The sequence below is a fragment of the Paenibacillus sp. AK121 genome, assembly GCF_019042715.1.
Classification (GTDB): domain Bacteria; phylum Bacillota; class Bacilli; order Paenibacillales; family Paenibacillaceae; genus Paenibacillus; species Paenibacillus polymyxa_C.
Genome location: NZ_JAHPJM010000016.1, coordinates 57,672 through 106,897, shown reverse-complemented (window position 1 = coordinate 106,897; position 49,226 = coordinate 57,672). Strand labels below are relative to the sequence as shown.

Here is a 49,226-nt window from a genome sequence, read left to right as displayed (position 1 = left end):
TGCGTTTTTCAGCAGCTATAAGATCATATCATGTTCATTTCAAAAATGCAAGGGTTATTTTTTTCTTCTTTTCGAAGATTGTTTCGCCCTAGTTATTCTTTTTCGAAACGGCTGTTTTGTTGTCAGCTCAAATAATATACCATTTAGCTTTACTGATTACAACATGTAAAAAATTCCAGTTAATAACCACCAACCGACTTTTTCAACATCAGTTCTACAACTGTATCCATTAAACCTTTGAATTTGTTTTTCTTCATTATAGACAACATGAGTATTTAACTGGATCTATTGCATGCAGGCAATTGCTTTAGAGCAAGCATCATTAGCTAAAGTCAGATAATGACCTTGTTTTTGAATTCCATAAAACTAATGCATTTAAGTGTATATTGGAGCATGAAAATCGAGATCCAACAAATGCTAAAATGGCGGAGGGTCAATTGTTAATGGTTCTTCCATTGCTGGTCTGAAAGCATTTCCGGCATACGGCGCTTACGTGGCATCAAAACATGCAATTCAAGGTCTTACCAATGAAGCGAGCTGGCGATCCAGCAGTTGCAAAAGGTATCGCTTGATTCTCTCTGACGAAGCTTCCTATATAATTGGATCAACATTAACGCTTGATGTTGGCTTGGTACTTTTTAAAATTACTTACCCAAAAAAATAGCACCCTTGTATATTTCACATATATGCTTTCCCATCACCGTCAGCATCAGGCTCTTCTTTTCTTCAGCAGAAAAGTAGCCTTCTTCCATAGGTTGTCAGCCGGTCATTCTCACTACATGCAGAACCGTGAAATACAGTCCACTTACAGAACTAATCCGCGTCAGAGAATTCTTTTATAGAATGCACGTGGTAAAAGAGGCTGTCCTTTGGACAGCCTCTTTTCTGTAATATGTCTACTTATTTAATTCGTTAGTCTGTACGTTACTGATGGATGCCTGCTTTTATTGCTGGGTCAAAATGATTGGACCGTCTGCTGTAATTGCCAGCGTATGCTCGTATTGTGCCGACAAACCGCCGTCCAACGTACGCGCGGTCCAGCCGTCCGCATCAATTTTACTACGGTATGTGCCTGTGTTGAGCATCGGCTCAATTGTAATGACCATGCCCTCTTTCAAGCGTGGTCCACGGTGCGGAGGTCCGTAATGTGGAACCTGCGGTTGCTCATGCATTTCTTCCCCGATGCCATGCCCAATAAATTCGCGTACGACCGAGAAGCCTTCCGCTTCCGCGTAAGTTTGGATCGCATGGGAAATATCCCCGATCCGATTACCAACAACAGCTTGCTCAATCCCTTTATACAGAGACTCTTTGGTAACGTCCAACAGCTTTTGTGCCTGCTCAGACACATTCCCTACCGCGTACGACCAAGCAGAATCTGCCAACCAGCCATTCAGGTTCACAACCATGTCGATCGTCACGATGTCGCCGTCCTTCAATGGTGTTTTGTTAGGAAAGCCGTGGCAAATCACATCATTAGGTGAACCACAAGTTGCAAACTGGTAGCCGTTATAACCCTTTTGCTCCGGCGTTGCGCCGTACTTCTTCATAAATGATTCTGCAAAGGCGTCGATTTCCAGTGTCGTAATACCCGGCTTAATCATTTTGGCAATTTCCCGGTGGCAGGCAGCCAAAATTTCGCCGGCTTTTTTCATATTTTCAATTTGTTCTTTGGTTTTAATGATAATCATTAAACGTTCTCCTTCTTATCCGTGTTCGTTCCACTTTTCACTGTTTCTTTTTTCTGTTTCTATTGTAACGCTAAAAGCAGTGAAATGGAACCGATGTCAATTGATACCGTTTACAGGGGCTTAAACGGGGTTTATAATACTCCATAATTTGTATACAAGTATGCAAAATTATTTGCAAGATAGGAGTATTCTATGAAATATCCAACAACCTGGTTACAGGGCGCATCGCTTGGAGAGAGGATTGCTTGTGAACTCCGACTTCAGATTATACGCGGTATGCAGACACCCGGCACTGTTCTATCTGAGAATCAGATTGCTACCGATTTTGGTACCAGTCGTTCTCCTGTGCGTGAAGCCATGAAGGCGCTCTCAGGCGAAGGACTTATCCGTTTGGAGCGCATGGGGGGCGGTTGTGATCGGTATGACACCCAGTGATATGGAGGAGCTATTCGACGTACGAATGCTGATTGAGCATTTTGTTGTTCAAAGGTATGTACATAAGGATAATAGCATATTGGTAACCACTTTAAATCAGATGATCGACAAAATGGAAGTCGCTCTCAAGCACAGGGATATCGCTGAATTTTCTCTTCAGGATTTTAATTTTCATGAAGCTCTGGTTCTGGAAGCAGGCCATACCCGTATTCTCCATACCTGGAATGGTATGAGACAGTTGATCCTGACAGTTATGCTGGCTGCGACAGAACAACGATTTGCGTCTAACATCGAAGAATCTCAAGTCACAATTCGCAAGCACCGCACCTTTGCAAATGCTTTAAAACAAGCGAATGCTCAGGAGTTTTCACGACTTATCGAGGAACATTATCGAGACACCCGCAACGCGGTTAACGATAGCGTTTTGTCCTCCTATAGAAAGACATTATCCTAGTTGCAATATGCTTGGCAAAGAGCAAATGTACCGCGTCTTTATGCGTGCTCCAGCTGACGCGGCTCTTTTTTTAGACTCAATTGTCGACAAGTATACATTTATCTATACATATTGTTGCCTTCATTCTTTTGAATGTTATGGAACCATCCTCTCCCTGGTCGCTTTCGGTTTGATTATGCTGCTGAATGTGTTAATTTAACGATAATGAGCTAATAAGGTAAGTGAAGAGGAGAATGAATATGACTGAAACCCGATATATGATCGGCGTCGATATTGGCACAACCAGTACCAAGGCAGTGCTTTTCGAAGAAAACGGCAATATTGCCGCGCAGTATCATGTGGGCTATCCACTCCATACACCTGAGCCAGATGCGGCAGAACAGGACCCTGAAGATATTTTCAAAGCTGTCGTAACGACGGTGCAAGAGGTCATGACACAAAGCGGAGTACCCGCCGAACATGTGCTGTTCGTCTCCTTTAGTTCGGCTATGCACAGCGTACTGGCGGTAGACAAGAACGGTAAACCACTGACCGCCTCCATCACTTGGGCAGATAACCGTAGTGCCAAATGGGCTGAAGCGCTCAAACACAAATACAATGGACACGATATTTACTTACGCACTGGAACGCCCATTCACCCCATGTCACCGCTGACGAAACTGATGTGGATTACACGAGATTTACCAGATGTTGCGGCCCAGACGTACAAATTCATTTCTATAAAGGAATATGTCTTTGCCCGGTTATTCCACCAATATGTCGTGGATCACTCGATCGCCTCCGCTACCGGACTCATGAATTTGAAGCAGCTGGATTGGGACGAGGAAGCGCTCACTATTGCAGGTGTGACGGAGGAGCAGCTGTCCGAACTGGTGCCGACAACTCATGTGCTAAAAGGGCTTGACGCAGCCTATGCACATGACATGGGCCTGCTGGAGACGACTCCTTTTGTGATCGGAGCCAGTGACGGTGTCTTATCCAACCTCGGTGTGAATGCAATCAAACCTGGAGTTGTCGCTGTTACCATCGGCACCAGCGGAGCCATCCGTACTGTAGTTGATAAGCCTCTCACCGATGCCAAAGGGCGCTTTTTCTGTTACGCCTTGACCGAAAAGCTGTGGGTCATCGGCGGCCCGGTGAACAACGGCGGTATCGTTTTCCGCTGGATACGGGATGAATTTGCAGCCTCTGAGGTGGAAACTGCCAAACGCTTGGGAATTGATCCGTATCATGTACTGACCCAAATCGCGGAACAGGTGCGTCCCGGCTCGGACGGTCTGCTTTTCCTTCCGTATCTATCCGGCGAACGCGCTCCTCTGTGGGACCCAAATGCGCGCGGCTCCTTCTTCGGCCTGTCCCTGCGGCACAAAAAAGAGCACATGATTCGCGCCGCACTGGAGGGCGTACTGTTCAATCTGTATACAGTCATGCTCGCTATGGAAGAAGTCATCGACAGACCGTCAGTCATTCATGCCACGGGTGGATTTGCACGCTCGGAGCTATGGAGACAGCTCATGGCGGATATTTTCGACCAGGAAGTCATTATTCCCGAAAGTCTGGAAAGCTCATGTCTAGGTGCAGCTATTCTAGGCTTGTACGCGTTAGGGCGAATTGACTCGCTAGATGCAGTATCCGGTATGATCGGCACCACTCATCAGCATAAACCTGCGGCAGAGCATGTAGATATCTATCGCGATTTACTGCCGATCTATATTCGCATTTCCCGTAAATTTGAAGAAGAGTTCAAGGATATTGCAGAATTTCAGGCCAAGTCCCTACAGTCTTGAGTTACAAGAATAAACATCGTCATTACACCAATTCCTATCCACACCACAGAAAACAGTGACGAAATATAATGTAAACCAAACAGCGAAGCCACAGGCTCCTTAAACTTATAAAGCGAAGACCCTTCTCATCAAGGGTCTTCGCTTTATTGTTGTGCGCCCTTCGTCATGTAGAGCAACATCAGTGTATTTTACAGGAAATCGGCTATAACCGAAATTACATAAATTACAGAAACAGGGTTTTAGAGATGATCACCAGCAAAATAAACAGTACCAGAATCGCCCCTACAGAGGTCCAGGCACCTACACCGCAACCCATACCGCCTACTCCGCACATATGACTCATTTACAACACTCCCTTCGCTCATTTACAGGATCATTGTATGTAGACCTGACCTAATGCGTAAGGGGGCATTCCCCCATTTTTGCGGCGAATGCCTGTTTATTTTGGGGACTAGCATTATGTATTAACCTCTCCACTGTTGCTTTCTTCATCATCAATACTGCACAATTCCCAAGGAATCCACTCGGCAAGCCACACCTCATGCCCTGCATAATAAAACGCGATCCCCTCTTCTCTTGCTTTAATCGTGTTTACCTTGAGCATGACCAATTCACCTCTTCGGCTCCCTGCCAATGCTGCAAAGTTAGTGCTTTCGGATAAATGTACATACTGTCTGCCAACAGGATCTAAACCATCTGCCATAATAAATGGCAATGCCTGCTTATTCGTACCATGGTATAGCACATCTGGTGGATTCCCGGGAGTATACTCTATCTTTTGATAGCTATGTCCATATCTAGCTCTGATTCTACCGTTATGGATTTCAAAACGCTGCTTATCTGAATTGCGTACGATCCGCTCAATATCAGTCTGCTTTATACCTGACCAGCCTGGCAAGCTTTGAATGATTTGAAGTAAGTGTTCTACAGTACAGGAGCCATCTGTAATGTCTAACTTAAGCCCGGATTCCTCAGGCTTGTGTCGCAGCATTTTGCTCATTATTTTACTTAGCTTCATATCTTCCGTTTGTTTCTTCATCGAATTTCTCCTGCCTTTAACAAAAGAGTTTCATCTTTTTATTTGAATGTATTCTTCTAAATGATGTTAAATACATTCTCGTCATGATCTTGATAATTCTGAACGACCGCTTCTGATTGTTTTTTACTGTGATTTCAAAGAATAAGCCATTGAACTTTGTAGATTAAAAGATATTTCTACATAAAATTAAGGATTCCTCTTATCCCTTCTTTATACTTTTCAATATTAAATCGGGAATTAGTAATCTTCAACGTAGGTCAGGCCCCAACGCCTCGTACCTCAAAGCGAACAAACACAATACGCCAAAAGACCATCAGAACCGATTAGGTCTGATGGTCTTATTAGACAAGATAATGTTAGTTAAGCCTCTCTACGGCTACGCGGTGTCAGACCGAGCCAGGACAACAGCGAACTGCGCGTTTTGCGTTGCCGGCCCTGGTAGGTACGTAAATTAGTGATTAACTGCCGATCCCGTTCTTCCTCGACCCTTTCTTTCATCCAACGTTTATGATCCTCCAGTTGGTTAGATAAGCTAACATTCTTCTCCACCAAACGGCTATGCTCTGCTTCCAGTTCCTCCAAACGGCTCCGCATTTCCGACAAAGCGGTTTGCACCATATCCTGCATCTGCGCCAGCTCTTGCGGCTCTACAGACTCCTGTGTTTGTACGGATACAGGTGCTTGCTCCAATCTATATTCAATGGCTGATGTCAAAGTCTGAAGCTGCTCCTGCGGTTGCATGGGTTCCTCCGACAATTCCTGAACGCTCATTTCATCCTCTAACTCTGTCAGCTCAACCGTAGCAGCAGCTTGCTCCTGCACGACTGTCTCTTCTCTGTTCTCAGCCGCCGCCATTATTTCTTGCCAGGTTGCGGTCAGTGACTCAGCATCCGAGATAGGTGGCAAGCGGAATTCTTCATCCTCCAGTTGGAAGGGAGCGGTTATTCGCTCAAGTACCACCTGAACGGATTGCTCCATCGTCATATGCTGCTCACGCAACGCCCTCCGCATCACCTTCAAACAATCAACATCCTCAGCACTGAACATTCTCGACTGATTAGCGGAACGCTGAAACACGTATCCCTGTTCCTCCAGCGCCGCTGCATATTTACGAAGGGTACTCGCCCCAATTCCCAGTTGCTTTGCTGCTTCCGTCGTCGACTTGCTTTCTTCCATTTAATCATTACCTCCCCGGATGGTATGGAAAGAAATAAGCTTGTATATGTAGAATTCGCGGAAACCATTGGAAATCCTTTGGCAAAAATGTTCTAATAATGCAGACTACTAAGAACCTTTGTCATAAACGAATACATTATAAAAATACAAGAAGCGACATCGCTGAGAACGCCCCTACACTGTATACTCTTGAGGCTCTTTAAGAGGCGTCACCTAAAATGCCATACTTTCAATATTTTTATGGCAACATTTCTTCCATGAGTATGGTCCATGTTATGGTTTATACGAAAACCATTTATAAATAAATGGATATATTCTAGCCTGCTCTCCCCTAAAAGAATATTGATAATCCTCGCTTATTCTTTAATTATTCCTAAATAGCTCTCCCTACTCACCTTTCGTTTTTAATTTATCGGAATGAGGGCAAAAAAATGGATATTTTCAAAAGATCAGCAATATGTTATGTTATGTAACGTAAAATGGATTTCAGGCATAATTTGTAGCATATTAACGTTCGCTGGAACGAGGAGGAAACATAAATGAAGGGGAAGGCAAGGAAAGTAGCGATTGTCGGCGCGGGAATGGTCGGTTCGAGCTGTGCCTACTCAATGGTCAATCAGTCCATTTGTGATGAAATCATGATGATTGACCGCACGTATGACCGAGCTTTAGCCCATGCACTGGATCTGTCCCATTGTATGGATTTTACGTCTACACGCACCAAGGTCCGTGCAGGCACATATGCAGACTGCACGGATATGGATGTTGTGATTATAACAGCTGGATCTAACCCTAAGCCCGGCCAAGACCGCTTGTCTGTATTGGACGATGCCGTGCATATCACCAGAGAGATTGTGACAGCTATTATGGAGGGCGGTTTCGACGGTATTTTCGTTATTGCCGCTAATCCTGTCGACATTGTTACTTATCTGGTGCAGAGTATATCCGGTCTGCCGCGTAATAAGGTGATCGGCACAGGCACCTCTATTGACTCATCCCGACTCAAGACGTTGCTTTCTGAGGTATTTTCTATAGATCCACGCAGTGTGCAGGGGTATGCCTTGGGCGAGCATGGCGAATCCCAATTCGTGGCCTGGTCACACGTCACGATTGGCGGCAAGCCGCTCTTGCACATTTTGCGTCAGCATAAGGAACGATTCAGACACGTTGATCTGGATGACATCGCCCGTAAAACAAGGGATGCCGGTTGGGAGATTTTCACCCGCAAAGGTGCCACTTATTTTGGTATTGCCAATGCGCTGGCTTACATTACCCGTTCCATCTTAAATGACGACGGTAAAATTATAGCGATCTCTGCCGTATTGGACGGCGAGTATGGACACACTGATGTCTGCACGGGCGTTCCGGCAATCATTGGCAGTAAAGGAATTCAGGAGATCATCGAACTTGAGCTGAGCCCAGAAGAACAAGCCAAGTTCGACGCCTCTTGCCACCTGATCAGCGAAAATATTCGCGCCATTTCAGACTTAGTGTAAGCCCATAGAGCTAGTACCTTATTCAGAACACGAACCTGGGTACAGTAAAAAAGCTCCTTGCCTTCATTTAGGGCAAGGAGCTTTTACAGTTCCTATATTTCGTCTTATATCTCTTTATAACGAAATATCGTCAGGCCAGCCAACGCAAACAGGACAAAGCTACCCAGTACCACCATCAAGAGTGTATCCGTTGGCACCATGAACGCCCCGAAGTCGTCTCCCCCACTCGGCATCATCGCCAATAAAGGTTGTACCCACGGATAATACGGAGCATAGGTCTGAGAGTTGGCGATCAGCATATTGGGCACGGTGAAGACGAAATTCAAAGCAAGCGGTGCAGCAAAGCTAGACCACAAAAAGGACACCAGCAATTGCAGGGCGGCCAGCGGCAGACAAGCAACCCAGCCTGCAAGCAGGCTTTGGGCGATCACGGTCCAAGGAATCGGCCCGTTCATCCCCTGCACAGCTCCAACACCCAGCAGCGCTCCTCCGAACAGCAGCTGAGTCAGTCCGACCATAGCCATAATGATGGTCAGCTTGGCTGCGTACAGACCCGTGCGGGACAACGGCAATGACATCAGCTGCTTCCAGCCGCCGCCCCCATGCTCGAAACGGCAGACTAGAGACCCAAACACGGCGGTCAGCATCGGCAGGAACAGCATTGCATGTATTGTAAGCATGGCAGCCAACAGCAACAGCCAGTTTCCTCCCGGATTCGCCAGTAAACCAACTAGGACGGCAATCGCCGGGCTGACGAGCGCAAGCAGCCAGACGGGCGATTTCGCCATTTTCAGGCGTTCGACAGAAAGTAACCGTACGTATCCTCCGAACATTACGCCACATCCTTTCGGCTAAAATGAGCTGCGGTCAGCAGGCTGAGAATTATACCTGTTGCGCATCCGATAAACGCGAATATCCACGCTTGTGGCGCAACCCATGCGAATTGCGGCCAAGCCAGCGGAAACCATTCGGACAGTTGGGAAGCGAATAAGCTGCCAATGCCTAACGTAATGCCCAGTGTTACAGGCAGAGCTTGATTATGGAACGTGACCGTTAGCCACAACAACAATACGAGTATAGGCAGCGTGCCGCCTAAGGGCCAAAACCCGAGCCGTAGTAGCTCCCCTATCGGTGCTGGCTCTCCCCCAAAGCCAAGAAGCATCCCCAAGGTCCAAGTCCCTACCGTCAAGAGTAGGCAGGACACGCACAGCATTCCAATGGCCAGTGTTAGCTTTGCCATATAAACACTAAATTTGGAAATAGGCAAAGCCAACAGCTGCTTCCAGGAGTTAGAGGTATGCTCCACATTCGCCAACATGGAAGCGACCATCGTGGCTCCTAACACAAGTGCAAGGGGAACAAACAGTGCGATGTTATCCATCAAACTTTCCCATAAGCGGCCCTTGTATCGCGGAATCAGATAGTCATAGCGGAGCCCAAAGTTCAGTCCCTGCATCGCCACCAGCCCAAGAGGACCGAGGAAGACCAGGAACCAGATTCCCTTTCTGCGTGCTTTGAGCAGATCCGCTGTCAACGCTCGCAGCATCATAGGGAGCCCCCTCCTTTGCCCACCACCTGCATGAACATATCCTCCAACGATTTGCGGCGTTCCTCCACACGATATACGGCATGTGTGTTTTCAACTAATCTTCTAACTAGCAGCGCAACAGCTGCATCATTCATGTTGTCAAAATCCAGCGCTGACCCGTCCTTCACTGAATGGTAGCCCTGTTCACGTGCAATCAATTGGGCTGCTTCCGGCTCCGATACTACGATCCGAATCCCCCCTGCGGACTCCTGACGGAGATTGTGAATTGTATTTTGGAAAACCAGTTGTCCTTCACGAATAATGCCGACGGTATTAGCCATATGCTCTACCTCACTCAGCAAATGGCTGGATACCAGTACAGTGATCCCCCGCTGCTTGGGCATCGCCTGGATCAATTCGCGCATTTCCTGAATGCCCTCGGGGTCCAAGCCATTCGTTGGCTCGTCCAGAATAAGCACTTCGGGATTGCCGAGCAGGGCTGCTGCGATACCAAGTCTCTGCTTCATGCCCAGCGAGTAACCTTTAACCGGGCGTTTAGCGTGCTTGGTCAGCCGAACGACCTCCAATACTTCCGCAATGTTCTCTTTCGGCACATTCAAAATACGACGAATAGCCTCCAGATTTTCGACGGCATTCAAATGACCATAATACGAAGGATACTCTACCAACGAACCGACTTTACGCAAAATATCCAGTCTATGTCTGCGGATATCTTTGCCGAATATACGGATCGTTCCTCGAGTTGGGCGAATAAGCCCAAGTAGCATGCGGATCGTTGTCGTTTTCCCTGCTCCATTGGGTCCGAGAAATCCGTAAATATCTCCCCGTGCTATTTTCAGGTCCAGCTGATTAACCGCGGCGCGGCCTTTGTAAATTTTGCTGAGACTGTTCGTTTCAATGATTGATTCGTTCAAGTTCCTCACCTCGACACCTATCGTAACGCGCCAAGTTTAAAGCCAAGGGAACACTGAGTTTAAGTTTTGTTTAAAAAACAGATTCGTGTCCCGGCCGATGAACTGCAAATCTCCCTCTCCAAATTCATTTCGCGAGCCAATAGTTCTGTGATCGCCAGGCCAATTCCAGCTCCTTTTTCACTGGATTGCCGTTCCATTCCCGGGCCTTTATCTGCAATGACCAATGCCTCTCTCCCGTTATCCTTCTGAACTTGAATACCAATATACCGGCCTGAGGCAGCATGACGAACTACATTTTGAAAAAGATTATCCAGCAGACGGCGGAAGCCCTGCTCGTCGACATTCCACACCATACTATGCTCGGGCAGATCGATATCCACTTCAAAGCCTTCCTTTTCCCACACCGGATACCAGCTGGCCGCACACTCGCGCACCAGCCGCAAAATATCACGCGGTTCGTTATTCATGGTGTATTTGCCACTAGATAGGAGATTATAGGTCAGCAAGTTGTCGATCAGACTTCCAAGGTCTTTTAACTTATTTTCCATTAGTGTAATCGACTGCTTCCCTCTGCTGCTCAGGTTTTCTGCATCCAGTGTATACAGATGACTGCGCACAACCGTAAGCGGTGTTCGAATATCGTGTGACAGATCAGCGACCAGCCTCTTCCGCAGTTCCTCCTCCTGACGCTCACGTCCTCGGCTCTCTGCCAACTGTTCGACCATCCGATTAAAAGCTTCCTCCAGTTTGCCGATTTCATCCGGGCGACCGGTGGCAACGAGGATGGGTAACCCATCCTCTCCTCGCTGCGACATGGCGGCCTGAAGCTGCAACAACCTCCGCCGAATGCCTCCAAAAAACAGAAGAGATACGAATATAAAGGCTCCCAGAACCAATAGAATAAAAAGGAGATAGTACATCAACATGCCATTATCAGTAGACGACTGTTCAAAAAACGAACGGGGCACCTTTAATACCATATAGCCCTGATTCACATCATCCTTGCCCCCGCCGATAAAGGCCACGACTGTAAACGGCCCATCATAGCTGGCTTGCTTCATAAAAGCTATAGCCTGCGCTGCGCTCCATTGTTTTGGAATGTTAGGTTGTGTCGGCAGCTCCAGCCTGGTTAACCCTGCGGTATCGACCCAAAATATTTGTGAATCCGGGAACATATTTTGCTGTATTTTACGCAGATGGGCTGAGATTTGCTCTGGATTAGCCCCCTTCAAAGCTATAGCTTCTCGGTGCCAGCTATTTTCAGTATGGGTCGTAGAGGGATAGTAAGGATTCGTAGGCTTGATATCCGTCTGCAAATTCAACAGAATGCTATATATTAAGGTTGTAACAGGCAATACAATGGGCAACAGCACCATAGCAAACACAATAATGACCAGATAGCGGAACAACAATGAATTACGAAACCGCCCTCCCTGACCTGGACGGGAGTTGAGATGTAATCCTGTCCACCTTTTACGCATACCGTTCATTATGCCTTCACCCGATAACCTACACCACGGATCGTCTCAATGATACGGGGTGTGGCAGGATCAATCTCCAGCTTTTCCCGCAAGTGCCGGATGTGGACCATCAAGGTTTTGTCTCCGTCGATATACGGATCTCCCCACACCGCCTCATACATTTGTTCCTTCGTCATAATCTGGCCCAAATGCCGCAGCAAATAAGCAAAAATATGATATTGCTTGCCTGTCAGCGTAATTTCCTCCCCGGTATCACGATTTACAATACGATTATCTGGAGGAAACACAGACAGATGCCCCAGTTGTAGAGATTCTTCGGATACGCTTCCTGATCGCCGCAGCAAAATTTCCATACGTGCTATGAGTTCATCGGGGTGAAAGGGCTTTGTCACATAATCATCAGCAAAATCCAATCCTTGCAGCTTATCGTCAATGGATGTACGGGCAGACAACATGAGAATGGGAAGCTCCGGGTACTCTTTCTTGAGCCGCTTCCCAATGGTGAACCCATCCAGACCGGGTAACATCACATCCAGAATCACGAGCTGGCACGTACGAGCTGCCTCCACAGCCCCATCCCCGCTGCGAAGCCAGGTTACAGCGTAATTTCGCTCTTCTAAATACTGATGCGTCCAAGCACCAATATCTTGGTCATCTTCGATGTATAGCACATTTGTTTTCATAATAGACACCTACTTATCGTTTTTCTTTTATGTAATGGGCATTATAGCATTTATGGTACATAACCCACTTAAAAAGGTTAATAACTACCTTATACGACATACGCTTCACAATTTCAAATTTGAATGCAGGTGAACAAGGAGGCCTATCAGATGCTGCTGGAAGCGATATACCACCACCCGAAACATAATTGGGCTTTTGGTTATGATGATGAAACGATAATTTTACGGCTTCGTGCAAAGAAAAATGACCTGACTTCTGTTCATGTTCTTACCGTAGATAAGTACGACTGGGATCGTACTCGGCAGCTTATTCCGATGTCCAAATTTGCCACCGATGGCAGGTTCGATTACTACGAATGTACTGTAAAGCCTACTCACCGTCGGCTGAAATATGGATTTTTGCTGGAAGATGGCGAGGAACGAATTTGGATGGACGAGGACGATTTCACGACCGAGGAACCTCAAAATGCAGACAGTCTGTTCCAATATCCGTTTTTAAATCCGATTGATATTTTGAAGCCACCCGCATGGGTGAAGGATGCTGTATTTTATCAGATTTTCCCGGAACGCTTTGCCAATGGTGACCCCTCCATTAGCCCGGAAGATGCTGAGGACTGGGGTGGCACACCGCAAAGAGACAATTTTTTCGGTGGCGATTTACAAGGGATTCTCGATCATCTGGATCATCTGAGCGAGTTGGGGATCAACGCCATATATATGACTCCTGTCTTCAAGGCGACGACCAATCATAAATATGATACTGAGGATTATATGGAGGTAGACCCGCACTTCGGGGACAAAAAGATATTAAAAAGGCTGGTGGAGGCCTGCCACGATCGGGGAATCCGGGTACTACTCGATGCGGTGTTCAACCATTCAGGACGTACCTTTAAACCGTTCGTGGATGTACTGGAAAAAGGCGAAGCCTCACCTTACAAGGACTGGTTCCATGTTCATAGCTTTCCGCTGGAAGTGGTCGATGGCACCCCGACCTACGATACATTCGGGCTTGAACCGATGATGCCCAAGCTGAACACGGAACATCCTGAGGTGAAAAGGTACCTGCTGAATGTGGCAAAGCATTGGATTGAAGAGGTCGGTATCGACGGCTGGCGACTGGATGTGGCAGATGAGGTAGACCACGCCTTTTGGCGTGAATTCCGTACGACGGTCAAGCAGGCTAATCCGGAGGCGTACATTTTGGGTGAAATGTGGAACGAATCATCAGAATGGCTTCAGGGCGATCAATTCGATGCGACGATGAATTATCCGTTCACCTATGCGGTGAATGATTTTTTCGTCAAAAAAGTGACCGATGCCCAGAGCTTCGCCTTCGCCATTGGACGCCAGCTTGCCCGCTATCCGCAGCAGGCATCCGAGGTTGCCTTTAATCTGCTGGATAGCCATGATACACCGCGCCTACTGACGCTGTGCGGGGGCGACAAGCAACTGATGCGGCTGGCTGCTTTGTTCCAGTTCACGTATATGGGCGCACCCTGCATTTTTTACGGCGATGAAATCGGCCTGGATGGAGATGCCGATCCAGGCTGCCGCCAGTGCATGGAGTGGGATACCGACAAGCAGGACCACGAGCTGTTCAACTTTTATCGTGAGATGATCGCTCTTCGCAAGGCGCACCCTGTCCTTCGTGATCAAGGAAGCATCACTTTCCTGGAGGCACAACCGGAGGGCGCTTCACTCGCCTACGAGCGGCGCAGCGACGAAGAAGTGTTGCTTGTGCTGCTCAACCGTTCCGATGAGGATCACACTTTTGAATTGTCCATTCCAGAGCAGGAATGGCAATTAGCCTTTGGCGAAGGCCAGTGGTCCGTAGGAGCGAAGGGGCTGCATGCCGAGCTTCCACCTTACGGATATACTGTGCTGAAGGCAGCGCCTGCACGGTCAGTCAACTCTGCAAAAGAAGTTGACGACAAGACGCAAAGCAAGGCATAGGCTATGTAGACGCGGATGCTGATGAAGATACCTGCGAACTATGGGGAAAATTGAGATCGCCGGGAACAAGTTATCTAACTTATTCCCGGCGATCTTTTTACGTTGAGGACATAGCTCTTTGTACAAGCTGATTATTTATTTTGGACATCTGTTCTTACTACCCCAACATCCGACGCATTGATAGAAATGGGGTTACCGCCTTGTCCTGTTTGAGCTGAAGAAGATTGTCTAACGTCCACCCTAATTCTTTTGCCCTTAAAGCCAGTTCGTCTCCTTTTTCCCAATGCCATGGCCTCCTTAAGTCTTCGTGGCTTCATAAACCTCTCAATATGACCTAACTGTGAAGAGATATGCTATATGCATATGCCACTGAAGAAAACAGGTCTCGGCGAATATCAGATCATAGAGAAAAGAGGCGATTAGCACCCGATCTTGCAAGATCATCCAAAAAATTACAACGAACATACTAACAGCAAAAGAGCGGAACCTGCTTTTACAGGCTCAATGTGGCTTTAAAACCATCATTGAGCCTGTAATGATTAATGATAGAGAATCATTGCTTATGTCAGTTTTCAACAAGCCAGTAGCCTTTCATGACTATCGTTGAGCGCTTGCAGATTCGCTTGTAGATGATTGAATATTTTAATCAGTAAAATTTAAAGCGTTTACAAGTTAAGCGGCAGGTTGCCGGTCAGCGACGATTGCTTGACCGGATCACTTTACAAATTGGCTTAAGCCAATACACCAAGAGCGTATCCAATAATTCCTATTGCGAATAAAGCAAAAATCAGAGCTATAGCATTCACTTTCTTTTTGAGCAGTCTCATGCATAAAAAAGTCAGCAAAAGAGGTAACAGTCCAGGTATCAATTGATCCAGAATCATCTGTATCGTCGTAACAACCTCTACTCCATCCGAACGGGTATATCGGGATACTTCGAGTGGTATATTCAGAGTAGTCCATTTAGATACGAGTGCGCCCATAACAAATAGTCCCAGGATGGAGGCCGATTCCGTAAGCTTTTGCAGTCGGTTTCCGGACATGTCGGACACAATCTCCGTCCCTTTTTGGTAGCCGTATTTCAGTCCGTACCACTTGGTAGCCAGGCGAATAACATTAAAGAGCAAGAAAAATAGGACAGGCCCGATAACGCTTCCGGACAACGCAATGGAAGCTCCTAATGCAGCCAGAACGGGGCGTAATGTTCCCCAGAAGATAGGATCCCCTACTCCAGCCAAAGGTCCCATTAAGCCAACTTTCACGCCACTTATGGTAGCATTATCAATCGGCTGTCCATTGGCTTTCTGCTCCTCCATAGCGGCCGTTACCCCCATAATCGGTGCAGAGATAAACGGTTGAGTATTAAAAAACTCCAAATGCCGCTTTAGTGCTTCTTTTTGGTCTTCCTTCTTGCTGTATAGCCGCTTGATTGCCGGAATCAAGGTGACACAAAAACCAATCGACTGCATACGCTCAAAATTAAACGAGCCCAGCAGGAACCATGAACGGAAAAACATTTTGTTTAAATCGCTTTTGGTCAACTTTTTTTCTTCCATAGTACCCCACTCTTTCATTAAGAATTTCTTTAGAGCTCTTCAATTTCACCCACTTGATCTTTGCGCTGGCTATATTTGGGATTGAGCTGGATATACAGCAGAGCCAGAACCGCTCCCATGATTCCAAAGCCAACCAGATTGATGCTTGTAAATGCCGCGATGACAAAGCCCAAGAAAAAGAAAGGCATCAGATATTTGGCTGCCATCATGTTAATAACCATGGCATATCCTACAACGACGATGAATCCCCCTGCAATTTGCAGCCCTTTTGTAATGACCTCCGGGATGGCATCCAGCAAAGTCGTAACTAGACCGGTTTCTGCTGCAATAGCCACCAATACGGCAGGCAAAGCGACACGTAATCCCTGAAGAAGGAGGGCTATGAAGTGACATAATTCAATTCCTTTGAAATTTGAAGATTCGGCATATTTATCTGCCAGATGCTGAAAGAACACGGTAATCGTTCTAACAAAGATAGTTAACACTTGTCCGCCAGCCGCAATCGGAATCGCAACGGCAATTCCCGCACCGATCGATTGGTGCCCGACAATAACCAATATGGTTGAGACTACACTGGCCAAAGCCGCATCCGGAGCCATGGACGCTCCGACATTCATCCAGCCCAAAGCCAATAATTCCAGCGTACCGCCTAGAATAATACCGGTTTTGAGATCTCCCAGGACCAGACCGATCAGTGTACACGCAACTATAGGACGATGAGTCTGTCCTTCATCCAAAACACTGCCCATTCCGCAAATGGCTGCAACCAGCGTGACCATTACGATTTCAAAAACACTCATGTTTGACCCCCTCTCTTATGCGTACGTGTTGTTAAAACTGGACATTTTGGAGCTTGTTAATCAAATTAATTTTAGGATCACTGGCCACTTTTCTAATCTCCAGTTCTATCCCCTTTTCGTGCAATTTATAAAATGCCTCTACATCCTGCTTGTCTACGGACACTGCTCCGGTAATTTGTGTTTTGCCTTCTTTGAAGCACATTCCACCTACATTTACCGATGTAAACGGTACCCCACCTTCTACAACCCGCAGTACATCCGTGGGATTGGTAAACAGGAACAAGGTCTTGAAATCGTTATATTTAGGATTGTTATAAGCTTCAATCGCTTTCGCAATCGTGACAACATAAGCTTTAATCCCTGGCGGCGCCACTTGTAACAATAAGGTTTTGCGCAGCGTATCCGCAGCGACCTCATTGCTGACGGCGATAATTTTGTTACACTTCGTTTCCTTCACCCACACAGTAGCCACCTGACCATGAATCAGACGGTCATCAATACGAACAAATGATATTTCCATACCTATAATTCCTCCTCTGTTTGTATGTCCCGGATGACACGAAAAGACTTCATTGAATCCTGACCCGCACGGATGGCCAGATCACTCAGATTCTCCACGTTCTCCAGCCCTCTATTGGTCAGCAGGTCTACGATCATTGGCAGGTTTACCCCTGTTACAATGCCCATTTTTTCATACCTGGCCACAATCCTACTGGCCGCATTATAGGGACTGCCACCAAACAAATCGACGAGAAAAATCAATCCGTCCGTCCAATCAATTGTTTCCAAGGCCGCTTTGTACTTCTCAACAAGTCCGTTAACACTTTCACCTGGTTCAAACGTTACACCCACCACATTTTCCAGATGGCCGAAAATCATTTCCGTGGATCTTAGGATCTCTTCGGAAAATTTTCCATGAGTGCCAACAATAACACCTATCATTTGTTTCACCCCCTCCTTGCATCCTTCGCCTATACTTATATGCAAGTCTCATGCCAAGATTCTGTATGATGCGATTAACTATCAAAAAAAAGACCAAACCCTCGGCTGCTCCGGGAATTTGGTCTTTTCTCATCAACTACTTATTATCCTTATCCGCATGATTAATACACATCCAGCATCGTTTTATACACTTGCGCCACTACTTGGGGATACAGTTATATACTTCGCTTAGGATTTCGCAAATATAATATTTTTCATCATTAGTCAGCTTAATGTTAATACTGGAGGCAAATATATTGCAGGAACGGTTCACCACATCGATTAATCGTTGGTCAAGCAAGGATACATCCTCCTGATACACTAGCCCTTCTCCAATGACCATTCGTTCCAGCGCATGAGCCGTATGAACAGCAAGCTGAACCTTCTTTGCATAATGGAAATCAGCCTCCAGTTCCTGTTCCAGCTGCTCGATAAATTTCATCAAAATCCCCAAAATTTTGTGAGGATTCAAATAAGTCATAAACTCCTTTAGCGTATCCTCACATAGATCTCTTACGACCACGCTTCCGTGTTCATGCATAACAGGCAACTGATTGTTGAGCAACAATTCTCTTAATGCCTGTTCACCGCTTGCCTCGATCAGTTTTTCCAAAGGGATAAACGGTACATTGAGCTCGCTTGGCCGCTTAACCCCAATCACCGCAAGAAGCGTATGCTTGGCCCGTAAATCCTTCACCACTTTATCCAATTCCCTGACCTTTGCCGGTACAACAACTATTTTCTCTTCGGTTAAGTCATAAACAACCTTCTCTACAAACTCCTTTAGCTTGGCGGCGGCACCTTTGCCGGAGGAACAGACCGTCACGATTACCTTATTACTGGTCTTTTCCGCTTTCACTCCAGCATTTCCAGTGTTATATCCACGAAAATCCTTCAAAGATTGATAAATTTCCTCTATATTCATATCAAAAATACTGGCCTTTCGCACAGCCTCCAACACAAGCGGGGTTGAAACCATATCGATAGTCTTCACCTTAATCCCGACACGTTCCATAATGGTTGCTTCAAGATTGAGCAAGGAGCCCATATCAACCAGCAGCAATACGCCTCTGCCATTGTCAATGTCCTTCACTTTATCCACAATAACTTCCAGGATTTCTCTAGGACTAACATCCAAAGGCATGTCTACTGCGCAAATATTTGAGCTTCCCAGCAGGCTGTCGACAACGCTAACGACACTGCTTGCCGTACTGTTGCCATGTGCAGCTACAATGATTCCCACATTTCCCTGGTGCTCCTCTTCTACCGATTTCAGAAGAATCGCCACATAGGTAGTCTCGGCATCGGGTACGTTGACTTCAAACTTGGACTCGATCAAATCCTTGATAATAAGTGCCAGTCTGTATTCTTCATCCTGATCATTCATCGGATCATAGATTTGTTTACTGACATATTTTTTCTCCCGGATTCGCTTTAAGAAGGCACTCAAATGAAGACTGAAGGCATAAACAAACCTGTCACTGTAATTTCTATTCAATTCTTTTTGAGCCATCTCTTGCACCTGTTCAGCGAACTCCAGAATATTTCTGCCTACGATCTTAAGAATCCGTTCCCGTCCCCCTTTAATGTTATAAAATCGGTTATAGAAACTTTTGATGTGAATATTGACATCTGTAGTTATAAACTTATTGATAAAACTGTCATCGAGTCCTTCTTCTTTGAGCATCCCTATCTTGTCTTCAATCAATTTGTACAGGTTGAACGGCAGTTCAGAAGCGTCTGCTTCATCCATTCCTTTGCTGCCTTCAGGAGTAATATACAGCGAGGAGTTGACCATCTCCATTTCGGCAATCTCCTTGCGGTTCTTCCCCATATTAAATAGACCTTCCTTGATATTTCCGGGCAAAATTTTAAAATCAAGTTCAATCTCTTCCTTATTTTCATGTATGCTGTTCAAAAATCCTTTGGCACACACAAGCTGAATGTTCGATTTCAACTGACCGATATTGCCATAGGTTACGCTGCCAATCAGTGCTTTTACAGTTTCCAATTCAACCCTAATGGGCTTGTTCACACGATGGGCTTCGTTTGCAAAGAGATGCTTCAGGATCAAAAACCGCTCCTCAACGGTCCGCTCTTGCAAGGAAGGAATGTTGATCGTAATCGGTATCCGTCTGATAAAGGTTTTCAACATAGAAGAACCGGGATCTTCGGTCGTAGCGCCGATGAGCAGCACATTCGCTTCCCGCTTGCGCTCCGACTCGCCCAATTTGTTGTAACTGTTCGTGTCCATGAAATAAAATATCATTTCTTGGCCTTCTGGGGGCAGCCGATGAATCTCATCCAAAAACAGGATGCCCCCATCCGCTTTCTCAACCAGCCCCTCTTTCTCCCGATCAGCCCCGGTAAATGCTCCTTTTACATGACCAAAAATGTGGGAGAGTAGCAGTTGAGGGTTATTGTAATAATCAGCGCAGTTAAATACGATAAACGGTGCTTGCTCTGAAAAACGCTTCATATATTTACCATAATTATACATCAACCTAGCGAACATTGTTTTCCCAACGCCAGTCTGCCCCACAATCAGCGTATGTAAGCCCTTCGGCGGGTATAATATTGCCGCTTTTCCCTGCTCAACCTGGTTTCTCATACTCCCCATGAAACCGATTAAGGCGTGAAACGGATCCACTTGCTCTCCAGGCAGCAATATTTCATGAATGCTGTTGACTTGGATTTGTTTCTCTTTAAGCTGAACCCGAAAGGTCTCCTCGATCACCTGCTTGTGCAAAAACTTGACGGGTCTCCCCTTGATTTTAATAATCAAGTCGGCGCGAAGTAGACTATTAAGCTCCTTGCTTACATTATTTCTTAACATATTCTGTTGATCGGCTATTTCCGCAGCCGTAATTCCACCGCCGTCCTGCAAGGCCTCTACCGACAGTTTCTTTGTACCATTGGCAATATACTTTAAGATCTCATCAATTCGTTTCACGGTATTCCCCCATGCTGACTAGTTCTTATTTAATTAGTATATAAAAAAAGAAATAATCCTCTACAAGAAAATAAACTGACAAGTTAATCATTAATCTGATACCCTTTTTATTGAATCTATCCAAAACTCAAATTCAGCCCATTCCATTCACTTCTTTTCCAAGATCAAAGGTTGGCAGTATAATTGCATAAGCTTCACGAATAAGCTGCATAAAAAGTTATTTTTGTTTCCCAGTAAGGAGCTGAGATAAAATAATGCGCTACGGATTACAGCAAGAGCAAACATTCAGGCTGGCTATGACTCCAGAATTACGACAAGCCATCACGATTCTTCAATATTCTTCGGTCGATCTGATGTCATATCTTCATGAGCAAGCAAATGAAAATCCGATCATTGATTTGACAGAGATCGACATGTCCATCGAAAGAATCAATACAGAAGAAGAATATTCGCCACGAAAAAATGATAATCCGGTAGACCTTCTGGATTTTGTCTCTAATCCCGCAGATAATTTATATAGACATCTTAAAGCGCAGCTTGGGATGGTCAGCGGGCTATCCAGGCTACAACAGATGATTGGCATGTTTCTGATTGGGAATTTAAATGAAAAAGGCTACCTTGAGCTGGATGTAAATACAGTTGCCGGAATACTTGACGTCCCCACCGATGAGGTTGAAAATATACTTGCCCTGATTCAAGGCTTTGAACCGGCAGGAATCGCTGCCCGCAGTCTGGAGGAATGCCTTCTTTTGCAGCTGCGATATGCCGGGAATGATGATGTTTATCTGGAAGAAATCGTGCGACATCACATGGTCAATCTTTCATGTAACCGCATACAAAAAATCGCAGATGCTCTGGGGATCGACATTCACATGGTACAACAAATTACCGATCAGATACGCAAGCTGAATCCTTGTCCGGGAGCGGCATTTGCTCCATATGAACGCCAGCATCATATAGCAGATATCTCAGTGGAGAAATTTAAAAACGACTACATTGTGACAGTTAATGATATCACAGTCCCACGCGTCGGGATTAATCCTTTTTACCAAAGTATGCTTCGAAAGCCGGCTATGGAGGAAGAGAAACGATTTCTTCGTGAGAAGATGAATACGGCATTATGGCTTATTCATAGCCTTGAGCAGCGCCGCCTGACCCTGATGCGTGTGGCCCAGGCTATTGTTGATAGGCAGCGGGAATTTTTTGAGCATGGCGTTTATCATCTGAAATCGATGACCCAAAAGGAGATTGCTGAAATAACCGGCCTGCATGAATCCACGATCAGCCGGGCGGTCAGTAATAAATACATGCAGACGCCCCGTGGATTGTTTGAACTCAAATATTTCTTCACCTCCGCCCTAGGATCGAAAGACGGAGATGCTACTTCATCAGAGAGCGCAAAAATGCGGATAAAGCAGATCATCGACGGTGAAGAGAAGCAAAAACCATTTTCAGATCAGGCAATCACAGAACTGATGGCAAAGGAAGGACTAGAGCTGTCACGCAGAACGGTAGCCAAATACCGAGAAGAATTGGGGTATTTATCCTCCGCCAGGAGAAAAGTGTATTAAAACTTCAGCAAGCGATTGTGAAAACCAAGAAGCAGCGCTATCACATTCTACCGGCTGCCTCCCTCGTAGAATCTCCAATAGAGAATAGGCCAACCAGTAACCTCTGGTTGGCCTATTCATATGACCTGAGCGAGTACAGCAGTCTACGCAGGTAGCGTCTGTGTTTTCAATTGCACGTACAACTGGTGTGTAACCTGATGTGGCTCAATACCCAACTCATCTTCCAGTAAGCTGACGAAGCTTTCATAATGCTTTTGAGCAGCTGTATACTCGCCCAACTGGGCATAGGCTGTCAGCAGCAGACCACAGATATCATCTGAGTAAGGCTCCCTCTGTTGTAGGCTGAGCAAGCGCTGGATAGACTGCCGGGCACGACCTGAACGAAGCTCTTCCTTAGCCAGTTCTGAAGCACATGCCAGATACATATTGCGTAGTTTTTCTCTTTTTGCATACGCCCATGGGTAATCGTGCTCCTCCAGATAATTGCCACGGTACAGAGCCAACAGGCTCTCGATACGCGGTGTACCGCCGCTACCAGACGCCGCCCACTCGGAAATGCCCCGCTCGAATAGCTCCACATCTGTAACCCAGCCATTACGATTCAAACGATAGCGATCCAAGTTGTATTCCAGCTTCGTATCTTGCATCCGTTCTTTCAACGCCTTGCGGATTTGGTAAATGGACGTGTGTAGATGAACAACAGCCTTGTCCAAATGATATTCGGGCCACAGCGCATCCAGCAATTGCTCCTTGCTAACCCATTCTCCTTCATGATGTAGTAAAAAGGAGAATAGCTCCTGCGACTTTAGTGTACGCCATTTGAATGGCTTTGCTCCCGCGGCTCCTTGTCCATCCTCCGAAATTTCAAGCTTTTGAAAACAACGCACTTTGGGTAATTGCTCTGCTACGACGACCGAGCTGGAAGGACGGGAATCTGCCAGCGTGGCTACAATCCGATCTAACGTTTTATTAAGCCGCCGGGCATGAACAGGTTTCAACAAGTAATCCAGTGCTTGCAGTTCGAATGCTTCAATAGCATATTCCGAGTACGCAGTCACAAAGACGATATGAATATGCGAGTCCAGCTGTTGAATCCACTCGGCAGCCTCCAGTCCGTTCATCTCCGGCATTCCGATATCTATAAAAACAATATCCACACGTTCTGCCGCCAGATGATCCAACCCGGCTTGTGCAGACGTATATTTGCCCATAACCGTTAATCGTCCGTCCGCCTCCAGCAACCGTTCCAGGTAGGTTAATGCCGACCTCTCATCATCAATCAATATCGCCTTCATCTGTGTCCGCGCCCCCTTCTTGCTGCAACCATCCATCACAATGCTCTATGACCAGGCTATCTGCTTTATCATCCGATTTTTAATTTCTAATATTTTATATATCGTATAAACTCGGGCGCGACATTAGCTTTTCTGGCCGATGTACTGTATTTTTTTATTCATTCAGTAGGGTGAGATAAGGTCGTTTCCGGCACACGGAAGCTTACCGTCGTCCCTTGCATAGGATTGCTTTCAATCCGCAATCCTTCTCCATACATATGGATCAGACGGCGATGGATATTACGCAGTCCCACACTGGAGGATACATGCTCCTCCGACAGTAGCTGTTGCAGTCGCTCTGGTGGAATCCCTACGCCGTCATCGGTCACGCTGACCACAAAATCGGCTCCATCTTCTTGTACAATCACCCGCACTGTTCCACCTGTGGCCCGTTGCATCACACCGTGTCGTATCGCATTTTCCACGATGGGCTGAATGCTTAATGGCGGGATCAGCGACCGAATGTTCCTCCCTACCTCTATAGTCACCTGCAAACGTTCTTCAAAACGGGCTTTTTCCAATGCCACATACGATTCTACCAATTCCAGCTCCTTGCATAGCGGAACTGTATTCTCCCTATTCTGAAAATCAAAGCTTCCGCGCAAATACTGGCTCAGCTCCATAAGCAGCTCTGCTGCTTTATCCGGGTCTACTGCTACGGTCGAAACAATAACATTTAATGCATTGTACAGAAAGTGCGGCTTGATTTGCGCCTGTAAAAAGGCCATTTCCGAACGCACCGCTTCCTCTGCCGAATGACGCATGTTCAACAGGGTGCGTACACGCGCCTTTAATTCCTCCGCATCAACAGGCTTACGCAGAAAGTCATTTGCTCCGGCCATAAAGCCTGCATGGATATCGCCGGGCAGGTCGCGTGCCGTCAGCAGCAGTACGGGTAGCTCGGAGAGAGAATACCCTTCGCGAATTCGTCGGCACAACTCAATACCGGACATTTCTGGCATCATCCAGTCCGTGATAACTAGATCAAATCGGGCACGACCATTCAGCAGTTGAAGCGCCTCCTCGGCTCGATCCACAGCCACCACGCTACAGCCTGTGGTGTATAACAGCTCCTGCAATACCCGAAGGTTCACCTCATCATCATCTACAGCCAGCACTCTGTAGGGAACATTCCTCACTTGCTCTAATCCATCCTCTTCAAGCGGATTCACACCCTGATTCGAGGTCACACCAGGCTTCAATATAACCTCAGACAAGACATCTTTTTGAACTTCATGTGCCGACGTACCAGTCTCCGCTAAGGGCAGTGTAAAATAAAAGGTCGAACCCTTACCCAATCTGGATTCTACTCGGATATAACCTCCATGCAGCTCCACCAGACGACGGGTTATGCCTAACCCAAGCCCAGTTCCACTATATCCTTTGTCCTCAGCATTCGCTCCTCGATTAAAAGGTTCAAATATGTGTGAAAGATGGTCTGGGGCAATACCTGGTCCGGTATCCTTCACACTGATTTCCATTTCACGGTTCCTCACCTTGGCAGAGATTACGATTTCGCCTTCCTCCGTAAATTTCATCGCATTACCCAATAAATTGTATAAGATCTGATTCAACCGGTCCTCATCTGCATCCACCTTGGGCAACGAATTAGGCCATTCTTTGACGAATTGGAGCTTTTTCTTACCTACGTTATGACCCAATACCTCCAGCACAGAATTCACGGCAGTCTGTACATTTACAGGCCGACGGTTTAAGGCTAATCTTCCATTTTTCAAATTAGAAAAATCCAAAATATCGTTAATCAAATAGGAGAGTCTACGCCCTACCTTCGCAATCAAGACCAAGTTATGCTTTTGCGGCTCATTGAATTGCGTCCCGTAGCGGTCTAGCATGGACTGAGCGATATTAATAATGCCATGTAGAGGAGTACGCAGCTCATGTGACGTGTTTGCCAGAAATTCGTCCTTTAACCCATCCAGTGTCAGCAACCGTCGTGATAGGTTCTCAACCTCCATGAACGAATATACAAAACGTTTGGCCAGCAGTAGTGTTTGGGCCAATACGAATATGAGCATTTCATAGGCTGTCACCCCACGTACATCTCCCCAGCCCAGAACATACACAAAACTAGTTACCACAATCATAAGAATGCTCATAATACTAATGACTAGCAGCGCAGCATCATCCGTCCGTTGAAGAAGTCCACGAATCAGAATCAGTAATACATACCCCACACTGACTACACCAAAAAGAAGAATAAAAGTCTCAAAGGATGAAAGGACCAGTGTAGGCAACAATAGCCCCATACCCAGCATCAGTGCGGTTACAATATTATATAGAAGCAGCACGATTCGATTCATAACAATCTGTGTCGTCAGATGAACATACCGAATCAGAAAATAGTAGAACAGCGTCGAAGAGAACGATTGAATTTTCAATATCCATTCATAAGGCAAATCCGGCATCCCCCAGACTAGCAGCTTCTCTCCATGTGTCAGAATGTAAAATAGTGCCGCGATGCAAAAGCATGCTAAGTAAAGCAGGGCCTTCTCTTTTCTACGTAAAAAGTACAGCATGATAAAAAATACGGTAGGGATAAAAAATCCTGCAACCAGTACGGTGTCCTCTGCCATCGCTACTTCACGGCTATGCGTAATACTGGCATAATCCCCAAATAGCAGCGGATAAATGATCCCCCCAGAGGAATAGCTATAATTAGCCACATGCACGGTAATATCAGCCGAATGTCCATCTACTGCAGCAAATCCAACAAAGGGGGCGTTGCCCTGCTTGCCCTTGTCGGCTGAAACAGAGGGAATACCACTTGCCCCCACCTCTGCTCCGTTAATCCATACTCGGCTGGAGTTGCGAATATTTTGCATATGGATGCCGTACAGATTTTCCACTTTTTCAGGCAATAGTACACGAACATGATAGGTTCCATATCCAGTCGCCTGTCCCCCAGGCATCCACTGATTCCATTTACCAGGCACATCCACAATTTTGGCAGAAGATCCGGTGCCTAATCCCAATTTGGAGGAGTTTTGACGATTTCCCCAATCCTGATATCGCGTTTCCTGAAAAGATGAAGGCTGCAAAAGCTGATTAGGATAAAACTCCCACTCTCCCCCCAACTGTACAGCACCTTCCTTGTCGGGGTCCCAATTACGCAAATCAATAACACCGTTGTGAGCTTTCCAATGATTGTTTCCGGATAATACCCCTGACACTAACGGATACACCGGCAACGCAACCGCAAGCAGAAGTATAATAAAAAATAAAACACCCTGTTTTTTCATAAATCCTCCGCTCTTTTCAATAACGTCTATCTTTTGTATCGGTTATTCTATTCAGCTACATTAGAAGCGTTGTCCATACAAAAAAGGACGTCCGCCGCAGATAAAATCTGTGCGGAATCGTCCCCTTCTATACATCCTTGCACTTCCTATATTCCCCTTATTAAGGAATTATAACGTCATCAATACTACCGCCAGGAATCGAGCCTGAATCATCTCCGCTGCTATCGCTCGGTGGCGTTGCTTCACCACTGCTGTCGCTGCTTCCTGTTCCACTGTTATCGCTCGGCGGTGTTGCTCCACCGCTAATGTCGCCGCTTCCTGTTCCGCTATTATCGCTTGGCGATGTTGCTCCACCACTGCTGTCGCCGCTGCCTGTTCCGTTGCTATCGCTTGGCGGTGTTGTTCCACCACTGCTGTCGCCGCTTCCCGTTCCGTCGCTATCGCTTGGCGGTGTTGCTCCACCACTGCTGTCGTCGCTGCCTGTTCCGCTGCTATCGCTTGGCGGTGTTGCTCCACCACTGCTGTCGCCGCTGCCTGTTCCGCTGCTTTGTTGCTGGCTGGCTATAAAATCTTTATACTCCTGAATCGCATCTTCCAGATTCATGTAATTTCTCTTAACTTCCGGCATAGGCAAATACGGGTCCAGACGATTGAATGCATCCACTACTCTGTGAAAGTAGACCGTCGTAGGATCTGTACCATTTACTGTAAGCAGATTGTTCGCAATGTTCTTAAGCTCATTGATATCAAGATCAGTTACGATCCATTTGGATTGATAGTTCGAAAGCGCTGTAATCAAATCTGTGTTAGCCTGGTCTACCTGAAGCTGTGTAATATCCGGATTATTAAGCACAAGGTTTGCCTGATTAATTTGCCCTTGAAGCTCTTCGTTATCTTGTTCGGTATAATGACGGCCGAACGTCTGAACTTCATTATTAGCTATACTTATGTTGAAATTTAACAACATGGTATCCACTGCTATTGGTGCAGCATACTGGCTCTGTACCTGTTGCAACTCCTCGTATACAGGAACAACGTCTTGTAATTGAAAGCTGGACAATCCTAAGAAGATAGAGGCATGCTCTGAAGCAGAAGATAAAGCTTGCTGGGCTTCAGCACTTAATGCGCCTGAATTTTGCACCAATACTTCATTAATCGATGTCTGCATTTCAATGATTTCGTGTCTCAACTGTAGCCTTTTCTCATTATATTTTTCAATATAGGTCCCTTTAGCCTGACTTAATTGATTATAAGAGATCACCAATTGCTCCTCAGGAGTAAACGGCATAATAAGTGCAAAGTGGGCTTGTACTGTTTGTTGATCTAAAAGCTGCATTTCCGTATTCAAGTAATTACGAGCCACTGGGTCAGACAGCAGTTTGAGTTGAATATCTTGAACCAGCTGCTGCAGTTTTTCCCGAGTTGTAGCAGGCACTGGCGCAGTAAATTCCGTAAGCCTTTGACTCAGCTCCATGTTCAAGTTCAATACGTCCTGCTGGGTCATAGCAGTGTGCATCTTCTCTGTATATTCCTGAATCAGGTTGTCTAGTTCAGCATTTTGAGAACCACTCTGATCGTAGATAACCTGCGCTTCTTGTAAAGTATTTTTAAGCACTGAGAAGTCCGCTGCTTGCAGTGCCAAGAATGATTCTGTGGCACCTTCTATTTTTTGTTTCCATTCGTCCAACTGCTCAGTTGTAGATAATGGATTCAGATATACTTTTGATCCTTCCCTCACAATGGACTTGTAACGCGCTTTGTCAGTTTTCAAATTCTCCACACGATCCGTTACATCGAGAAAATGCAGATAGACATCTCTGAGTTTTACTGATGCTTTGTATACCTTTATTACTCGACCCAAGCTTTCTACTTCCCGATCCACAATATTCTGAGGCGCATTCCCTTCCAACACATTGTTGCCAAATCGAATAGCTTGACTTAGTGAGTCATCCCAAAGAGGCGGAAATTCGTCACCAACCATCCGGTTTTGTTCAAGGATAGTCGAAGCTAACTGAATCAGTCTAGTTAATTCCTGTGTTCCAATCACCGGTTCTGTGACTGAGGCCGTGTATACAGAAACATCCTGTTTCAATGTGCTGAGCGCTTGATCTACTTCTGCCTGCGTGGCTGCCGTATTGTTCAGTACCAGCATAGCTTGATTGATTGCTATAGACAGGCTTTCCTTCGCTGCGGCTGGGTAAAGCGCCTGATCTGTTCCACCCTCATCTGCACGCTCCAGCAGTTCTTTGGCTGCATTGATTTCTGTCTCCAACTGACTGCGGTCTACGCTGATAATGTCACTGTCGTGTTTTTTCTTATCTTTGCTGTCTGTATCCGTGATAACCGATCCAGCAGAGGATGAGTTCTTTGTACCATTCACGAGACCAATAGCTTCTTTCACCGCATCATAGTTAATGATAACATCCCGCGGCTGTTTTTGTTCCGGCAGGTTAAGCTGGCTGATTGCTGCTCCCTTAGCCAACGTAATTAAGGGAACGCCCACATATTGAGATGCATCCAGCAAACCAATACTACCGTTAACCAACAGCTTGCCGAGTCCCTGTTGTAATGAAACACGGCTAATCGCAGCATTTCCTTCGGTCATGATCGATGCATCATTTTTCAGCGTCAAGTTGTCAATCTTTGTCGTTCCGGTTGCTGTCAGCTTGGCATCCTTAGAGCCCAACTCCACACCAGACCATGTCGTATTTTCCAAAATGGCCGATACAGACTGATTTCCTGAACCTTTGATTTCCAATACGCCTGTGGAGGACATGTTTTTCAAGGTTACCGAACCATTGACGATTAGGCGTCCATCAAAAGACATACCCTTACCGTCAAATACGCCACCGTCTGCGTTAATTTCCAGCTGTTTTACACCTGTGAGTGTACGCAAATTACGGTTAAGATCGATTTTTGCCCCTTTTAATACCGCTTTGTTATTTTCACCGAACAAGCCTTGCAAAGATCCTTCCAGCTGGTAGGGGATATTTCCGATTCGAACAGTATTGCCCTCTGATTTCACTTCTCCTACTGGATGATCCAACAGGCTAACGAATACTTCCGCACTACTCTCCCGGTTCAATGGATTTTTCAAATCCGTTGCAGAAGCATCCTCTGATAACAAACCATAATTGCGAGCTACCTGAACTGCATTTTGCTGTGCGTCCATAGTACCTGCATCCTGCAAGTCCATTGCGCGTACTAGCGATACGATCAGTTCTTCCTTGGTAATGGCATCTCCCGGACGGAACAGTTCTCCGTTGCCTGTCATATACCCGGCTGCACGTACAGCCTCAATATAGGGAGCACCCCATGCATCCGAGGACACATCCATAAAAGAAGTTTGCGGCTGATTGTTAACTTCCAACTGGAACAGACTGCACAAAATTTTAGCCGCTTCTGCGCGGGTCAAATTCTTTTGTGCCATAAAATCGCCCTGATTACCACCTGTCATCAAACCCAAAGTGCGAGCTTGTGTTACAAATCCAGTTTCACTTTGCGTATCTGCTGTCGCTGCATAAGCAGTCTGGGCACCGCCCATCCAAGGCAGAGATACGATGGAGCCTGAAGCAATCCCCAGTACCATTGCAGATGCAATCCATTTATTTCGATTTACAAGTTTCAACATTTTCACTCCTAGACGCTATTTATTGGCATATATCCTGTTATATCAAAGGCTTTAGTCATGTTTAGTTCTACGATTTATGCAACCAAGGAACTATGCTAAGAGAAGTATACGAAACCCTACTGAACCGATTCTGAACAATTAGACCTATACGAATCATTCCGCAGCAAAAATGCTTGGCTTGGAGTTAACTCCATATGGCATAATATCCGATGTAAGCGGTGGAGTAGACTAGATTTGAAGAAAACCATATCTAGGAAGCGAGGTATAATCAAATGGACTATGTTAAGCTTGGAAATACCGGCTTGGATGTATCCCGGCTTTGTCTTGGCTGTATGGGCTTCGGGGTCGCTGAACGATGGATTCATCCATGGATACTAGATGAAGAGCGCAGTCGTCCAGTTATAAAAAAAGCTCTGGAGCTAGGCATTAATTTTTTTGATACCGCAAATGTATATTCAGATGGAACTAGCGAGGAAATTGTCGGACGGGCTTTAAAGGATTATGCGAATCGAGATGAAATTGTCCTAGCAACAAAGGTTCATTTCCGTATGCATCAAGGCCCCAATGGTGCGGGACTTTCCCGAAAGGCTATCATGAGCGAAATTGATAAGAGCCTTAAGCGACTGGGGACAGATTATGTGGATCTATACCAAATCCATCGCTGGGATTACAATACCCCTATTGAAGAGACGATGGAAGCATTACATGATGTTGTGAAGGCCGGAAAGGCAAGATATATTGGTGCTTCTGCCATGTATGCATGGCAGTTTCTCAAGGCATTGCATGTCGCTGAGAATAATGGATGGACACGGTTTGTATCAATGCAAAATCATTTAAACCTCTTATACCGTGAAGAAGAGAGAGAAATGCTGCCGCTTTGTAAGGAGGAAAAGATCGGTGTAATTCCATACAGCCCGCTTGCAGGAGGTAGATTGACGCGGGATACGCAGGAAACAACACATCGGTCTGAAACCGATCAAGTGGCAAAATCTAAATACGATGCGACTGCAGATTCCGATCGATTGATTGTGGAGCAGGTTGCGACAATCGCAGAAAAACGTGGAGTTCCCCGCGTTCAAATTGCTCTTGCCTGGTTGCTGCAGAAAGCACCGGTGACTGCTCCCATTATCGGTGCTACAAAGACATCTCATCTCGAAGATGCGGTAGCTGCTCTATCAATTACGTTAACACCAGAGGAAATTGCGTCGCTGGAAGAACTGTATGTTCCTCATCCAGTAATTGGCGCTCTATAAAAATAGCAATGTGATAATAGTTTGGATATAAGAAACAGCAAAAACGCCCTATCCAGTTACATAGGGCGTTTCTTGATCAGTAATAACGCTAAAACCTGACATACCAACTATATATTTTTATATCCGTTTTGTTCATTAACCCCTGCGTGCTTTGCGGGAGAGCAGATTGCCCAAGGACTGAACACCTTGTACAAACACGACTAGAATGATAACAGTAATCAGCATTACCAGCGTATCAAAACGTTGATAGCCATACGCTATCGCCAGGTCGCCAATCCCACCGCCACCGACCGCACCAGCCATAGCCGTTGCACCAATCAGTCCAATGGCGGCTGTCGTTAACGATAAAATCAAAGAACTGAATGCCTCGGGTAGCAAAAAGTATCGAATGACCTGAAACGGAGTCGCTCCCATCGCATCTGCTGCCTCCAATATCCCCGGGTTGACCTCCAACAGCGAATTTTCCACCAGCCTGCCGATATAGGGTGCTATATATATAATCAAGGGGACAATGGCCGCACTGGTCCCAATAGATGTATGCACAATCAGACGAGTTAACGGAATGATCGCTATCAGCAAAATAATAAACGGTAAGGAACGGACAATGTTAATGATCGGATTTAAAATACCGTACAGCCATTTGTTCTCCAAAATTCCGCCTGAACGGGTGACAACAAGTAAAATACCGATAGGGACCCCAATCAGAGCGCCAATAAATAATGATATGCTGACCATGAGCACGGATTCATACAAAGCTTCCCACAGTTGATCCCAAGTTATCGTGGTTCCTGTAATCATCATAGACTCTCCACCTCCTGAATATGGACTCCTTTGCTCTTGATAAAATCAACAGCCTGCTGAACGGCCTGCTGCTCACCGCGCAGTTGAAGTGTCATATAGCCAATCGTCGTTTCTTGTATCTCCGTCATGTTGGCAAACAAAATGTTCACATGGATATCATGCTTTCGAATCAATTCATGAACCACTGGGTCGGAAGCTGCCTGTCCAATAAATTCCAGCTTGTATATGCGTTGCGACTCTTGTTGCTCGAACGTTTGCAGCACACTATCCGGTACTTCATCGTGAATAACTGTGCGTACAAAGCTTTGCGTCGTTGGATGCTTCGGCTGCCCGAATACCTCCAGTACATCGCCCTGCTCAATGATTTCCCCCTTCTCCATTACAGCTACCTTGTTGCAAATCCGCTGAATGACCGACATCTCATGGGTGATGATCAATATGGTGATCTTGTATTCCTTGTTAATTTTGCGAAGCAAATCAAGAATAGACTGCGTGGTCTGCGGATCGAGTGCCGAGGTTGCCTCATCACAGAGCAAAATGGACGGGTTGCTCGCAAGCGCCCGGGCAATCCCGACACGCTGCTTTTGTCCGCCGGAAAGCTCGCTGGGATAACTATTTGCCTTATCCGATAATCCTGTGAATGCCAGCAACTCTGTTACACGCCTCTCAATTTCCCGCTTGTTGCGCTTGAGCAGCACCAACGGAATGGCAATGTTTTCGAATACTGTTTTCGATTCCAGCAGATTAAAATGCTGAAAAATCATGCCGATCTTCTTCCTTACTTTTCGCAGCCCCGAGGTCGAGTAGGCATTTAAGCTCTCCCCTTCGACAAGAACCTCACCGGTCGTTACTTTCTCCAGACGATTGACCAAACGGATAAGCGTACTTTTTCCCGCACCACTGAATCCGATAAAACCAAAGATATCTCCTTTATCCACTGTGATATTTATATTTTTTAACGCTTGAATGCTTAAGCCTTTTCTTACATAGGTTTTGGATACATTCCTAAGTTCAATCATAGCTCCTAACTCCTCCCGCTCCATCAAGTATGTAAAATCTCTCTGAGTTGATTTCTTTCCTATGGCACGAACATCGAATCAAATTTAAATCCGAGTATTTTAGTAAGTTTTATAGAGTATACTACTTCGATTTTATATTGATGTCAATATGTGTTTTAAGTTTGGTGCAAGCATTTCTTTCTTTGCATAAATGAACATGATATTGCAGATGGTATGGAATAAGCCGAAGTATACACATCTTACCCGAATCAGGGCGGAAGCGGAGGAAGATAGATGAAGCAAATATTTACCTTGTGGCTATGCATTGCATTGATGGGGATGTCCACAGTTATGGGAGAATCAGCATCAGCTACCCAAGCTGTGGACGGACAGCCGTATCATTTTGGATTTAAAAAAAGTAAGGGAGGCGAGCTGCCTTCCATCGCACAAGAAGGCTTTATGCACCTGATTGAAAGACAAGGCGGCATCTTTTTGGGGGATACGACTAAGAAAGAATTGTTTCTTACTTTCGACAACGGTTACGAAAATGGATATACTCCCAAGGTGCTGGATGTATTGAAAGCCAAAAAGGTTCCAGCCGCCTTCTTTGTAACCGGGCATTTTGTAAAAGACCAACCGGATTTGATGCGCCGCATGGCCAGCGAAGGCCATATTATCGGAAACCATTCATGGAGCCATCCTGATATGAGCACCATTTCTTCGGCAGAGATTCGGTCTGAGCTGGATCGGGTACGAACTGCGTCTGCAGAGCTGACTGGGCAAAAGGAAATGAAATATGTCCGGCCACCGCGCGGCATTTTTAATGAAAAAGCATTGGCATCCTGTCGAGAAGCCGGATACACGAGTGTGTTCTGGTCGGTGGCCTACAAGGACTGGGACACGAATATTCAGCGAGGAACAGACTATGCCTATCGCCAAGTTATGCAGCAGCTCCACCCTGGAGCGGTCATTTTGCTCCATTCTGTATCCAAGGATAATGCCGAGGCACTTGGCTCGATCATTGACGAGGCTCGCAAGCAAGGATATGAGTTCAAAAGCCTGGATGACCTTAAAGTTAAGCACTATCACTAAAAATAGCATCTAACTTAATGACTCAATACCGTCATCAGCCCGATCCACATCTGCCCTAGCAGACTGTGTGAATCGGGCTGATTAGTTTACGAATAAGGAAGGTCATGGATATCCGTCATGATTCATCACCATGCTGAACTGGCTGCCTACGCGACTGAATCTATCTCCAATGAGGGGGAAAATCAAGAAGAGCGGATTATCGCCAAAATACGTGAATTGGCTGAAACAGTAACTATTTAGTCCAATGCTAAGGAAGGGGAGGTCCCTCTATGGGCCTTTCCTTCCTTTTACCATCCAAAGGAACAACGCCTATTTCAAGGTTAGCTTATACACTCTAGCTTCATAAGGCCGCAGCTTCAAGGCGTGCAAATTTTCTCCTTTTACCGGTTCGTAGTTGGAGAGAAGCAGCTCCGCCTTGGCGGCAGGAAACTTCTCACCGTCGGGCCAGTGGAACACGGGATCACGGTCAAAGAAATTCAAAATGACAAGCAAACACTCTTGTCCCAGCATGCGTGAAAATACATATAGCTCTGTATCAAGTGGCAACAACAGCTTGTATTCGCCATAGACTATGACCTCATGTTGTTTGCGCAGAGCAATCAACTTACGATAATAGTGGAAAATTGAGTTCGGGTCATTTCTTTCTGCCTCTGCATTAATGTGCGTGTAGTTATCATTAATTTTCATCCACGGCTCTCCATCGGTAAATCCGGCTGCAGGTCCGGCATTCCACTGCATGGGAGTGCGCGCATTATCCCGACTTTTTCGCCAGATCGCGGCCATAATCTGCTCCTCCGGCTCACCGAGCTTCCGTTGCTGCTCATAGTAGTTTAACGTTTCCACATCCCGATAATCATCAATTGACGGGAAGGCAATATTCGTCATCCCGATTTCCTCACCCTGATAAATATAAGGTGTACCCTCAAGCATATGTGTGAAGGTTGCCAGCATTTTGGCGGATTCCACACGATATTGTCCATCATTCGCAAAACGGGAGAGAGCTCGTGGTTGATCGTGATTGTTGAGATAATTGGCATTCCATCCTTCCTGATGAAGCACCGTCTGCCAACTACTCATTATTTTTTTCAGTTCCACCAGCGTCCACGACTTGTACTTCCATTTTTCCGTTCCTAACCCTTGTGCATCAATAAACATGTGCTCAAACTGGAACACCATATTCAGCTCATGCCGCTGATCTCCCACATAATCCAGTGCCTGTTCCGGTCCTAAACCGGACGTTTCGCCAACCGTCATTAAGGGATAACGCTCCAGTACTTTTTCATTTAGCATCCGTAGAAGTACATGAACCTGTTCCAGATTGGAAAAGAGTTGATAGGCACGCACCAAGGTTTGTTTGTCAGGATTATGCGCATCCGGCAGTCCTTCTGCTTTGACAATATGGGCAATGGCGTCAAAGCGGAAGCCATCGACTCCCTTTTTTAACCACCATTCCACCATACGATAGAGTTCACTCACCATCTCTTCATTTTCCCAGTTCAGATCCGGCTGATGCTCGGAATACAGATGCATGTAATATTCGTCTGTAAGCTTGTCATATTTCCACACAGAACCGGAGAAATATGATTCCCAGTTGTTCGGATATCCGCCATTTTTGCCTGTTCGCCATATGTAGTAGTCTCGCTTCGGATTATCCTTGGATGAGCGTGACTCCGTGAACCACGGATGCTCATCCGACGTATGGTTTAATACCAAATCCATCATAATTTTGATGCCTCGTTCATGTGCCTGATGAAGGAGTTCATCAAAATCCTCCATCGTTCCAAACTCATCCATAATGGCATAATAATCGCTAATGTCATATCCGTTATCGTGATTGGGCGACTTATATATCGGGCAAATCCAGATCACATCAATCCCCAGCTCAGACAGATAATCCAGCCGAGACAAAATGCCGCGCAGGTCCCCTTTTCCGTCTCCGTCAGAATCCTGAAAACTGATCGGGTATATCTGATAAACAACAGCTTCCTTCCACCATATTTTTTTAGGCATGTTTCCCTCCTGTATCTTCTCTGTACATCCAATAGCTTATGCTCTTAACATACACGCAATACCTGTATGCGAATCGTTGGTGCAGGGAAATAAGGGACATGTAAGCTTGCTCGGGCGCATAAGCAGAGCTGCTATAGCCTACGATATATTTTTTAATTTAATTTTTGAAAAACAGGTTGTATAAATTGACTTGGCGTTACCTATATTTATGAACTGCCCATATACTTGAACCAAGAGCGGTGCCATTCTTGAATTTAGGGAGGAATGTATATGAACCTTCGACCCAAGGAGCCAAAGGATCTGATTGTGGAATCAGCTGTAATCCCACCCAACATCCATGTGGATGTGGAGTCAGCCACTGAGGGGGGAACACGCCGCCTGATGCTTAGCGATAACCCGGAGACGCTTACCCATGTGACGGTACCTACCGAGCAAGCCACTTTGTGGCATGATGTGGTTCGCACCACAACCCGGACAGTCAAGCATCGGATTTTCGGCTGGCATTATAACAAAATAGGCAGCCCTGTTAAACTGGGCATCACCATAGAGAATAAAAGCACGGCTCGCCTGGAAGTACGTCATATTGAACGTGCCCTTGAGATTTTACCTGAGGACGGCAACTGGATTATTGATGTTGGGCAATCTATTGCCAAAAGCTGTTTGGCGGGTACGATGAAACGTCTGAAGCCAGTAGACCGTCACAAATTCGGCAGAGGCACCGCCTTGCTGGAGGAATTTGAGCTGCCCGAAGGATCGCTGGCTGGATTCATCTATGACCTCACGGTAGAATATGCCGAAGGCCACGGTACGCTGGACTATGTGATTCGCACCGTAGTCAGCAAAGATACGCAGACGGATCTGCGCGAGATTCACAAGGATGCACTCCCTCCTGTCCCCCCGCCGCAGGCGCACCCACGAGGAGTATGGTCCTTTTCTGAAACAAATGCGCGCATGCCGGAGTATGTAGTAGGGCAAAACGCCAACTACCGAGCATGTGCCACTAAGAAGCTGAACGGCGAAACTCCTGCAGATCTGCTGTTTACAGGGGAACGCAGCGAGCTGGGGCCTGCGCTTGATAATCGCGGACAATTCGGAACGATATATAACGCGACCATTCCTATCGTTAATCACAGTAGTGAGGTACGTACCGTACGAATCTATGCCAATCCACGTGGAGGCGCGTTCGCCGGGTCTGTACGCGTGGATGGTCATGTATATGGTATCCCCTTGCTACAAGATAATACCAAGGTATGCCGACTGACTGACATCCGCGTCCCTCCTGGCCAGTCGAGCTATTCTCTTAGCTTCATGGTTGCAGGTAGCGCCACCACTCCGCTGGGTTTATACGTGATCACGCTATAATCGCAATAACACTAGATGGATACATGGATCGCCTCAATAGTGCAAAGAATATAATTAAGATGTGATTGTTCTAAAATGTTAAATAACCCGGTGACCATAGATCATCGGGTTATTTATGTCGATTTTCTTATAGAATACGCTATTTCAGATTATACTACTCTGCTCAGTATAAAGTTGGAAGGCGGTGTAGGCTCCGGCTTACCAAACAAATAACCCTGGGCCAGTGACACACCTGCATCGCGACAAAATTCAAAATCCTCCATTTGCTCTATACCTTCAGCCAACACCTGACCTCCAAAACGAAAAGCCGATTCCACTATCCCAGTAATTTGCCGTTTCTGATCACTGTTATGATGACAGCCATCAATTATACTGCGGTCAATTTTAATATAATCGGGCTGGAGGCAATTCATAAGCTCTGTCGTAGAATAGCCTGCTCCTACATCATCGAGTGCCACTGAAACTCCCCGTGTACGATACTGTTCAAAGATTTGATGCAAAAAATTCAGGTCGTCTATTTCTTCCGTCTCTACGACCTCAAACACAAAATCCTCCGTATTCATAGATAACCGTTCAATCGTCTCAAAGGTATGATTCAAGCAATAAGCCGGATTATAAATGGTTGAAGGGAGAAAGTTAATAAATCGTTTAATCCCCGCCGGAAGGCAGGTCGCACTTTTTTCAATAGCGGAAATACGAGCCGAGCGATCCAAATGAGCATGCAATCCAGCTTCACGGGCGACTTCAAACAGTCGGAAAGGCTGAAAAGACTTATCTGGCTGTGATGGACGCAGCAAAAACTCAAAGCCGATGACATTCAGCTTGTAGTCAACAATAGGCTGCATATGGCTGGTAAAGTTTTGATTATTAATAATACTCACCAGATCCGGATGTTGCAGTCGAGCTTGCAATTGACCAAATAAAAGCCATTCCTCAAATCCCTCAACATGTTGCAAGCCAGTCACCACAACTTGCATTCGGCTCAAGCACTCCTGCGGCAGACGAGCCAGTCCGTTAACCAGCTGTTCCAACTGTGAACGGCTGTCATAGCGAAACACGATGTTACCCTCACACCAATGTTCTTGTTTCATTTGTTCCGATAGCATGCCCAAGCCCTCTAATGCTGGAGTAAGCGACACCCTAGAATGCCTAATTTTCAGCAATCCTTGATCCTTAATAGGTAATATGATGCTGCAATTGCTGCAAGTCATAATGGTCCTCCTCGGAACAATTTCCCGGTTTTATCACCATTATATCACAAATAACTAGAACAAAAGCACTATATAATTACGTGTTTTTACAAAAAATAAGCTTATTTTTAACAACAACTTAGGACTTAAGTACATATTCGACAAAAACAAAACCTTTTTTACACTCATGATAAACGCGGGTACTGTTGTATTTGCTATCAAAAAAAGCAGCAAGTCTCTTGTTTAAAGAGACTTACTGCTTCATTCTGATATGGAGTGGAAACTAAAGCTCCAAGTTACTTGGATGCCTTTGGTTTCGTTGTTTTAGCTGGTTTTGCAGCTGCAGGTTTAGTCGTTTTAACAGCTGGCTTCGCGGTTGCTTTCGCAGGTGCCGCAGCTTCCTTCACAGACGTCGTTGCTGCACTAGACTTAGCGCCAGCTTTCAAGCTGTATTTGGCAAACCCGTCTGCCGCGCTGCTCAAGTATGAAATTTGTTGATTTCCGGCCAGCACATCTTTGGCATCAGGAGAGGACTCAAAGGTAACCTTGGCCTGACCAAAAGGAGCAATAGACCAGTTACCGTCCGCTGACGGGTTAATCGTTCCGTTCGTACGGATATAATCAACAACGACTTGGCGACTTTCATCTGGTGCTGCCATCACAATACGTTTGCCATCTGGGTTGGCCAGTTTGGAGGAGGAAGCACGATAGTTATTGGTCGCAACGATAAATTTCTGTGCAGGATCAATAGCCTTCCCATTGTATTGCAGATCCTTGATACGATGGGCTGAAGAATCAATAATAGTTCCCTTGGCATCATATCGTGCAGGCTGAGTTACATCAATCTGGTAATTCACACCGTCAATCACATCAAAATTGTAGGTTGGAAAATCTTTGTTGATCAGCGATTGTTCCTCTGTTTTGCTAGGATCAATGCGGTTGAACTGACCCGCAGACCATTCCAGCCACTCCTGAATTTCAGCACCAGTAACTTCTACGGCATGAACCGTGTTCGGGTACACGTACAGATCGGACACGTTTTTAATCGCTATTGTACCTTCGGGAATGTTGGTATAATACTCGGCACCGTTGCGACCACCAGCTTTGAATGGAGCGCCTGCCGACAATACGGGAAGCTTTTCGTATTCTGTTCCTTTAAGATGGTTTTGAACATACCATTTCTGTGCATTTGTCACAATTTGAATGGACGGATCATCCTGCACTAATGCAAAATAGCTGGTAATCGGTGCAGTCGTTGTACCGACAGGTTGACGAATATAATCTAGCGTTCCTTGATGCTCTTCCCTGATCGAATCTGTCAGTTTGTAGTCAGGTGTAAACTGCACAGCCTGGTTTGTGGTACTCACAACCGGACGTACTTGAGACTGAGAGTTGATTACGTTCCACTCGTTTTTCTTCTTTTCCAGGCTCAGGTCAATAATCCCCAGATCCTTGCCCCACGAAGAAGCTTCCACGGCCGGCACGCCATTAATGGTTCCTTTATCCAAATCTACACCCTTCATATCTTTAAAATCAGGGCCAGGGAAAGATTTATGAGCATGCCCAAACAGAATCGCGTTAATTCCGTCCACCTGGCTTAAATACTTAACGGCATTCTCCATCATTGGCGTTTGCGGCACATCCTCATAACCTGTGTGTGCAAGCACGACAATAATGTCAGCACCTTCTGTTTTCATTTGTGGAATAAACTTTTTGGCTGTTTCCACGATATCCTTTGTAACGACCTTATCCTTCAAATTAGCTTCATCCCACTGCATAATTTGAGGTGTTACTAGACCAATGACACCCACTCTGAGTGTATGCTCTTCGCCCTTCTCATCCGTTACTGTTTTATCAAGAATCTGATAGGGGGTAAAATAATTTTTAGTAGCTTGACCCCCTTTATCAACATAAACGTTCGCATTTACGTAAGGAAAATCAGCTCCCTTGAGCGATTTGTCCAGAAAGTCGAGACCGTAGTTAAATTCGTGGTTGCCGACAGTAGCCGCATCATAGCCCATCAAGTTCATCATCTTATAGACCGGATGGATACCGCCTTCTTTCTCAAAGGTTTTGTTGCGGGCCATATAATCGCCTAATGGATTGCCCTGCAGCAAATCACCGTTATCGAACAGCATGCTGTTTCTTGTTTCACTACGAGCCTGTTGGATCAAGCCTGCTGTCCTAATCAAGCCATATTCATTGGTTTCCTTGTCCGAATAGTAATCATAGTTCATCAGCGCCCCATGAATATCCGTTGTCTCCATGATCCGCAAATTCACCGTAGCGCTATAGCGAGAGTCGCTAGCTGCCCAGGATGGAGCGGCTGAAAACACCAGCAGGCTACAAGCTACAACTACTGCTGTAAACCCTTTAAACCAATTTTTACGAAATAACAAAATATACCCCTCCTCATTAAGGTGTATGCCTCATATACATACTTTTGCACATATATGTAAGCTTTGAACCCACCATTCCTATTTTAATCCAACGCCAGACAAAAGAGTAGTCATTTGCTTAAAATATTTATGAAAAAATAATTATTTTTCGCATAAAAAAAGCCAGTAAATCTCCTGAAAAGGTTGGAAATTTACTGGCTTGTCTGTTATATTGTTTCTATTTCGTCCACACCTGGCGCTCCGTTTGTTGACCAACGTACTCAATACGAGTCGGATTGACGTCTAAAATGACATAATCGGGATCATCAGGTCCGGAAAACCACTTTTTCAGAGAATCATTCCACACTTGTTTGCGTAACCCCTCATCAGCTGTAACCTGGACGGTAGCCTCCACTTCCAAGACTTCCTTTGTACCACCCACTTCATAACCCAGCAGCAGATAAGCATTCGGATTGTTCTTTAGCTCTTCCACTTTATGTGTTTTGCGATCCGTCGCCAGATGAATGTTCATTCCATCGTTAAAAAGGGCCATATAGCGCACTTTCGGTTTTCCGCCCTCTACCGTACCTAACGAGCAAAATTTGTTGTTATCCAAAGCCTTCACAATGGCTTGTTCCAGCTGACTGCGATCCAATGTATCCGTTTTACCCACAGTACAACAACTCCTTTTTACGAATTAGAATTCTATAGAGTCTATGCCACTTGGCACCAGCTCTCCTAAACATACAGTGTAGCTGTTCTGAAAATAACATGACCAGAACAGATCTGAATGATTCATGTTCATTTTCAGATCAAAGCTCACAGTAAAAGTGTACCCTGTCATTCGGCATATGAACCGTGAGCGCTTCCTTAAAGCTGGACAGACCCGCCTTCAAGGCATATAATCGTCGTAGTAAACCCGAATAAACGAACCCATTAAACCATACAATGCCAGGGGTGCTGGAATCGGCCGGCTGAGAGTGTGTCCCAAGACACTGACCCTTACAACCTGATCTGGGTAATGCCAGCGTAGGAATGCTTAAGCAAGATGTGCCTTTTTATTAAAACAGGACATCCCTTACTTTGGTATATACAAGCGCAAGCGTCCCGGAATCCCGGGACGCTTTTTTTGTTGAAGATGAAGTTGTTGGAAAGATAGCATTCCGGCAGATGTTATTTTTGTGAAAATGGGGAACATAAGCTGTCTGATTGGACGGATAACGGGTAATTAAAAAGGAGAGAACACAACGATGAAGCGCATGAAAATGTTAAGCCTGGGTCTAATCAGTCTGTGGCTCATGGCTCTGACTCTGACCGCTTGCGGCGGCAATCCCCCTATATCTCAAAAGGAGGCTCCTGCTGCCGACACTTCAACGTCTACCTCGGCAAAGGGGCTCAAAGATGTTAAAGTCGTGCTCGACTGGACACCCAATACGAATCACACAGGACTCTATGTCGCCAAGGACAAAGGATTTTACGAAAAAGCAGGCTTGAATGTCCAAATTGTTCAACCAGGCTCAGGCGGAGCCGACCAAATGGTTGCTTCGAATGCTGCACCTTTTGGTATCAGCTATCAAGAAGGCGTCACTCAGGCTCGCATCCAAGGCGTGCCGCTCGTATCCATCGCTGCGGTGATTCAGCATAACACCTCTGGCTTCGCAGCCCCGGTAGACCGCGGAATTAAAAGCCCGAAAGATTTCGAGGGTAAAAGCTACGGCGGCTGGGGTTCTCCTGTAGAAGAAGCGGTCATGAAATCCATCATGGATTCAGACCAAGGTGATGTGAGCAAAGTGAAGATCGTCAATATGGGCAATGCAGACTATTTTACAGCTGTGAAGCGGGATATTGACTTCGCCTGGATTTTCTACGCATGGACCGGGATTGAGGCCAAGCTTCGAGGTGAGCCATTGGATATGCTATATGTAAAAGATTATTCCAAAAACCTCGATTACTATACACCTGTAATTGTGAGCAATGAACAGACGATAAAAAATGATCCTGACCTAGTCAAAGCGTTCATGGACGCTACCGCGCAAGGCTATGAATACACTATCGCCCATCCAGAAGAAGCGGCAGATATCTTAAGTAAAGCTGTGCCGGAGCTGGACAAAAAACTGGTACTTGCTAGTCAAAAATGGCTAAGCCCGCGTTATCAGGACGATGCCGCGCAATGGGGCGTACAAAAAGCGGAGGTATGGAAAAACTACTCGGACTGGATGTATGAACGCAAGCTGCTCAACAAACCTTTGGAAGTCGATAAGGCCTTCACAAACGACTTCTTGCCCAAGCGTTGATCATTTTGTAAAAACACTAAATAAGACTCGACTTAAGAAGTGAACGAAGCGCCACTACGCGGACGGATGGTGCTTTCCATCGCCACCGCCTTCAGATTTCCCGAATAAAGCCTCAGCAGGGTAGAAATCGGGGGGCAAAAAAAAGCGACCGCTTTGCTTGTACAGCACCATTCCGTGCACTTCGTTCTCGTTCCTCTTGGTTTATTCTTTAGTCTCATCTTATCTAAAGCGCAAAAACAGATGCGCTTATGTGTAAAAATGCAACCCAATCTATCAAAAAACTAAAGTGCTTTTAAGGCGGTTGGCAGCGGAGCGGTTCATTTGAATCTGAAGAAACGAAGTGGTCGCCTTTGCTGTTGGATTCTTACCTTTAAAGTTTATTCAAAGAATCCCACGGCAACAGCGATCGTAAGATCAAATGAAACGCGAAGCGGTCTCCCCACCTTAAACCAATTTATTTCCCAATACTACTCCAAATAAAGGACAGGTGAAATTCGCATGGCTAACACATTGCTCAGTATTCAAGTCATCCCTAAAACTCCTAATAACGAAGACTCTTATCCATATGTAGACAAGGCGATTGAAGTCATCCAGCGTTCCGGCGTCAAGTATCAAGTGAATCCATTGGACACTACAATGGAGGGCGAATTGGACGAATTGCTGAAAGTCGTCAAAGACATGCATGAGGCCTTGACGGAAGCTGGAAGTCCCAGCGTCATTTCACAGATCAAAATCGCACATAACCCACAGGGCATCAGCATGAACAAGCTGACCGAGAAGTATCGCCCATGAATCCGAAAGGCAAGAACGCATCCTGGTGGAAAAGCGTATGGCCGCCCCTTGTGGCGGTCCTCTTCTTTTTAGCGGCTTGGCAGGGAGCGGTTAACTATTTACATATTGAATCCTGGCTCCTGCCAGCTCCATCCCTAATCGTACAAGAGGGCATGGCGCAAGCGGCGTTGCTTGGCACCCATACATGGGCTACGGTTCGCCTGACGCTTGCGGGATTTGCTATAGGGACAGCAACGGGACTGCTGATCGCCATCGTTCTTCATACGATTCCTTTTCTCAAATCTGCTCTATACCCGCTCTTGATCCTTAGCCAAAACATTCCGATTATCGCCCTCGGTCCGTTGCTCATGGTATGGTTCGGTTTTGGGGTGCTGCCCAAGCTTATGGTCATTACATTAGTATGCTTTTTTCCCGTGGCTGTAGCGGCCATGGACGGGCTGACACGGACAGACCGTATGATGATGAATTACATGCGAATGTCAGGTGCAAGCCGCAGGGCTATTTTTCTAAAGCTAGAGCTACCACACTCCCTGCCACAAGTCTTCTCTGGCGTTAAAATCGCTGCTACCTATAGTGTGATGGGCGCGATCATTGCCGAATGGATTGGGGCCAGTGAAGGAATTGGATATTATATGTTGCTGCAAAAGTCTGCCTATCGTACGGATCTCATTTTTGCCGCTATCGGTATTATTGTTGCACTCAGCTTGCTGATGTTTGTCGTTATTTTACTACTGGAGAAATGGTTGGTTCGCTGGAAACCTGACCAAGAGTAGATTCCACATATTGCATTAAAGCATCAATGAAAGGACGTGGCATATATGAGTCTGCATCCGACTGACTTGACATCACCACCCATCGCTGATGAACAGCAACAAGCCGGAGAACTGCAGGTAATGACGCCTGCCCCTCCTGCTTTGGAATTGGACGAGATCAGCCTCGCCTTCCGGGAAAAGCGAAGCTCACTGCCTGTACTGCAGGATGTATCCCTTACCGTTAAACCGGGCGAATTTGTCTCTCTCATCGGTCCGTCAGGCAGTGGCAAAAGCACGCTATTTCACATTATCGGAGGGCTGCTCAAGCCGCAGCAGGGACGTATCCGTATGCATGGACGGGACATGACTGGTGAACGCGGGCATATCAGCTATATGCCGCAGCAGCCCGCCCTTTTCCCGTGGCGCACCACGCTGGACAACATACTGCTCGGGCAGGAAAATGCACCACGAAAGGATGCAGCAGCGGGCTCCCGATACGGCAGCGAACGTGAACGTCGAAAAGAAGCCTTGCAATGGCTCGAACAGGTTGGACTGGGCAAGTTCGCGAAGGCGTATCCGCATACGCTATCTGGTGGCATGCAGCAGCGCGCGGCCTTTCTTCGCGCCCTGCTCAGCCCACAGGAATTAATGTTGCTGGATGAGCCGTTCAGCGCACTCGATGCGCTGACACGTGCAGACATGCAGCAATGGTTATTGCGGATGTGGGAGAAGAACCGCCGCTCTGTGTTGTTCATTACCCACAGCATTGAAGAAGCGCTGCTGCTCTCCGACCGCATTTATGTGCTGTCGGCGCGACCTGCTTCAGTGATGCATGTCGTAGATGTTCCGTTTCCTCGCCCACGTAGGGAAGAAATCACCCTCGATCCACGCTTTATGGAATGGAAACGGACCATGACTGGCTGGATGCGCGAGGAAAAGCACAAACTGGACGGCGACATGGACGCCGCTGAAAGCATCCGCAAAAACACCTCGGACGACAGGGTAAACCATTATGAATGATTGGAACATGCACTCTGCATTGAGATCGAACGCGGCAGCAACTGTTCCCTTAATCGACGCGCACATTCATGTAGACAGCTACCCGCCTGAACAACAGGAGCTATTGCTCGCTTCGCTTGCCGACAACCATGTAGAAGCCATCATAGCTGTGTCCATGCATCTCGCCTCCAGTCAAGCCAACTTGCGCCTGGCTGAGCGTTGGCCCAGGCTAGTACGTCCCGCTTTCGGCTTTCATCCAGAACAGGCTCTGCCATCACATACCGAGCTTGACCTGTTATTTGACTGGATGGACGAACATGTACAGCAGATGGTCGCGGTGGGTGAAGTCGGCTTGCCCTATTACAATCGGCTGGAAGCTTCACGCAGTGGAGAGCCCTTTGAGCTCGCTCCTTACATAGCACTGCTGGAGCGTTTTATCCAGTTTGCAAGCAAACATAGCAAACCCATTGTGTTGCACGCTGTTTATGAAGATGCAGACATTGCCTGCGACCTTTTGGAACGTCATGACGTCACACAGGCGCATTTTCACTGGTTTAAGGGCTCTGCCGCCACGACCAAACGTATGGCCCGGAACGGCTATTATGTCTCCTTCACACCGGATCTCCTGTACGAAGAAGAAATCCGCAGTTTGGCAAGACAGTATCCGTCTGATCAGGTCATGGCAGAGACAGACGGCCCATGGCCGTTCGAGGGTCCTTTTACCGGACAGCAGACGCATCCACGGATGACTACCGAGGTCATTCGCGCATATAGCAAGCTGACCCATCAAGATGAAGCTGCTGTCCGTCAATTATTTTATGATAATACAAGACGCTTCTACTCACTGTCTGATTCGTAAAGGCATATCTGCTATTTACTAAAAAAGATTACAACCACAACTTATATTCAAAGCAAAGAACCTCCTTATGTACGCGAAACTTCAACATGCGTAATTAAGGAGGTTCTTATAGCTTTAAATAACACATATTTCTCAAATGCCACTTGTAAATTGCAGCATTCTTTATCGTTGCTCTATTTTTATTGCTTCAAGAAACCCTTCTGTTCCAAAAATGGCTTCAACTGCAAGCGCGCTGGTTCGGTCAGTCTCGTGGCCATTTGCTCAGACCAAGGTGTAGAGCGTTGACCGCCCGTACGTTCCTTCAAATATTCGGCTGATGTGTGGTCGTATACCTCTACAGCTTTCATCGTTTGGTTTTTGTCATAACCGTTCATATGCAACACACCGGACAGTGGAAGACGTGGACGCAAGCCCGTTTCCTGATCCGGTACACCAATGCACATACCGAACACTGGATATACCAGCTCTGGCAAGCCTAATAACTCGGATACCTCTGCTATTTTAGTACGAATGCCCCCGATGTAAACGATGCCCAAGCCGAGTGATTCAGCGGCCACCGCTGCATTTTGTGCAGCTAACGCAGCATCAATGGTTGCAACCGTATAATTTTCGACGGACCCTTCATAGGAAGGCTGGCCTGGCTGATGATGAATCGTCACCTGCTTCAAACGATACAGGTCTGCGCACCATACTAGAAATGTCGGGCACTGCTCAACGTAAGCCTGCCCTCCTGCCAACTCGGCCAGTTTTGTTTTTAATGATGGCTCGGTAACGGCAATAACGGTATATGCCTGCACATTGCTGGACGAGGATGCCATTTGGCCAGCTGCCACAATAGCTGCGAGCTGCTCGTCGGTAATGGGGTCTGACTTGAATTTCCGCACAGACCGGTGGTTCATCAACAAGGAAATCGTATCATTCATGACTGCTTCACTCCTAATCCATAATATAAGCTCTTTATCTGCTTCAAGCTGTGAGTACACGAAAAGGTTCTTGCATGCTTGCATGGCACTCTTACAAATATTATGAAACTTTCGCGAATGATAAGCAACCTGACGCGATGAAGAATGACTGCATGAATTAAACAAATGAAAAAACACAACAAAAAAGCAAGTACGCACAAAGCCAAAATTGTGCGTACTTGCTCTAATCTCGCTGCAAATATCCAACAGCATGCATCTGCCTAATACATCAATACGTTTACAGCTTCACCCGCTGGAGACGCAGCGCATTCAGTACAACCGAAACAGAGCTGAATGCCATGGCCGCTCCCGCCAACCATGGAGCCAGAAAGCCCAAAGCAGCAATCGGAATGCCGATCACGTTATAACCGAGCGCCCAAAACAGATTTTGCCGTATGTTTGTCATGGTCCGGCGGCTCATTTCGATCGCGTCCGGAATGCTATTCAGGTTACCACGCATGAGAGTAATATCGGCAGCCTCCATGGCCACATCTGTACCTGTGCCCATTGCCATCCCTATATGGGCTGTAGCCAGCGCTGGCGCATCGTTAATACCGTCCCCGACCATGGCTACGATCTTGCCCTGGTCCTGAAGTCGCTTCACTTCCTCGGCCTTTCCCTCAGGCAGCACTTCCGCCAGCACCCGTTCAATTCCCGCCTCGGCGGCAACGGCCTTTGCCGTCCTTTCATTGTCACCTGTAATCATAATGACTTCAATGTTCATCGCCCGCAGACGGGCA

General features: G+C 46.3%; 39 protein-coding genes, 1 pseudogene and 1 riboswitch (1 of these 41 only partly in view). Of the genes and pseudogenes, 15 read left to right on the top strand and 25 right to left on the bottom strand.

Features of this window, described 5'->3' with window-relative positions; translation table 11 throughout:
• Window positions 1–436: 436 nt before the first annotated feature.
• A complete protein-coding gene (locus KSP24_RS25690; protein WP_367949377.1) occupies window positions 437–664 on the top strand; it encodes an SDR family oxidoreductase in 228 nt (75 codons plus the stop codon).
• Window positions 665–944: 280 nt separating this feature from the next.
• On the opposite strand, the gene map is transcribed toward KSP24_RS25690, so the two are convergent.
• Window positions 945–1,691 carry a type I methionyl aminopeptidase gene (map, locus tag KSP24_RS22465; RefSeq protein ID WP_216976804.1) on the bottom strand — a complete coding sequence of 249 codons (747 nt, stop codon included), beginning with the start codon at window positions 1,689–1,691 and terminating at the stop codon, window positions 945–947.
• Window positions 1,692–1,883: 192 nt separating this feature from the next.
• Here map and KSP24_RS22460 point away from each other — a divergent pair.
• Window positions 1,884–2,580, top strand: a pseudogene (locus KSP24_RS22460) (GntR family transcriptional regulator).
• Window positions 2,581–2,819: 239 nt separating this feature from the next.
• The gene (gene gntK / locus KSP24_RS22455; protein WP_216976802.1) at window positions 2,820–4,367 is read left to right on the top strand and encodes a gluconokinase; all 1,548 of its coding nucleotides are present in this window, start codon (window positions 2,820–2,822) and stop codon (window positions 4,365–4,367) included.
• A 223-nt stretch (window positions 4,368–4,590) separates the two neighbouring features.
• Here gntK and KSP24_RS22450 read toward each other — a convergent pair whose 3' ends face one another.
• From KSP24_RS22450 to KSP24_RS22440, 3 genes are all read right to left on the bottom strand, one after another.
• On the bottom strand, window positions 4,591–4,710 hold the full coding sequence (locus KSP24_RS22450; protein ID WP_013369112.1) for a hypothetical protein: 120 nt from the start codon (window positions 4,708–4,710) through the stop codon (window positions 4,591–4,593).
• A 114-nt stretch (window positions 4,711–4,824) separates the two neighbouring features.
• Complete coding sequence (locus KSP24_RS22445) at window positions 4,825–5,406, bottom strand: RNA 2'-phosphotransferase (RefSeq protein ID WP_064962235.1); 582 nt, start codon at window positions 5,404–5,406, stop codon at window positions 4,825–4,827.
• Window positions 5,407–5,766: 360 nt separating this feature from the next.
• Window positions 5,767–6,582, bottom strand: a complete 816-nt coding sequence (locus KSP24_RS22440) for a MerR family transcriptional regulator (protein WP_216976800.1) — start codon at window positions 6,580–6,582, stop codon at window positions 5,767–5,769.
• Between the two features lie 539 nt (window positions 6,583–7,121).
• On the opposite strand from KSP24_RS22440, the gene KSP24_RS22435 reads away from it, so the two are divergent.
• Window positions 7,122–8,078, top strand: coding sequence for an L-lactate dehydrogenase (locus KSP24_RS22435; protein WP_064962233.1), 957 nt, complete (start codon window positions 7,122–7,124; stop codon window positions 8,076–8,078).
• A 104-nt stretch (window positions 8,079–8,182) separates the two neighbouring features.
• On the opposite strand, the gene KSP24_RS22430 is transcribed toward KSP24_RS22435, so the two are convergent.
• From KSP24_RS22430 to KSP24_RS22410, 5 genes are read right to left on the bottom strand one after another with little or no spacing between them, the layout of a single operon-like run.
• A complete protein-coding gene (locus KSP24_RS22430) occupies window positions 8,183–8,911 on the bottom strand; it encodes an ABC transporter permease (RefSeq protein WP_064962232.1) in 729 nt (242 codons plus the stop codon).
• On the bottom strand, window positions 8,911–9,627 hold the full coding sequence (locus KSP24_RS22425; RefSeq protein WP_064962231.1) for an ABC transporter permease: 717 nt from the start codon (window positions 9,625–9,627) through the stop codon (window positions 8,911–8,913). Before KSP24_RS22425 ends, KSP24_RS22430 begins: the two co-directional genes overlap by 1 nt.
• Window positions 9,624–10,541, bottom strand: a complete 918-nt coding sequence (locus KSP24_RS22420) for an ABC transporter ATP-binding protein (protein WP_013369106.1) — start codon at window positions 10,539–10,541, stop codon at window positions 9,624–9,626. Before KSP24_RS22420 ends, KSP24_RS22425 begins: the two co-directional genes overlap by 4 nt.
• Window positions 10,542–10,600: 59 nt before the next feature.
• Window positions 10,601–12,031, bottom strand: a complete 1,431-nt coding sequence (locus KSP24_RS22415; RefSeq protein ID WP_216976798.1) for a HAMP domain-containing sensor histidine kinase — start codon at window positions 12,029–12,031, stop codon at window positions 10,601–10,603.
• Entirely contained in the window at window positions 12,031–12,705 is a 675-nt protein-coding gene (locus KSP24_RS22410; protein WP_165083853.1) for a response regulator transcription factor, read from the bottom strand. Before KSP24_RS22410 ends, KSP24_RS22415 begins: the two co-directional genes overlap by 1 nt.
• A gap of 150 nt (window positions 12,706–12,855) precedes the next feature.
• Between KSP24_RS22410 and KSP24_RS22405 the strand changes: the two genes are divergently transcribed.
• Window positions 12,856–14,658, top strand: coding sequence for an alpha-glycosidase (locus KSP24_RS22405; protein WP_216976796.1), 1,803 nt, complete (start codon window positions 12,856–12,858; stop codon window positions 14,656–14,658).
• Between the two features lie 731 nt (window positions 14,659–15,389).
• On the opposite strand, the gene manZ is transcribed toward KSP24_RS22405, so the two are convergent.
• From manZ to KSP24_RS22380, 5 genes are all read right to left on the bottom strand, one after another.
• On the bottom strand, window positions 15,390–16,232 hold the full coding sequence (manZ, locus tag KSP24_RS22400; protein WP_269203258.1) for a PTS mannose transporter subunit IID: 843 nt from the start codon (window positions 16,230–16,232) through the stop codon (window positions 15,390–15,392).
• An 11-nt stretch (window positions 16,233–16,243) separates the two neighbouring features.
• Complete coding sequence (locus KSP24_RS22395) at window positions 16,244–17,014, bottom strand: PTS mannose/fructose/sorbose transporter subunit IIC (RefSeq protein WP_013369101.1); 771 nt, start codon at window positions 17,012–17,014, stop codon at window positions 16,244–16,246.
• 31 nt (window positions 17,015–17,045) lie between these two features.
• Window positions 17,046–17,534, bottom strand: coding sequence for a mannose/fructose/sorbose PTS transporter subunit IIB (locus tag KSP24_RS22390; RefSeq protein ID WP_013369100.1), 489 nt, complete (start codon window positions 17,532–17,534; stop codon window positions 17,046–17,048).
• Between the two features lie 2 nt (window positions 17,535–17,536).
• The gene (locus tag KSP24_RS22385; protein ID WP_216976794.1) at window positions 17,537–17,956 is read right to left on the bottom strand and encodes a PTS sugar transporter subunit IIA; all 420 of its coding nucleotides are present in this window, start codon (window positions 17,954–17,956) and stop codon (window positions 17,537–17,539) included.
• A 199-nt stretch (window positions 17,957–18,155) separates the two neighbouring features.
• On the bottom strand, window positions 18,156–20,948 hold the full coding sequence (locus KSP24_RS22380) for a sigma-54-dependent transcriptional regulator (protein ID WP_216976792.1): 2,793 nt from the start codon (window positions 20,946–20,948) through the stop codon (window positions 18,156–18,158).
• Window positions 20,949–21,202: 254 nt separating this feature from the next.
• On the opposite strand from KSP24_RS22380, the gene rpoN reads away from it, so the two are divergent.
• A complete protein-coding gene (gene rpoN / locus KSP24_RS22375; protein WP_040102292.1) occupies window positions 21,203–22,519 on the top strand; it encodes an RNA polymerase factor sigma-54 in 1,317 nt (438 codons plus the stop codon).
• Window positions 22,520–22,662: 143 nt separating this feature from the next.
• Here the strand turns inward: rpoN and KSP24_RS22370 are convergent, their stop codons facing one another.
• The 3 genes from KSP24_RS22370 to KSP24_RS22360 all read right to left on the bottom strand — a co-directional run bounded on the left by KSP24_RS22370 (window position 22,663) and on the right by KSP24_RS22360 (window position 30,744).
• The gene (locus KSP24_RS22370; RefSeq protein ID WP_216976790.1) at window positions 22,663–23,814 is read right to left on the bottom strand and encodes a response regulator; all 1,152 of its coding nucleotides are present in this window, start codon (window positions 23,812–23,814) and stop codon (window positions 22,663–22,665) included.
• Between the two features lie 158 nt (window positions 23,815–23,972).
• Complete coding sequence (locus KSP24_RS22365) at window positions 23,973–27,113, bottom strand: ATP-binding protein (protein ID WP_216976788.1); 3,141 nt, start codon at window positions 27,111–27,113, stop codon at window positions 23,973–23,975.
• Window positions 27,114–27,273: 160 nt separating this feature from the next.
• Entirely contained in the window at window positions 27,274–30,744 is a 3,471-nt protein-coding gene (locus KSP24_RS22360) for an S-layer homology domain-containing protein (RefSeq protein ID WP_216976786.1), read from the bottom strand.
• A 272-nt stretch (window positions 30,745–31,016) separates the two neighbouring features.
• Between KSP24_RS22360 and KSP24_RS22355 the strand changes: the two genes are divergently transcribed.
• Complete coding sequence (locus tag KSP24_RS22355; RefSeq protein WP_025678690.1) at window positions 31,017–31,997, top strand: aldo/keto reductase; 981 nt, start codon at window positions 31,017–31,019, stop codon at window positions 31,995–31,997.
• A 135-nt stretch (window positions 31,998–32,132) separates the two neighbouring features.
• On the opposite strand, the gene KSP24_RS22350 is transcribed toward KSP24_RS22355, so the two are convergent.
• Window positions 32,133–32,798 (bottom strand): methionine ABC transporter permease, encoded by a 666-nt coding sequence (locus tag KSP24_RS22350; RefSeq protein WP_025678688.1) that lies wholly within the window; start codon window positions 32,796–32,798, stop codon window positions 32,133–32,135.
• Window positions 32,795–33,817 carry a methionine ABC transporter ATP-binding protein gene (locus KSP24_RS22345; protein WP_013369091.1) on the bottom strand — a complete coding sequence of 341 codons (1,023 nt, stop codon included), beginning with the start codon at window positions 33,815–33,817 and terminating at the stop codon, window positions 32,795–32,797. The genes KSP24_RS22350 and KSP24_RS22345 overlap by 4 nt, the downstream gene beginning before the upstream one ends.
• A gap of 273 nt (window positions 33,818–34,090) precedes the next feature.
• Between KSP24_RS22345 and pdaA the strand changes: the two genes are divergently transcribed.
• Window positions 34,091–34,888: a delta-lactam-biosynthetic de-N-acetylase gene (gene pdaA, locus KSP24_RS22340; RefSeq protein ID WP_058831382.1), complete on the top strand. Its 798-nt coding sequence runs from the start codon at window positions 34,091–34,093 to the stop codon at window positions 34,886–34,888.
• 117 nt (window positions 34,889–35,005) lie between these two features.
• Window positions 35,006–35,128 carry a hypothetical protein gene (locus KSP24_RS25515; protein WP_302054378.1) on the top strand — a complete coding sequence of 41 codons (123 nt, stop codon included), beginning with the start codon at window positions 35,006–35,008 and terminating at the stop codon, window positions 35,126–35,128.
• A 69-nt stretch (window positions 35,129–35,197) separates the two neighbouring features.
• Here KSP24_RS25515 and KSP24_RS22330 read toward each other — a convergent pair whose 3' ends face one another.
• Entirely contained in the window at window positions 35,198–36,898 is a 1,701-nt protein-coding gene (locus KSP24_RS22330) for a glycoside hydrolase family 13 protein (protein ID WP_216976784.1), read from the bottom strand.
• A gap of 270 nt (window positions 36,899–37,168) precedes the next feature.
• On the opposite strand from KSP24_RS22330, the gene KSP24_RS22325 reads away from it, so the two are divergent.
• Complete coding sequence (locus KSP24_RS22325; protein WP_216976783.1) at window positions 37,169–38,260, top strand: hypothetical protein; 1,092 nt, start codon at window positions 37,169–37,171, stop codon at window positions 38,258–38,260.
• Between the two features lie 149 nt (window positions 38,261–38,409).
• Here the strand turns inward: KSP24_RS22325 and KSP24_RS22320 are convergent, their stop codons facing one another.
• The 3 genes from KSP24_RS22320 to KSP24_RS22310 all read right to left on the bottom strand — a co-directional run bounded on the left by KSP24_RS22320 (window position 38,410) and on the right by KSP24_RS22310 (window position 42,501).
• A complete protein-coding gene (locus tag KSP24_RS22320; protein WP_129548604.1) occupies window positions 38,410–39,471 on the bottom strand; it encodes an EAL domain-containing protein in 1,062 nt (353 codons plus the stop codon).
• 275 nt (window positions 39,472–39,746) lie between these two features.
• Window positions 39,747–41,849, bottom strand: a complete 2,103-nt coding sequence (locus KSP24_RS22315; RefSeq protein ID WP_040102298.1) for a bifunctional 2',3'-cyclic-nucleotide 2'-phosphodiesterase/3'-nucleotidase — start codon at window positions 41,847–41,849, stop codon at window positions 39,747–39,749.
• 217 nt (window positions 41,850–42,066) lie between these two features.
• Window positions 42,067–42,501, bottom strand: a complete 435-nt coding sequence (locus KSP24_RS22310; protein ID WP_216976781.1) for a pyridoxamine 5'-phosphate oxidase family protein — start codon at window positions 42,499–42,501, stop codon at window positions 42,067–42,069.
• 270 nt (window positions 42,502–42,771) lie between these two features.
• Window positions 42,772–42,881, top strand: a riboswitch (TPP riboswitch).
• 197 nt (window positions 42,882–43,078) lie between these two features.
• Here KSP24_RS22310 and KSP24_RS22305 point away from each other — a divergent pair.
• The 5 genes from KSP24_RS22305 (at window position 43,079) to KSP24_RS22285 (ending at window position 47,524) form a co-directional block, all read left to right on the top strand.
• A complete protein-coding gene (locus tag KSP24_RS22305) occupies window positions 43,079–44,122 on the top strand; it encodes an ABC transporter substrate-binding protein (RefSeq protein ID WP_216976779.1) in 1,044 nt (347 codons plus the stop codon).
• A 498-nt stretch (window positions 44,123–44,620) separates the two neighbouring features.
• Window positions 44,621–44,914 carry an MTH1187 family thiamine-binding protein gene (locus tag KSP24_RS22300; protein ID WP_216976777.1) on the top strand — a complete coding sequence of 98 codons (294 nt, stop codon included), beginning with the start codon at window positions 44,621–44,623 and terminating at the stop codon, window positions 44,912–44,914.
• Window positions 44,911–45,687, top strand: a complete 777-nt coding sequence (locus tag KSP24_RS22295; protein ID WP_216976775.1) for an ABC transporter permease — start codon at window positions 44,911–44,913, stop codon at window positions 45,685–45,687. Before KSP24_RS22300 ends, KSP24_RS22295 begins: the two co-directional genes overlap by 4 nt.
• Before the next feature lie 45 nt (window positions 45,688–45,732).
• The gene (locus KSP24_RS22290) at window positions 45,733–46,686 is read left to right on the top strand and encodes an ABC transporter ATP-binding protein (RefSeq protein WP_216976773.1); all 954 of its coding nucleotides are present in this window, start codon (window positions 45,733–45,735) and stop codon (window positions 46,684–46,686) included.
• The gene (locus KSP24_RS22285; protein WP_058831375.1) at window positions 46,679–47,524 is read left to right on the top strand and encodes a TatD family hydrolase; all 846 of its coding nucleotides are present in this window, start codon (window positions 46,679–46,681) and stop codon (window positions 47,522–47,524) included. Before KSP24_RS22290 ends, KSP24_RS22285 begins: the two co-directional genes overlap by 8 nt.
• Before the next feature lie 179 nt (window positions 47,525–47,703).
• On the opposite strand, the gene nfsA is transcribed toward KSP24_RS22285, so the two are convergent.
• Both nfsA and KSP24_RS22275 read right to left on the bottom strand, forming a co-directional pair.
• On the bottom strand, window positions 47,704–48,447 hold the full coding sequence (gene nfsA / locus KSP24_RS22280; protein ID WP_013369076.1) for an oxygen-insensitive NADPH nitroreductase: 744 nt from the start codon (window positions 48,445–48,447) through the stop codon (window positions 47,704–47,706).
• 277 nt (window positions 48,448–48,724) lie between these two features.
• A protein-coding gene (locus tag KSP24_RS22275) for a heavy metal translocating P-type ATPase (protein ID WP_216976771.1) crosses the window boundary here: on the bottom strand, window positions 48,725–49,226 show its final stretch. The gene runs 1,955 nt beyond the window's last position; the window shows 502 of its 2,457 coding nt (coding positions 1,956–2,457); its start codon lies off the right edge, out of view — the gene reads right to left on this strand; the stop codon is at window positions 48,725–48,727.

Bases quoted from the DNA above. Each gene is read 5' to 3' on its own strand.
- KSP24_RS22305 (WP_216976779.1), top strand. From the start codon at position 43,079: ATGAAGCGCATGAAAATGTTAAGCCTGGGTCTAATCAGTCTGTGGCTC.
- KSP24_RS22320 (WP_129548604.1), bottom strand. From the start codon at position 39,471: ATGACTTGCAGCAATTGCAGCATCATATTACCTATTAAGGATCAAGGA.
- KSP24_RS22300 (WP_216976777.1), top strand. From the start codon at position 44,621: ATGGCTAACACATTGCTCAGTATTCAAGTCATCCCTAAAACTCCTAAT.
- KSP24_RS22350 (WP_025678688.1), bottom strand. From the start codon at position 32,798: ATGATGATTACAGGAACCACGATAACTTGGGATCAACTGTGGGAAGCT.
- manZ (WP_269203258.1), bottom strand. From the start codon at position 16,232: ATGAAAGAGTGGGGTACTATGGAAGAAAAAAAGTTGACCAAAAGCGAT.
- pdaA (WP_058831382.1), top strand. From the start codon at position 34,091: ATGAAGCAAATATTTACCTTGTGGCTATGCATTGCATTGATGGGGATG.
- KSP24_RS22445 (WP_064962235.1), bottom strand. From the start codon at position 5,406: ATGAAGAAACAAACGGAAGATATGAAGCTAAGTAAAATAATGAGCAAA.
- rpoN (WP_040102292.1), top strand. From the start codon at position 21,203: ATGCGCTACGGATTACAGCAAGAGCAAACATTCAGGCTGGCTATGACT.
- KSP24_RS22405 (WP_216976796.1), top strand. From the start codon at position 12,856: ATGCTGCTGGAAGCGATATACCACCACCCGAAACATAATTGGGCTTTT.
- KSP24_RS22410 (WP_165083853.1), bottom strand. From the start codon at position 12,705: ATGAAAACAAATGTGCTATACATCGAAGATGACCAAGATATTGGTGCT.
- KSP24_RS22295 (WP_216976775.1), top strand. From the start codon at position 44,911: ATGAATCCGAAAGGCAAGAACGCATCCTGGTGGAAAAGCGTATGGCCG.
- KSP24_RS22415 (WP_216976798.1), bottom strand. From the start codon at position 12,031: ATGAACGGTATGCGTAAAAGGTGGACAGGATTACATCTCAACTCCCGT.
- KSP24_RS22325 (WP_216976783.1), top strand. From the start codon at position 37,169: ATGAACCTTCGACCCAAGGAGCCAAAGGATCTGATTGTGGAATCAGCT.
- KSP24_RS22435 (WP_064962233.1), top strand. From the start codon at position 7,122: ATGAAGGGGAAGGCAAGGAAAGTAGCGATTGTCGGCGCGGGAATGGTC.
- KSP24_RS22355 (WP_025678690.1), top strand. From the start codon at position 31,017: ATGGACTATGTTAAGCTTGGAAATACCGGCTTGGATGTATCCCGGCTT.
- KSP24_RS22365 (WP_216976788.1), bottom strand. From the start codon at position 27,113: ATGAAAAAACAGGGTGTTTTATTTTTTATTATACTTCTGCTTGCGGTT.
- KSP24_RS25515 (WP_302054378.1), top strand. From the start codon at position 35,006: ATGATTCATCACCATGCTGAACTGGCTGCCTACGCGACTGAATCTATC.
- KSP24_RS22330 (WP_216976784.1), bottom strand. From the start codon at position 36,898: ATGCCTAAAAAAATATGGTGGAAGGAAGCTGTTGTTTATCAGATATAC.
- KSP24_RS22395 (WP_013369101.1), bottom strand. From the start codon at position 17,014: ATGAGTGTTTTTGAAATCGTAATGGTCACGCTGGTTGCAGCCATTTGC.
- nfsA (WP_013369076.1), bottom strand. From the start codon at position 48,447: ATGAATGATACGATTTCCTTGTTGATGAACCACCGGTCTGTGCGGAAA.
- KSP24_RS22450 (WP_013369112.1), bottom strand. From the start codon at position 4,710: ATGAGTCATATGTGCGGAGTAGGCGGTATGGGTTGCGGTGTAGGTGCC.
- KSP24_RS22360 (WP_216976786.1), bottom strand. From the start codon at position 30,744: ATGTTGAAACTTGTAAATCGAAATAAATGGATTGCATCTGCAATGGTA.
- map (WP_216976804.1), bottom strand. From the start codon at position 1,691: ATGATTATCATTAAAACCAAAGAACAAATTGAAAATATGAAAAAAGCC.
- KSP24_RS22385 (WP_216976794.1), bottom strand. From the start codon at position 17,956: ATGATAGGTGTTATTGTTGGCACTCATGGAAAATTTTCCGAAGAGATC.
- gntK (WP_216976802.1), top strand. From the start codon at position 2,820: ATGACTGAAACCCGATATATGATCGGCGTCGATATTGGCACAACCAGT.
- KSP24_RS22370 (WP_216976790.1), bottom strand. From the start codon at position 23,814: ATGAAGGCGATATTGATTGATGATGAGAGGTCGGCATTAACCTACCTG.
- KSP24_RS22390 (WP_013369100.1), bottom strand. From the start codon at position 17,534: ATGGAAATATCATTTGTTCGTATTGATGACCGTCTGATTCATGGTCAG.
- KSP24_RS22430 (WP_064962232.1), bottom strand. From the start codon at position 8,911: ATGTTCGGAGGATACGTACGGTTACTTTCTGTCGAACGCCTGAAAATG.
- KSP24_RS22440 (WP_216976800.1), bottom strand. From the start codon at position 6,582: ATGGAAGAAAGCAAGTCGACGACGGAAGCAGCAAAGCAACTGGGAATT.
- KSP24_RS22285 (WP_058831375.1), top strand. From the start codon at position 46,679: ATGAATGATTGGAACATGCACTCTGCATTGAGATCGAACGCGGCAGCA.
- KSP24_RS22345 (WP_013369091.1), bottom strand. From the start codon at position 33,817: ATGATTGAACTTAGGAATGTATCCAAAACCTATGTAAGAAAAGGCTTA.
- KSP24_RS22425 (WP_064962231.1), bottom strand. From the start codon at position 9,627: ATGATGCTGCGAGCGTTGACAGCGGATCTGCTCAAAGCACGCAGAAAG.
- KSP24_RS22290 (WP_216976773.1), top strand. From the start codon at position 45,733: ATGAGTCTGCATCCGACTGACTTGACATCACCACCCATCGCTGATGAA.